Origin of the sequence: Roseinatronobacter ekhonensis (assembly GCF_900499075.1) — a bacterium.
Lineage (GTDB): Bacteria > Pseudomonadota > Alphaproteobacteria > Rhodobacterales > Rhodobacteraceae > Roseinatronobacter > Roseinatronobacter ekhonensis.
Genome location: NZ_UIHC01000010.1, coordinates 56596 through 105806 on the forward strand (window position 1 = coordinate 56596; position 49211 = coordinate 105806).

At 63.0% G+C, this 49211-nt stretch carries 47 protein-coding genes (1 of these 47 running past the window's edge); 22 read left to right on the forward strand and 25 right to left on the reverse strand.

Translation table 11 applies throughout. From position 1 onward, the window contains the following. From ROE7235_RS06970 to ROE7235_RS06980, 3 genes are all read left to right on the forward strand, one after another. A protein-coding gene (locus ROE7235_RS06970; protein WP_121094091.1) for an alpha-hydroxy acid oxidase crosses the window boundary here: on the forward strand, positions 1-1118 show its 3' portion. The gene continues 46 nt to the left of window position 1, outside the view; the window shows 1118 of its 1164 coding nt (coding positions 47-1164); its start codon lies beyond the left edge, outside the window; its stop codon occupies positions 1116-1118. Between the two features lie 86 nt (positions 1119-1204). After that, the gene (locus ROE7235_RS06975; protein ID WP_121094008.1) at positions 1205-4651 is read left to right on the forward strand and encodes a pyruvate carboxylase; all 3447 of its coding nucleotides are present in this window, start codon (positions 1205-1207) and stop codon (positions 4649-4651) included. A gap of 202 nt (positions 4652-4853) precedes the next feature. After that, complete coding sequence (locus ROE7235_RS06980) at positions 4854-6290, forward strand: hypothetical protein (protein WP_121094010.1); 1437 nt, start codon at positions 4854-4856, stop codon at positions 6288-6290. 39 nt (positions 6291-6329) lie between these two features. On the opposite strand, the gene ROE7235_RS06985 is transcribed toward ROE7235_RS06980, so the two are convergent. The 5 genes from ROE7235_RS06985 to ROE7235_RS07005 form a co-directional block, all read right to left on the reverse strand. Beyond that, positions 6330-7082, reverse strand: a complete 753-nt coding sequence (locus ROE7235_RS06985; RefSeq protein ID WP_121094012.1) for a tellurite resistance TerB family protein — start codon at positions 7080-7082, stop codon at positions 6330-6332. 70 nt (positions 7083-7152) lie between these two features. After that, entirely contained in the window at positions 7153-7704 is a 552-nt protein-coding gene (locus ROE7235_RS06990) for a winged helix DNA-binding protein (protein ID WP_245963894.1), read from the reverse strand. Further along, entirely contained in the window at positions 7674-8978 is a 1305-nt protein-coding gene (locus ROE7235_RS06995) for a TRAP transporter large permease (protein WP_121094014.1), read from the reverse strand. The genes ROE7235_RS06990 and ROE7235_RS06995 overlap by 31 nt, the downstream gene beginning before the upstream one ends. Position 8979: 1 nt before the next feature. Continuing rightward, the gene (locus ROE7235_RS07000) at positions 8980-9537 is read right to left on the reverse strand and encodes a TRAP transporter small permease (protein ID WP_183073373.1); all 558 of its coding nucleotides are present in this window, start codon (positions 9535-9537) and stop codon (positions 8980-8982) included. Between the two features lie 52 nt (positions 9538-9589). After that, entirely contained in the window at positions 9590-10561 is a 972-nt protein-coding gene (locus ROE7235_RS07005) for a TRAP transporter substrate-binding protein (RefSeq protein WP_245963895.1), read from the reverse strand. Between the two features lie 166 nt (positions 10562-10727). Here ROE7235_RS07005 and ROE7235_RS07010 point away from each other — a divergent pair, with 166 nt between their 5' ends. Genes ROE7235_RS07010 through ROE7235_RS07020 form a run of 3 tightly spaced genes read left to right on the forward strand, consistent with a single transcriptional unit; the run spans position 10728 to position 13287 of the window. Then, positions 10728-11495 carry a 5-oxoprolinase subunit B family protein gene (locus tag ROE7235_RS07010; protein ID WP_245963896.1) on the forward strand — a complete coding sequence of 256 codons (768 nt, stop codon included), beginning with the start codon at positions 10728-10730 and terminating at the stop codon, positions 11493-11495. Beyond that, positions 11492-12520 (forward strand): 5-oxoprolinase subunit C family protein, encoded by a 1029-nt coding sequence (locus tag ROE7235_RS07015; RefSeq protein WP_121094016.1) that lies wholly within the window; start codon positions 11492-11494, stop codon positions 12518-12520. The genes ROE7235_RS07010 and ROE7235_RS07015 overlap by 4 nt, the downstream gene beginning before the upstream one ends. After that, positions 12520-13287 carry a LamB/YcsF family protein gene (locus ROE7235_RS07020; RefSeq protein ID WP_121094018.1) on the forward strand — a complete coding sequence of 256 codons (768 nt, stop codon included), beginning with the start codon at positions 12520-12522 and terminating at the stop codon, positions 13285-13287. The genes ROE7235_RS07015 and ROE7235_RS07020 overlap by 1 nt, the downstream gene beginning before the upstream one ends. Here the strand turns inward: ROE7235_RS07020 and ROE7235_RS07025 are convergent, their stop codons facing one another. The 10 genes from ROE7235_RS07025 to ROE7235_RS07070 form a co-directional block, all read right to left on the reverse strand. After that, positions 13288-14349, reverse strand: a complete 1062-nt coding sequence (locus tag ROE7235_RS07025; RefSeq protein WP_121094020.1) for a DNA recombination protein RmuC — start codon at positions 14347-14349, stop codon at positions 13288-13290. Then, entirely contained in the window at positions 14346-16169 is a 1824-nt protein-coding gene (gene mutL, locus ROE7235_RS07030; protein WP_121094022.1) for a DNA mismatch repair endonuclease MutL, read from the reverse strand. The genes ROE7235_RS07025 and mutL overlap by 4 nt, the downstream gene beginning before the upstream one ends. A gap of 39 nt (positions 16170-16208) precedes the next feature. Further along, positions 16209-17507, reverse strand: a complete 1299-nt coding sequence (locus tag ROE7235_RS07035) for a M16 family metallopeptidase (protein ID WP_370743525.1) — start codon at positions 17505-17507, stop codon at positions 16209-16211. Next, positions 17504-18841 carry a M16 family metallopeptidase gene (locus ROE7235_RS07040; protein WP_121094026.1) on the reverse strand — a complete coding sequence of 446 codons (1338 nt, stop codon included), beginning with the start codon at positions 18839-18841 and terminating at the stop codon, positions 17504-17506. Before ROE7235_RS07040 ends, ROE7235_RS07035 begins: the two co-directional genes overlap by 4 nt. Positions 18842-18949: 108 nt before the next feature. Further along, a complete protein-coding gene (locus ROE7235_RS07045; RefSeq protein WP_121094028.1) occupies positions 18950-19402 on the reverse strand; it encodes a DUF4399 domain-containing protein in 453 nt (150 codons plus the stop codon). Positions 19403-19485: 83 nt separating this feature from the next. Then, positions 19486-20025: a DUF3035 domain-containing protein gene (locus tag ROE7235_RS07050; RefSeq protein ID WP_370743527.1), complete on the reverse strand. Its 540-nt coding sequence runs from the start codon at positions 20023-20025 to the stop codon at positions 19486-19488. A gap of 67 nt (positions 20026-20092) precedes the next feature. Then, positions 20093-20584 carry a signal peptidase II gene (lspA, locus tag ROE7235_RS07055; RefSeq protein ID WP_121094030.1) on the reverse strand — a complete coding sequence of 164 codons (492 nt, stop codon included), beginning with the start codon at positions 20582-20584 and terminating at the stop codon, positions 20093-20095. Positions 20585-20594: 10 nt separating this feature from the next. Continuing rightward, positions 20595-22184 carry a bifunctional phosphoribosylaminoimidazolecarboxamide formyltransferase/IMP cyclohydrolase gene (purH, locus tag ROE7235_RS07060; RefSeq protein WP_121094033.1) on the reverse strand — a complete coding sequence of 530 codons (1590 nt, stop codon included), beginning with the start codon at positions 22182-22184 and terminating at the stop codon, positions 20595-20597. Positions 22185-22205: 21 nt separating this feature from the next. Next, entirely contained in the window at positions 22206-23957 is a 1752-nt protein-coding gene (locus tag ROE7235_RS07065; RefSeq protein WP_245963897.1) for a heparinase II/III family protein, read from the reverse strand. Positions 23958-24048: 91 nt separating this feature from the next. Continuing rightward, positions 24049-25317 (reverse strand): RsmB/NOP family class I SAM-dependent RNA methyltransferase, encoded by a 1269-nt coding sequence (locus ROE7235_RS07070; protein WP_121094106.1) that lies wholly within the window; start codon positions 25315-25317, stop codon positions 24049-24051. 64 nt (positions 25318-25381) lie between these two features. On the opposite strand from ROE7235_RS07070, the gene ROE7235_RS07075 reads away from it, so the two are divergent. From ROE7235_RS07075 to ROE7235_RS07085, 3 genes are all read left to right on the forward strand, one after another. Next, the gene (locus tag ROE7235_RS07075) at positions 25382-25603 is read left to right on the forward strand and encodes a DUF1674 domain-containing protein (RefSeq protein ID WP_121094035.1); all 222 of its coding nucleotides are present in this window, start codon (positions 25382-25384) and stop codon (positions 25601-25603) included. A gap of 77 nt (positions 25604-25680) precedes the next feature. Further along, positions 25681-26646: a DUF3179 domain-containing protein gene (locus tag ROE7235_RS07080; RefSeq protein WP_121094037.1), complete on the forward strand. Its 966-nt coding sequence runs from the start codon at positions 25681-25683 to the stop codon at positions 26644-26646. A 13-nt stretch (positions 26647-26659) separates the two neighbouring features. Then, the gene (locus tag ROE7235_RS07085; RefSeq protein ID WP_121094039.1) at positions 26660-26995 is read left to right on the forward strand and encodes a Dabb family protein; all 336 of its coding nucleotides are present in this window, start codon (positions 26660-26662) and stop codon (positions 26993-26995) included. On the opposite strand, the gene ROE7235_RS07090 is transcribed toward ROE7235_RS07085, so the two are convergent. Further along, entirely contained in the window at positions 26992-27882 is an 891-nt protein-coding gene (locus ROE7235_RS07090; protein ID WP_121094041.1) for a LysR family transcriptional regulator, read from the reverse strand. The genes ROE7235_RS07085 and ROE7235_RS07090 overlap by 4 nt on opposite strands. A 94-nt stretch (positions 27883-27976) precedes the next feature. Between ROE7235_RS07090 and ROE7235_RS07095 the strand changes: the two genes are divergently transcribed. After that, a complete protein-coding gene (locus ROE7235_RS07095; protein WP_121094043.1) occupies positions 27977-28840 on the forward strand; it encodes an NAD-dependent epimerase/dehydratase family protein in 864 nt (287 codons plus the stop codon). A gap of 239 nt (positions 28841-29079) precedes the next feature. Here the strand turns inward: ROE7235_RS07095 and rpoH are convergent, their stop codons facing one another. Next, the gene (gene rpoH / locus ROE7235_RS07100; RefSeq protein WP_121094046.1) at positions 29080-29976 is read right to left on the reverse strand and encodes an RNA polymerase sigma factor RpoH; all 897 of its coding nucleotides are present in this window, start codon (positions 29974-29976) and stop codon (positions 29080-29082) included. 88 nt (positions 29977-30064) lie between these two features. Further along, positions 30065-31102, reverse strand: a complete 1038-nt coding sequence (locus ROE7235_RS07105) for an RluA family pseudouridine synthase (protein WP_121094048.1) — start codon at positions 31100-31102, stop codon at positions 30065-30067. Between ROE7235_RS07105 and ROE7235_RS07110 the strand changes: the two genes are divergently transcribed. The 6 genes from ROE7235_RS07110 (at position 31101) to ROE7235_RS07135 (ending at position 36880) form a co-directional block, all read left to right on the forward strand. Next, entirely contained in the window at positions 31101-31418 is a 318-nt protein-coding gene (locus ROE7235_RS07110) for a DUF6476 family protein (protein ID WP_245963898.1), read from the forward strand. The two genes, ROE7235_RS07105 and ROE7235_RS07110, sit on opposite strands and share 2 nt — an antisense overlap. Positions 31419-31532: 114 nt before the next feature. Continuing rightward, a complete protein-coding gene (locus tag ROE7235_RS07115) occupies positions 31533-32369 on the forward strand; it encodes an MBL fold metallo-hydrolase (protein WP_121094050.1) in 837 nt (278 codons plus the stop codon). 155 nt (positions 32370-32524) lie between these two features. After that, entirely contained in the window at positions 32525-33427 is a 903-nt protein-coding gene (locus ROE7235_RS07120) for a DUF2971 domain-containing protein (RefSeq protein ID WP_121094052.1), read from the forward strand. A gap of 332 nt (positions 33428-33759) precedes the next feature. Further along, positions 33760-35904, forward strand: coding sequence for a selenide, water dikinase SelD (gene selD, locus ROE7235_RS07125; RefSeq protein WP_121094054.1), 2145 nt, complete (start codon positions 33760-33762; stop codon positions 35902-35904). Positions 35905-35915: 11 nt separating this feature from the next. After that, positions 35916-36278 (forward strand): hypothetical protein, encoded by a 363-nt coding sequence (locus ROE7235_RS07130; RefSeq protein ID WP_121094056.1) that lies wholly within the window; start codon positions 35916-35918, stop codon positions 36276-36278. Further along, the gene (locus tag ROE7235_RS07135; RefSeq protein ID WP_121094058.1) at positions 36275-36880 is read left to right on the forward strand and encodes a DedA family protein; all 606 of its coding nucleotides are present in this window, start codon (positions 36275-36277) and stop codon (positions 36878-36880) included. Before ROE7235_RS07130 ends, ROE7235_RS07135 begins: the two co-directional genes overlap by 4 nt. Here the strand turns inward: ROE7235_RS07135 and ROE7235_RS07140 are convergent. The 4 genes from ROE7235_RS07140 to ROE7235_RS07155 form a co-directional block, all read right to left on the reverse strand. Further along, positions 36877-37380, reverse strand: coding sequence for a GNAT family N-acetyltransferase (locus ROE7235_RS07140; RefSeq protein WP_183073375.1), 504 nt, complete (start codon positions 37378-37380; stop codon positions 36877-36879). The two genes, ROE7235_RS07135 and ROE7235_RS07140, sit on opposite strands and share 4 nt — an antisense overlap. 9 nt (positions 37381-37389) lie before the next feature. Further along, positions 37390-38082, reverse strand: coding sequence for a phosphate regulon transcriptional regulator PhoB (gene phoB / locus ROE7235_RS07145; RefSeq protein ID WP_121094062.1), 693 nt, complete (start codon positions 38080-38082; stop codon positions 37390-37392). 5 nt (positions 38083-38087) lie between these two features. Continuing rightward, on the reverse strand, positions 38088-38795 hold the full coding sequence (phoU, locus tag ROE7235_RS07150; RefSeq protein ID WP_121094065.1) for a phosphate signaling complex protein PhoU: 708 nt from the start codon (positions 38793-38795) through the stop codon (positions 38088-38090). Positions 38796-38857: 62 nt separating this feature from the next. After that, positions 38858-39889 (reverse strand): ATP-binding protein, encoded by a 1032-nt coding sequence (locus ROE7235_RS07155; protein WP_121094067.1) that lies wholly within the window; start codon positions 39887-39889, stop codon positions 38858-38860. A gap of 388 nt (positions 39890-40277) precedes the next feature. On the opposite strand from ROE7235_RS07155, the gene ROE7235_RS07160 reads away from it, so the two are divergent. The 5 genes from ROE7235_RS07160 (at position 40278) to ROE7235_RS07180 (ending at position 44689) form a co-directional block, all read left to right on the forward strand. After that, positions 40278-41702 carry a circularly permuted type 2 ATP-grasp protein gene (locus tag ROE7235_RS07160; protein WP_121094069.1) on the forward strand — a complete coding sequence of 475 codons (1425 nt, stop codon included), beginning with the start codon at positions 40278-40280 and terminating at the stop codon, positions 41700-41702. A gap of 4 nt (positions 41703-41706) precedes the next feature. Beyond that, the gene (locus tag ROE7235_RS07165; RefSeq protein ID WP_121094071.1) at positions 41707-42648 is read left to right on the forward strand and encodes an alpha-E domain-containing protein; all 942 of its coding nucleotides are present in this window, start codon (positions 41707-41709) and stop codon (positions 42646-42648) included. A gap of 5 nt (positions 42649-42653) precedes the next feature. Beyond that, the gene (locus ROE7235_RS07170) at positions 42654-43451 is read left to right on the forward strand and encodes a transglutaminase family protein (RefSeq protein WP_121094073.1); all 798 of its coding nucleotides are present in this window, start codon (positions 42654-42656) and stop codon (positions 43449-43451) included. A gap of 15 nt (positions 43452-43466) precedes the next feature. Further along, positions 43467-44204 (forward strand): proteasome-type protease, encoded by a 738-nt coding sequence (locus ROE7235_RS07175; RefSeq protein ID WP_183073377.1) that lies wholly within the window; start codon positions 43467-43469, stop codon positions 44202-44204. Positions 44205-44275: 71 nt separating this feature from the next. Continuing rightward, entirely contained in the window at positions 44276-44689 is a 414-nt protein-coding gene (locus ROE7235_RS07180; protein ID WP_121094075.1) for a VOC family protein, read from the forward strand. Between the two features lie 10 nt (positions 44690-44699). On the opposite strand, the gene ROE7235_RS07185 is transcribed toward ROE7235_RS07180, so the two are convergent. From ROE7235_RS07185 to ROE7235_RS07195, 3 genes are all read right to left on the reverse strand, one after another. After that, complete coding sequence (locus ROE7235_RS07185) at positions 44700-45161, reverse strand: MarR family winged helix-turn-helix transcriptional regulator (protein WP_121094077.1); 462 nt, start codon at positions 45159-45161, stop codon at positions 44700-44702. After that, entirely contained in the window at positions 45154-46302 is a 1149-nt protein-coding gene (locus ROE7235_RS07190) for an Acg family FMN-binding oxidoreductase (protein WP_245963899.1), read from the reverse strand. Before ROE7235_RS07190 ends, ROE7235_RS07185 begins: the two co-directional genes overlap by 8 nt. A gap of 147 nt (positions 46303-46449) precedes the next feature. Then, on the reverse strand, positions 46450-48126 hold the full coding sequence (locus tag ROE7235_RS07195; protein WP_121094079.1) for an acyl-CoA dehydrogenase family protein: 1677 nt from the start codon (positions 48124-48126) through the stop codon (positions 46450-46452). 163 nt (positions 48127-48289) lie between these two features. Here ROE7235_RS07195 and ROE7235_RS07200 point away from each other — a divergent pair, with 163 nt between their 5' ends. Next, on the forward strand, positions 48290-49087 hold the full coding sequence (locus ROE7235_RS07200) for a sulfite exporter TauE/SafE family protein (protein WP_245963900.1): 798 nt from the start codon (positions 48290-48292) through the stop codon (positions 49085-49087). The last annotated feature ends 124 nt before the right edge of the window (positions 49088-49211 follow it).

Here is a 49211-nt window from a genome sequence, read left to right on the forward strand (position 1 = left end):
CGTGCAAAGCCCGCGTGCCATGGTTCGTATGGGAATATCTTGACAGCGCGACTGGCAGCGAATCCGTCAAGCCGCGCAACCGCGCTGCGTTGGAGCAGGTGTTGTTCCGCCCTGCGATCCTGCGCGGGCCGATCACGCCGGACCTTACCACGCGCTTTCTGGGGCAGGACTACGCCTTGCCCGTCGGTGTGGCACCGGTGGGCATGTCGGGGCTGATTTGGCCGGGGGCCGAAGCCGCCTTGGCGGGTATGGCGCAAGCCCGTCGCATTCCCTACACGCTCAGTACGGTGGCCACGCAAACGCCCGAAACCATCGGGCCGATTGCGGGCGATATGGGCTGGTTCCAGCTTTACCCGCCCAAAGACCCCGACATCCGCAAGGACATTTTGACACGCGCCAGAAACGCCGGGTTCCGAGTGCTGGTTCTGACGGTTGATCTGCCGGGGCCGTCAAGGCGCGAGCGCCAATTGCGCGCGCAACTCGCGATCCCGCCCAGGCTGACGCCGTCTATGCTGTGGCAGGTGGCGCAGCGCCCAAGATGGGCGCTTGGCACGCTGATGGTGGGCACGCCAAGGCTGCGGCTGATGGAGGAATATCTGAAGCTTGACGGCAACGCGCCATCGACCGCGCATCCGGGCTATTTGCTGCGCGCGGCCCCCGATTGGGACTATCTGCATGCGGTGCGCGACCTGTGGGATGGGCCGCTTGTCATCAAAGGTGTGCTCGACCCCGCCGATGGCCCGCGCCTGCGCGATGCAGGGGCCGATGCGCTCTGGGTGTCGAACCATGGTGGGCGGCAGTTCGATGGTGGTCCCGCCGCGCTCGACGCCCTACGCGACATGCGCGCGGCTGTCGGGCCGGATATGCCGCTGGTTTATGACGGCGGGGTAGAATCGGGGCTGGACGTGCTGCGTGCGCTGGCCTGTGGGGCGGATTTTACTATGCTCGGGCGTGGTTGGCATTATGCGCTGGGCGCCTTGGGTGCGACGGGCGCAGGCCACTTGGCGGATATCCTGCGCGACGACCTTATTGCCAATATGGTGCAGTTGGGCGCAACACGCGCCGAACACGTCGCAGAACAGCTTGCGCCACGTCAAGACAGGCGCGACGAAATGTAACGCACCCTCACAGGCGCTTTACCTGCGCGCAATAATCTGTCTAAAACGTGCAATAAAATTAGCCATCCCTTCCGGAAAGGACCGAAATGGCCGACTTCAAGAAAATCCTCGTCGCGAACCGTGGCGAAATCGCCATCCGCATCATGCGTGCCGCCAATGAACTGGGCAAGCGCACGGTCGCGGTCTACGCGGAAGAAGACAAGCTGGGCTTGCACCGCTTCAAGGCGGATGAGGCTTACCGGATCGGTGAGGGGATGGGGCCGGTTGCCGCCTATCTGTCGATTGACGAGATCATTCGCGTGGCCAAGGCCAGCGGCGCGGATGCCGTGCATCCGGGCTATGGCCTTTTGTCGGAAAACCCCGACCTTGTGGATGCTTGCGTTGCCAACGGCATCACCTTTATCGGGCCGAAAGCCGAAACCATGCGCGCCTTGGGTGACAAGGCCAGCGCGCGCCATGTCGCCATAAAGGCCGGCGTGCCGGTCATTCCCGCCACCGAAGTGCTGGATGATGACATGGATAAGGTGCGCCGCATGGCGCAAGAGGTCGGCTTTCCGTTGATGCTGAAAGCCAGCCATGGCGGCGGCGGGCGCGGGATGCGCCCAATCCTGTCGGATGACGAGGTTGAGGCCAAGGTCCGCGAAGGCCGCCGCGAAGCCGAGGCCGCCTTTGGCAATGGCGAGGGCTATCTGGAAAAGATGATCCAGCGCGCCCGCCATGTGGAAGTGCAGCTTTTGGGCGACACGCATGGCAACCTGTATCACCTGTTTGAACGCGATTGCACCGTGCAGCGCCGCAACCAGAAGGTGGTCGAGCGCGCGCCCGCGCCGTATCTGACCGAGGCGCAGCGCGCCGAAGTCTGCGAGCTGGGCCTGAAAATCGGCCGTGCCGTGGGTTACCAGAACGCGGGCACTGTCGAATTTCTGATGGATATGGACGATGAGAAATTCTATTTCATCGAGGTCAATCCCCGCGTTCAGGTCGAACACACTGTCACCGAGGAAGTGACCGGCATCGACATCGTCAAAGCGCAGATCCGTATTGCCGAAGGGGCGCAACTGTCGGATGCGACCGGCACGCCCAGCCAGGGCGATGTGACGCTGTCGGGCCACGCGCTGCAATGCCGCATCACGACCGAAGACCCGCTAAACAACTTTATCCCCGATTATGGCCGCTTGACGGCCTATCGCTCTGCCACCGGCATGGGCATTCGTCTGGATGGCGGCACGGCCTATGCGGGCGGTGTGATCACACGGTATTACGACTCGCTTCTGGTGAAGATCACGGCTTGGGCGCCAACGCCCAAGGAATCCATCGCCCGGATGGACCGGGCCTTGCGCGAATTTCGTATTCGCGGGGTCAGCACCAACATCGCCTTTGTCGAAAACCTGCTGAAACACCCGACCTTTCTGGATGACACCTATACGACCAAGTTCATCGACACGACGGATGAGCTGTTCAGCTTCCGCAAACGCCGCGACCGCGCAACCAAGATCCTGACCTATGTTGCCGATATAACCGTCAACGGGCACCCGGAAACCGCGGGGCGCGCACTGCCACCTGCCGGGCTGAAAGACCCTATCGCGCCCAAGGTCACGTCCGAAGTGCCGCCGCGCGGCACCCGCCAAATACTGGAGGAAGAGGGCCCCCAAGCCGTGGCCGACTGGATGGCGGCGCAGACAAAGCTGCTGCTGACCGACACCACCATGCGCGACGGGCACCAGTCGCTTCTGGCAACGCGCATGCGCTCTATCGACATGATCCGCGTGGCCCCGGCCTATGCGCACATGATGCCCGGCCTGTTCAGCATGGAATGCTGGGGTGGCGCGACCTTTGACGTCGCCTATCGGTTCTTGCAGGAATGCCCGTGGCAACGCCTGCGCGACCTGCGCGCGGCCATGCCGAACGTGATGACGCAGATGCTGCTGCGCGCGTCGAACGGCGTGGGTTACACGAATTACCCCGACAACGTGGTGCAGGCTTTCGTTAAGCAAGCAGCGACCAGCGGGGTCGATGTGTTCCGCGTGTTCGACAGCCTGAACTGGGTTGAAAACATGCGCGTTGCCATGGATGCCGTGATCGAGGCGGACAAGGTCTGCGAGGGAACCGTGTGCTACACCGGCGACATTCTGAACCCCGACCGCGCCAAATACGACCTGAAATACTACGTCACAATGGGCAAGGAATTGCGCGACGCGGGCGCGCATGTGCTGGGTCTGAAGGACATGGCGGGGCTGTTGAAGCCCGCGTCGGCCCGCATCCTGATCAAGGCGCTGAAGGAAGAGGTGGGCTTGCCCATCCATTTCCACACGCATGACACCGGCGGCATTGCCGGTGCGACCATCCTTGCCGCCGCCGAAGCGGGTGTCGATGCCGCCGATGCCGCGATGGATGCGTTTTCCGGCAATACCAGCCAGCCGACACTCGGGTCCATCGTCGAAGCCCTGCGCTTTACCGAGCGTGACACGGGTCTGGATATGGGCGCGATCCGCCAGATTTCGGACTATTGGGAACAGGTCCGCTTGCATTATGCCGCGTTTGAGAGCGCGCAACAGGCACCATCCTCCGAAGTTTACCTGCACGAAATGCCGGGCGGCCAGTTCACCAACCTCAAAGCGCAGGCGCGCAGCCTTGGGCTGGAAGAGCGCTGGCCAGAGGTTGCCCAGACCTATGCCGACGTGAACAAGATGTTCGGCGATATCGTAAAGGTCACACCATCCTCGAAAGTGGTGGGTGACATGGCGCTGATGATGGTCAGTCAAGGGCTGAAACGCGACGATGTCGAAAGCCCGTCCAAGGATGTCAGCTTCCCGGATTCCGTTGTGGACATGATGAAGGGCAATCTGGGCCAACCCCCCGGCGGTTGGCCAGAGGCGCTGCAACGCAAGGTGCTGAAGGACGACACGCCCATCAACGACCGCCCCGGCAAGCATCTGGACCCGGTCGATCTGGAAGCGGTGCGCGCCAAGCTGATCGATGATCTCGATGGGTTCAAGATCGATGATGAAGACCTGAACGGCTACCTGATGTATCCCAAGGTGTTCTTGGATTACATGGGGCGCCACCGCGTCTATGGCCCCGTGCGCACGCTACCCACGCGGACCTTTTTCTACGGGATGGAACCGGGCGAGGAGATTTCGGCGGAAATCGACCCCGGCAAAACGCTGGAAATCCGGCTTATCACCGTCGGCGAAACCGGCGATGATGGCGAGGTAAAAGTGTTCTTCGAACTGAACGGCCAGCCCCGCGCCGTGCGCGTTGCTAACCGCGAGGTTGCGGCGAAAACGGCGCAACGTCTCAAGGCCGATCCGTCGAACCCGGCGCATGTCGGCGCACCAATGCCGGGAGCCGTGGCCAGCGTGGCCGCCAAGGCGGGCGCGAAGGTCAAGGCCGGTGATTTGCTGCTGACCATTGAGGCCATGAAAATGGAAAGCGGCTTGCATGCCGACCGCGATGCGGTGGTCAAGGCTGTCCATGTCCAACCCGGCGCGCAGATTGAGGCCAAAGACCTGTTGGTCGAATTCGAAGAGTAATCTTCGGATCACCAGACCCCCAAAATCCCCGCGCAGCCAACACGCTGCGCGGGGATTTTTGATGCGCTTGCGCCCCTGTCGCCATGCGGATTTGTGGCTTTGGTGCCAGACGGCGCAATGCGGGGTTGCCTTGCAAGGGGAATCGGGCAACCCTCGTAATTGTCCGTTTTCGATCCTTCACGCCAAACCGATAGGTCCGCATTTGCGCAACGTCTCTTTCCTACGCCGCCGTGCCGCCCAAGTTCTGGCGCTTGCCGCCGCGCTTCATGTCACGGTCGAGGCCACGCCCGTCGAGGCCCAGAACCTGACCGTTGAAACCGGGTTCGAGCGCTTGTCATCCCCGCAAACCCTGATCGAAGGGTTGAACCGGATCTATGTCGGCTATCAGTTCACGGACAACCTGAGCGTCGGGCAGAGCTTTTACTCCGCCGTGCAGGGAGATGCAGGCGGCGCGTTCTTCTGGGGCTTTGAAGGGGTGGCGCGCCTGCCCTTGTCGAAAGGGTTCTCGCTCTCTGCCTCCGGTTTTGTCGGCGGCGGCGGCGGCGCGGCACAGGTGGTTGGCGACGGCTTGATGCTGCGCGCGGGTCTGGCACTGGATTATCAGGTGTCGGACGCTTGGGCGGTGCAGTTGACCGGCGCATGGGTGGATATCGACGGCGCGCCAATAAGCGGCCCAACCTTCGGCATCGGTTTGCGCCGCCAGATCGGGACAGCGACACCCGGCAGTTGGCGGGCGCAACTGGATGCGGCAGGCGGGGTCGTGACGGCCTATACCAGCCCGTCTTCCGTGCGTAATCGCGCGGGCGGGGCGCAGGGCCGCATTGCTTTGGTGGGGGCGCGTGCGCTGTTCGGTCTTGGGGCGAACACACAGCTTAGTCTTGGTGCCGCAGGTGCCGCGAGCGGCGCGCAGGGTTACATGCAGGTGACGACCGGGCTGCGCCGCAACTTTACCCTTGGCCCGGCGTCGCTTTTTGTCGAAGGCGGTGTCGGCTTCGGCGGTGGTGGCGAGGTGGACACCGGTGCCGGTCCGCTTGTGGAAGCGATGGCTGGCCTGCGGCTGCCCGTCACGCGCAAGCTGGATGCCGAGTTGTCGTTTGGCGCGATCGTTGCGCCCACCGGCAGCTTTCGTGCTGCGGGTGTCTCGCTTGGGATTTTGCGTAATTTCGACCGCACGCGCGGGCAGGGTGCACCCCAACGTTGGGCCTATAGCGGCGGTATCTCGGTCCATCAAACCGGCGGGAATTACTTTCTCAACGCCAATCCCGCCAGTTTCATCGTCATGCAGGAAAGCTCTTTCGACTATTTCCTGGGTCAGAACCTGTATGTCTCTGGCAATGGTCAGACCGCATTGTATGGCGGTGTGGCCGGGTATGCAATTGGGATGCTGGGCCTTGGCTACCAGATTGACCTCGGCGAGCGTTGGGCCGTTTCGCTTGAAGGGCATATCGGTGCCGCCGGCGGCGGCGGTGTGAACGTGGCCGGCGGTATCTTGGGTGGGCTGCGCGCCGAACTCGATTACCGTGTGGGTGATAACTGGGCCGTGTCACTGGGCTTGGGCCGCCTGTCGGCGCTGCGCGGCAATGGCATGTCCAGCAATGTGGCCACACTGGGCCTGAAAATCCCGTTCACGACCCGCTAAATGCCAATACGGGCGTGGCCGGACCACGCCCGCATCTGTTCAGCGCGTTTCCGCGACGGCGTTTTCCAGTTCCTGCGCCAGTCCGGCGTCTATCCCCAATGCGCGGGCCAGAGTGTCCAGATAGGTCCGTTCCTCTGGCGTATCCGGGTCCATCGCGAGTAGCGAGGCGGCGTAAAGTTCTGCCGCCACCTCGGGGCTTGTGGCGTATTTGGCCACGCGCGCCATATCAACCGGCGCGGCCAATTCGTCGATCACAAAGGCCTTGGCGTCGGAATCCAACCCCAATTGGTCAAGATGCCCAAAGATACGTTGATGTTCATGCCCATCAATATGCCCATCCGCCTTGGCACCTTGGATCATGGCGGTCAAAACGCCTTCGGCCAGATTGCTTTCGCCACCCTGCGCTTGTGCGGGCGCAAAGGCGCTATCCGCAGGGGGCAGTTGCACCTGTTGCGGCGCGGACGAGATCTGGCCCGCCTGATGCCGCTTGTAAGCGGTATAGGCCAGCCCCGCGACCGCCGCCAGACCGCCCACTTTCAGTGCGGTGCCAGCCCCTTTGCCCAGCATCTTGCGGGTTTTCTTGTTGCCGATCAGCAGGCCCAGAACGCCGCCAGCCAAGGCGCCTGTAGCCAGTTGCCCGGCATACATACCGCCCTGCGCCGGTGTGCCAGACTGCCCTTGTTGCGCGGCGTTTTGCCCGCCGCCCAAGCCCAACTGGTTGCCAAGCTGGCCTAGATCGCCGCTTTGGGCCGCGCCCATCACTTGGTCAAGAAGTCGTTTCGCGTCGAACATCGGCAGGCCCTTTTTCTGAATGACCCCTCTTAAATGGGAAGGCCGCGCAGCGGTTCAAGCCAAATACGCACTATAAAGCAGCCGCCGCGCGCGCCGCTTGGTCATATGCCCCCGACAGGGTGCGCAGCAGCGCCGCGACACGGCTTATATCGGCGGGATCGTGGCCCAGTTGGCGCGCGGCGCGCACAACAAGCGCCTCGCGGATTTCGCCGTAGCGTTTGCAGAGTGCAGCACCTTCCTCGGTGATGCCGATGGTCTTTTCCTTGCCCTTGCGCCCGACCTTCACCAACCCGTGCCCGTGCAGTTTCTTGATGGCGTAATTGGCCAGATGCGTATCTTCCACGTTCAGCACAAGGCAGATATCGGCCAAGGTTTTCGCGCGGTCGCGGTGGTTGACCAGATGCACGATCAGAATTTCCAAAGGCGACAGCCCCGGCAGCCCTGCGGCGGTCATGCAACGCATCATCCAGCGGTGATAGGCATTGTTCGCCATGGTCAGCGCGAATTCCACTTCCGACAGTGCGGGCAGCGACGAATTGGCCAGATGCGCGGAACTGACGACTGGCCCGATATCGGGGATGACGGGGCGGTTCAGCGGTTCAGCATCGTGTTCGGAAGCCACAGGGCAATCTCCGGGAATATTGACAAAATGGCAGTTGCAAGCACCAGGATCAGGAAAAACGGCAGCGCCATGCGGGCTATTTGAAAGATGCCGCGCCCGGTGATGGATTGCAACACGAACAGGTTGAAGCCCACGGGCGGGGTGATCTGGCTCATCTCGACCACCAGCACAAGGAACACGCCAAACCAGATCGGGTCAATTCCGGCGGCCATGACCATGGGCAAGATGACCGATGTGGTCAGCACAACGATCGAGATTCCGTCCAGAAAGAACCCCAGCACGATAAAGAACACCAACAGCGCCGCCAGCAGCGCGAATTGCGAATAGCCTTGATCGCCGATCCATGCCGCCAACTGGCGCGGAATGCTGGTGTAGCCCATGGCAACCGTCAGGAACGACGCGCCCGCAAGGATGAAGGCGATCATGCAGGTGGTGATGGCCGCGCCCGTTATGCTGTCCTTGGCGCTGGCCATGTCCAGACCGCCCGACAGACCGGAAATCAGCAGTGCGCCGACCACGCCGATGACGGCGGCCTCGGTGGGGCTGGCCAGCCCGGCATAGATCGACCCGATGACAGCCACGATCAGCGCAACGGTCGGGCCAAGTGCGCGAATGGCGTCCCACCTTTCGGCCCAGCTTGGCGCGGGGGCGGGCGCAGGCATGCGGTCACGGTTCATCAGCGCCCAGATCATGACATAGCCCGCGAAAAGTGCGGCCAGCATCAGCCCCGGCAGCACGCCTGCAAGGAATAGCCGCGCGATGCTTTGTTCTGTCGCGGCACCGTAAACGATTAGGATGATCGAGGGCGGGATCAGAAACCCGAACGTGCCCGCGCCCGCCAGCGTGCCGATGGCGAGCTGCGGGTCATAGCCGCGCGCCTTCAGCTCTGGCAGCGACATGCGGCCCACCGTGGCGGTTGTCGCAGCGGATGACCCCGACACGGCGGCAAACAGCGCGCAGCCAAGGATATTGGCGTGCAGCAAGCCGCCGGGCAGGCGGCGGGTAAATGGCGCCAGCCCCCGAAACAGGTCTGATGACAGGCGCGAGCGGAACAGGATTTCGCCCATCCAGATGAACATCGGCAGCGCAGTCAGATCCCAGATGTTCAGCGATCCCCAGACCTTGGTGGCGAAGACCGCGCCCGCCAGTCCGGGGCGTGTCAGCTCCATCGCCACAAGGGCCACGGCCATCAGCGAAAAGCCCACCCACAAGCCCGACAGCAGCAATCCGAATAGGACAATGACAAGGATGATCGACAGCGTCAGAATATCCATGTCAGTGGCCCCCTTCGCTGCGCTTGGCCTCTGCCAGCCGGAACGCGGGTGTGGCCCCGCGCAAGGCGGTCAGCAATTCGTCAAGCACCGCCAGTGCAAGCAGGGCAAAGCCCATGGTCATAACCGCCTGCGGTATCCACAGGGGCACCTTTACCATGCCGAAAGACACGGTGTTGAACGACAGCGAATCCCACATCTGCGCCCCCGAATGCCACGCGGCGAACCCGGCCAGCGCCAGAGCGATCGCCAGCACCGCGACCGTCAGCACCCCGCCCACGCGCGGGCCGAACAGCGCCAGCGCCAGTGTGACCCGCACATGCCCCGCCGCGCGCAACGTGGCGGGCAGGGCAAGCGTGGCAGCGGCGACGAACAGGAACCCGCCGAAATCGCTCAGCGACGGGATGGCCAGCCCCAGCGGGTCCACGCCCGACAGGATCAGAACGCGGTCGATGATCCGCCCAATGATTTGCAGGAATACCAGCCCTGCGATGGCGATCATGGCCAGACAGGCAGCCCCAAGGGCCGTGGCATATAGTCGGTCAAGCACGCGGCGCAGCATGGCAGCCCCCTTAACGGAAAAGGGCAGGGCGCGTGGCCCTGCCAGGTTTGGCTTATTCGCCCTGGTAGCGCGCGATCATTGCCGCGCCCGCGTCACCCGCCTGCGCCAGCCACTCGTCGAGCATGACCTCGCCCACCTCTGCCAGCTTGGCCGACAACGCGTCGGACGGTTGCATCACGGTCATGCCGCCTTCTTCCAGCCCGGCGATCTTCTCGGCGGTTTCTGCGGCGGACATGTCCCACCCGCGCGCCTCTGCGGCCTCTGCGGCGGCCATGATGGCGGCTTGCTCGTCTTCACTCAGGGCCGCAAGGGCCGCGCTGTTCACGAACACCATGTTCTTGGGCAGCCATGCCTGCGTGTCGATGTAGTGGCTGGTGTAATCCCACGCCTGCGACGACACGCCGGTCGAGGGCGAGGTGATCATCCCCGAAATTCGCCCCGTGCTGAATGCGGTCGGAATATCGCCCGCCTCGACCTGCGTTGGCACCATGTCCAGCAGTTGCGCCATGCGCTCGGTGGCGGAGTTATAGGCGCGGAAGCTCATGCCTTGCAGTTGCGCGGGGTCTGTCACCGCTTCACGCAGGTAAAGCGATTGGCCGGGCCACGGCACGGAAAACAGAAGCGTCAGGCCCTGTTCGGCCAGCGCGCCCGCCACATCCTCGCGCGAGGCGTCCCACAGGGCGGATGCGTCGTCATAGCTGGCGGCCAGAAACGGAATGCTGTCTGCCCCGAAAATCGGGTTTTCATTCACAAGCTGCGACATCAGGATCTCGCCCATCGGGGCCAACCCGCGGCGCACCGAATCCTTGATCTGGCCATGCGCGAACAGCGAGCCTGCGGAATGCACCGTGATATCGACACTGCCGTCTGTCGCGTCGCGCACATCATCGGCAAAAGTCATGATATTTTGGGTATGAAACACGCTGTCGCCATAGGGCGTGGGCATGTCCCACGCGGTTTGGGCAAAGGCGGGCGACGTGGCCAGCGCAAGAAACGCGGCGGCGGTTGAAAAGCGAATGGTCATGATGGACCCCCTGTTGTGGATGCGGGCAGCTCTGAATGACTGCGTGGATTGACGTTGACAATACATCTACATTTTGTCAACGTTTTTAATATGAACTTGCCGCATCCTGCGTATTCGGCGTAAAGCTGCAATAAAAACAGGCGGCTGCAACAAGGAGGAATGGCGCGTGGCCAGCGACCAGACAACACTGACAGACCTGCCCAACGCGGTGCAGACCGGCTTTCCCACCATCCGAACGGTCGGTGTGGACGGGTTTCTGGTCAGTTTTGCGGGTGCGCTGGATGAGCGCGCGAATCGTGCCGCATTGGCCTTTCGTGCGGCGCTGGAACGTGAAAGCTGGCCGGGAGTTGCGGAATGCGCGACCTCGCTTGTCTCTGCCTTTTTGCGCTTCGATCTGGCGGCCTGCGATCATGACGCCTTGCGCGCGCGGCTGGAAACGCTTTTGGCTAGCCGCAACTGGTATGACGCACCCTTGCCAGAGGGGCGGCGGCTGTGGCGCGTGCCCGTGGTGTTCGGCGGCGATCACGGTCCGCAACTGGCAGAGGCCGCGGAGCTGGCCGGGCAATCGGAGGGTGACGCCATCGCGACACTTTGCGCCCAGCCTGTCCGAGTGCAAACCATCGGCTTTGCCCCCGGCCAGCCTTATCTGGGGCAGTTGCCCGAAAATTGGGACATCCCGCGCCAGACCGGCCTGACCCCGCATGTGCCCGAAGGTGCGCTTGTGGTGGCGATCCGGCAGCTCATCGTGTTTTCCGTGGGCACGCCGACGGGCTGGCGGCATATCGGACAAACAGGCCTGCGCTTGTTCCGGCCCGAAGCCGAAGATCCGTTCCTGCTGCGCCCCGGCGACGAGGTTCTGTTCCACCCCGCTGATGACCTTGACCGCCTGCGCGCGGCCCGCGATGGCGGCGCGGTGGCAGAGGCATTGACATGACCCGTGCGCTGACGATCCATAGCGCGACACCCGGTGTCAGCATTCAGGACATGGGGCGCGCGGGCTATCTGGCACAAGGGCTGTCGCGCGGTGGCGCGGCGGATTTGCTGGCGATGGCAGAGGGCGCGGCGCTTCTGGGACAGCCCGACACTTGCGCAGCGCTGGAACTGGCGGGCGGTGCCGTGGCGCTGTCTGCATCCGATGATATGCGCATCGCGCTTACCGGCGCCGACATGCGGGCCACGTTGGATGGGGCGCCGCTGGTCTGGGGCGCAAGCCATGCCTTGCCTGCTGGCGCGCGGCTGGACATCAGCCCCCTGCGCGGCGGGTTCGGGACGCTGCATCTCGCGGGCGGGTTGGTGCCGACTGTCACTATGGGCGCGCGCAGTGCTCATCTGGCCGCCGGTTTGGGCCGTGCGGTGCAGGCGAGCGACGTGATCCCGGTCGGTGCCGACACGGGCCACCGCACAGGGCTGCGCCTGCCGGAAAACCCGCTGGACACCACGTTGCGCCTTGTGCCCAGTTTGCAGACCCGTCTTTTCGGGACGGATACGCTCGACCGGCTGGAGCACACTGCGTTTACCAAGGACGCGCGCGGCAACCGCATGGGGCAGCGGCTGGTGCCCGATGGCGACGGCTTCGCCACCGCCGAGGGGCTGAGCATACTGTCCGAAACCATCGTGCCCGGCGATGTGCAGATCACCGGCGACGGCATGCCCTATGTGCTGTTGTCGGAATGTCAGACAACCGGCGGCTACCCGCGGATTGGCACCGTGCTGCCCTGCGACCTGCCCAAGCTGCTGCGCGCGGGGCCGGGCACCGCGTTCACCATGCGGTTCGTCCCGTTGGAAGACGGGGTCGCGCTGGAACGTGCAGAGGCCACGCGCCGCGCCAGTCTGTCGCGGCTGTTGCAACCGCTTCTGCGCGACCCGCGCGAGATACCCGACCTGCTGCGCTATCAGCTTGTCAGCGGTGTGACCGCGGGCGATGATCTCGACCAAAGACCACAACGGGGGGCGGCGTGATGCGTGTCGATCTGAATGCCGATATGGGCGAAAGTTTCGGGCCATGGCCAATGGGCGCGGATCGCGCGCTGCTCGACATCATCACCTCGGCCAATATCGCCTGCGGGTTTCATGCGGGCGACCCCGATGTGATGGCGGGCGCAATGGCCCTTGCGGTCAAAAACGGCGTGGGCATTGGCGCGCATCCCGGCTTTCGCGACTTGCAGGGGTTCGGACGGCGCAAGATGGACATCTCCCATGCCGAGGCGCGCAACCTTGTCGCCTATCAACTTGGCGCGGCGCAGGCGATGGCGCGCGCGGCGGGCGGGCAGGTGCGACACCTGAAATTGCATGGCGCGCTGGCCAATATGGCCTCTGCCGACGAGGGGCTTGCCGCTGCCTGCTATCAAGGTGCGCTGGCGGTGGACCCCGACATCATCCTGATGGTCATTTCCGGCACCGCACAGGACCGCGCCGCGCGCGCGCTGAATGCGCGCATCGCGTGCGAAATCTTCGCCGACCGCGCCTATACCGAAGACGGGCTGTTGATGGACCGCCGCCAGCCCGGCGCGGTATTGCATGACCCCGACACGATTGCCGCGCGTATCCTTGCCATGGTGCAGGCGGGCGCGATCATCACCGCGCAAGGGACGCATCTGCCCGCGCGGATTGACACGATCTGCCTGCATGGTGACGGGCCGGAAGCGGTGGGCATAGCGCGCGCGCTGCGTGCAACACTGGAGGGCGCTGGCGTGCAGCTTGCCCAATTCGAGGGCACCCGCGCGTAGCTATCCGTCTTGGGCGAAATCGAAACTGTCCAGCCGCGCGCCACGCCGCGTGATCTTGTCGGCGGAAATGCGGATATCGCCCAGATCGCCCTGCACCTGCTGGAAATGCTGCTCCAGCTTGCCAACGCGCGTGCCCAGCCGGTCTGCATCTGCCGCCATCAGCGCGATCTCGCGGCGCACCGCCTGCGCTTCGGCCCGCAACCGCGTGTCTTTCAGCGCCGCCCGCAGGGTCATCAGCGTGGCCATCAGCGTGGTGGGCGACACGATCCAGACACGCGTGGCAAACCCCTCACGCACAAGCTCGGGCAGGCTCGCATGCAACTCCGCATAGACCGCTTCCGAGGGGATGAACATCAGCGCGCCCTCGGTGGTTTCACCGGGCAGGATATAGCGGTCTGCGATCGCGCGGATATGCGCCCGCAACGCTTGCGCCAGTGCGCGCCGCGCGGTGGTGCGGGCGGCGTCATCTTCGGCCGCGATCAGCGCGCGATAGGCTTCAAGCGGAAATTTCGCGTCCACCCCGATGGGTTCGGCCATGCGGATCAGTGCGTCCACGCGCCGTCCGTTCGACAGCGTCGCTTGCAGGCTGTAGGCGTCGGGCGGCAGCGCGTCAGCGAGCAACGCCTCTAGCTGCACTTCGCCAAACGCGCCGCGCGCCTGCTTGTTCGACAGGATATCTTGCAACCCCAGCACGTTCGACGACAGCGCCTCTATCTTGGCTTGGGCCGCGTCGATTACCTGCAACCGCTCGCGCAGCGCCCCGACGCTGGCTGCCGTGCTCTCGGCGGAGCCGGCCAGAGACTGCCCCATATAGCGCCCCAGATCGGCCAGCCGCGATTCGACCAGCCCGACCGTTTGCGCCTGCCCTTGGGCCACCTGCGCCAGACCGCCCGAAAGCTGGTTTTGCGTATCGCCCAGATGGGTCAGCCGCGTGTCGAGTGCCGACAATCGCGCCGACAGATCGCCCATAACCCGCGCAAGCCGCCACAGCACCAGAACCCCGGCCAGCGCCAACCCAAGCACCCAAGGGTCAACCGGCCATGTTTGCGGGTCAAGCGTCATCGCCGCCCGAACAGCTTTTCGATGTCATCCAGCGACAGTTCGACATAGGTGGGTCGCCCGTGGTTGCACTGGCCCGAATGGGGCGTGGCCTCCATCTCGCGCAGCAGCGCATTCATCTCGTCGGGGCGCATCTGACGGCCCGACCGGACAGACCCGTGGCAGGCCATGCGCGACAGAACCGCGTCAATCCGCGCCTCTAGCCCGGTAGATGCTCCCTGATCGGCCAGCTCGTCCAGAATATCGCGGACCAGCGCGCGCGCATCGGCTGTGCCCAGAATGGCCGGGGTCTCGCGCACCACGACGGCACCGCCGCCAAACGGTTCCACCACCAGCCCAAGCGCGGCGAGCTGGTCTGCAATTTCCAGTAGGGCAGCTGCGTCGCTGTCGTACAGCTCCACGATCTCTGGGATCAGCAGGGCTTGCGCAGGCACGCCGTTTTCCGCCCGCTGGCGCTTCAGCTTTTCATACACCAGGCGCTCATGCGCGGCGTGCTGGTCGACAATGACCATGCCGCGCGCGGTTTGTGCGACGATGTAATTCTCATGCAGTTGCGCCCGCGCCGCGCCCAAAGGCGCGCCCTCGAGGGCAGGGGCGGGCGTATCGGCGCGCGCGGCCACCGTGCCTTGCCAGAGCGCGGCACTTTCGCCCATGCCCTGCGGCGCCTGCAACTGGTAGGCCGTAGTGCGGGCCCCGCTTGACGGGCGGTCCATCTGGTAGGCGCGCGCCGGTGGGGCAGGCTGGAACGCCCCCAGCATCGCGCCTGTGTTGGTGCTTGTGGCCCGGTGCCCTGCACCCGCCAACGCGTGGCGCAAGCCGCTGACCACCAGTCCGCGCGCCAGCCCCGGATCGCGAAAGCGCACCTCCGATTTCGCAGGATGCACGTTCACGTCCACTAATTCGGGCGGGCAGGCGATGAACAGCGCCGCGACCGGATGGCGGTCGCGCGACAACACATCCATATAGGCCGCGCGCAATGCGCCCAGCAGCATCTTGTCGCGAACGGGGCGGTTGTTGACGAACATATATTGCGCCACCGCCGCGCCCCGCGAATAGGTGGGCAGGGCGGCAAACCCGCTCAGGCGCAAGCCCTCGCGCTCGGCATCTATGGGCAAGGCGTTTTCGGTAAACTCGCGGCCAAGGATTGCGGCCAGCCGGTCTTCCAACGCGTCAAACAACGCGCCTTGGGCGGCGTCCAGCCGCAAAACCGCGCGCGTGTCACCTTGCGAAATATCGCTCAATGTGAAGCTGACATAGGGTTCGGCCATGGCCAGACGTTTGACAGTATCGGCAATAGCCTGCGATTCGGCGCGGTCGCTGCGCATGAATTTCAGCCGCGCGGGTGTTGCGTGGAACAGATCGCGCAATTCCACCACGGTGCCGTATTGCGCCGCTTCGGGCCGGACGGGGGCCATGCGCCCGCCATCAACCGTTATCGCCGCACCCTCGCTACCTGCGATCCGGCTGACAATGCGCAACCGGCCCACCGCACCCAGCGAGGGCAGGGCCTCGCCGCGAAAGCCGAAAGAATGAATGTTCAACAGGTCAGACCCGTCGATTTTACTGGTCGCATGTCGGGAAAGTGCAAGTGGCAGGTCATCGCCCGCCATGCCGCACCCGTCGTCGCGCACCCGTATCAGGGTCTTGCCGCCGTCTGCATAGGCCACGTCAATGCGCGTCGCGCCCGCGTCGAGCGCGTTCTCCACCAGCTCTTTTACCGCAGAGGCGGGGCGTTCCACCACCTCTCCAGCCGCGATGCGATTCACCGCAGCTTCGTCAAGTTGCCGGATTTCGGGCCGTATATTGCGGTCGGGCTTGCTCATGCTACCGGATATAGCATGCCGCGCGAAGTGCTGCCAAGCCTAGTTTAGACCCTCGGGCTGGCCAACAATCACAAATCGCAATGCGTCCGGCTGATACAGCCGCTGGGCCACCGCATTCGCCTGGTCCAATGTCACCGCATCTATCAACCCATTGCGCGTGTTGACATAATCTATCCCGAACTCCTGAAACTGCATAGAGGCCATGATGCCCGCAATCGCGCCATTTCCGTCAAACCGCAGCGGGTAGGCGCCCGTCAGATAGGTCTTGATCCGGTCCAATTCTTCCGCCGTCACGCCGTCCGACGCCAGTTTGTCCCATTCCGCGCGGATCAAATCGACCACTTGACCAACATCTGCATTGCTGGCCGACAAGCGCCCCTGATAGCTTTCACCCAGAAAACCAGATGCCAGAAAGCTGCCAACACCGTAGGTCAGGCCACGCTTTTCACGCAGCTCGCGCATCAAGCGCGTGCCAAAGCGCCCGCCCCCCACGATTTCGTTGACCACGAAAGCGGTCAGAAAATCCGGATCATCGCGCGCAATGCCCGCATGCCCGAAGGCGACGACTGATTGCGGACCTTCAAAAGGCACACGGGTTACGCCCGGTTCCGCCGCAAACTCGGCACGGGGGGGCAGGGGCGCGCCGGTATCGGGCACTCCTTCGAACAGGGTATCAAGCAGCGGCCCGAGCGTCTCGGCATCAACATCGCCCGCCACACCGATATGCACGCGGTCGCGGGCGATCGCGCCCTCATGCGCCCGCAACAGCGCGTCGCGGGTCAGCGCCGCAACGCTTTCCGGCGTGCCTTCGGACGGGCGTGCATATGGGTGGCCGGGATAAGCGGCCTCTGCAAAGGCGCGGCTGGCGATGGTGTTCGGGTCCAGCGCGTCACGGCGCAGGCTTGCCACCATCTGCGCGCGGACGCGCTCGACCGCATCTACGTCAAAGCGCGGCTGCGTCAGTGCTGTGTTCAGAAGCGCAATCGCCTCCGGCGCGGTCTCTGTCAGGAATTGCGCCGATACGGTTACGGTGTCGCGACCGGCGTCAAAACTGAACCGTGCCGCGAGTTCTTCGGCACGAATGGCGAAACCTTGAGCATCCATGTCCGCCGCACCTTCATTCAGCAATGCGGCCATGAGGGCTGTCGCGCCAAGGCTGTCATCGGGATCGAGCGTCGCGCCGCCCTCAAAGATCAGATCGATGGCAACGAACGGAATCGAGCGTTCCTCGACCAGCCATGCTTCCAGCCCGCCGGCGCTTTCGACAGGGGTTATATCGACTTCGGCGCGCAGTGGCGAGGCGATCAGCAAAAACAGTGTGAGGATCAGGCGCATCAATTCATCGCTTCTTCGGTAGGGCGGGTCAGGTATCCGGTTACGGAGCTGTTGCGGTCCAGCAGCAGGCTGGCGGCGTCAATGACCTGTTCGGGCGTGACGGCGTCGAGTGCGTCGATCCAGGTTTCGATCTCGTCCACGTCGAGACCAATGGACAAGCCAACACCATACTGTCGCGCGCGCCCCTGCACATTGTCGAGCGCGTATATTTCAGAAGCGCGGATCTGTTGGCGGACGCGTTCGAATTGCTCTGTATCGACACCGTCTTGCACAAATTCAACAATCGCAGCGTCAAGCGCGGCCTCACCCTCTTCTAGCGAGATGCCCTCTACAGGCGCAATTCCCAAGCTGAACATGCCGTAATCGCGCGCCATGCCCCGGTAATTGGCCCAAGCCGACAGCGCCACGCCCTGTTCAAAATTCAACTTCCGCTCCAGCACGGATGTGGTCGGGCTGCCGCCAAGCAGTGCAGCCAACATTTGCAAAGCAGCAGCGTCTTCGGTGTCGTGCCGTGTGGGCGCCAGATACATCCGGCTGACATACGGGGTGCCGACACGGGCATCTTCCATCGTTACGCGGCGCTCTGCCAGATGCGGCGGCTCCATCGCGCGCGCGCGCTCCACCATGTCAGGATTTGCCGGGATTGCACCGTAATGGGTGCGCGCAAGTTCCAGTGCGTCATCCGCGCTGACATCGCCCGCCACAACCAGAATAGCGTTGTTGGGCGCATAGTGCTGGCGGTAGAAGGCTTTGGCGTCATCGCCATTCAGCGTTTCCATCTCGTGCCGCCAGCCAATGATTGGCGTGCCGTAGGGGTGAGATTTGTACAGCGCTGCCAGCATCGCCTCGTTAAACTGACGTCCGACCTGGCTCTCGACGACCTGTCCGCGTTCATTCAGGATCACGTCCCGTTCGGGGCGCCACTGGTCTTCGGTCAGCGCCAGATCGGTCATGCGATCGGCTTCCATCTGCATCATCAAGCCCAGCCGATCAGCCGCGACACGCTGGAAGTATCCGGTGTAATCCCATGATGTAAAAGCGTTGTCGCGCCCGCCATTGGCCTCGACCACGGCCGAGAACTCACCGGGTGCCAGATCGTCCGTGCCCTTGAACATCAGATGTTCCAGAAAATGAGCGATGCCGGATTTGCGCGCGGGTTCATCTGCCGCACCCACACGATACCAGACCATATGCACCACGACGGGCGCGCGGTTGTCCTCTATGACGACAACCTCCATCCCGTTGTCGAGTGTGCTATGCGACACAGTGTTTGCCAGCGCAGGAAGCGCGGCAACTATTGCGCCAAGGCTGGCGAGCAGAAGGGGGCGCAAGAACATATGGCATACTCCGAAAATCGTTCTGCTCAATAGCTACCGTCTTTGCGCATGGTTTCAACCCTGCCCACGCAAGCGTGACGGGCCGCACACAGGCGGCCCGAATTTGTGCTATTCAACGGTGACGGTAATTGGCTGCGACATTATGGGCGGATCATGCGGAATGTGGAAATGATCGCCCATCACCAGCATGAAGGTATGGGTGCCCGCCGGCAGCTCCAGCGTCGCCTCGGTTTGGCCGCCGCCGAAATGGCGATGGCGGTCATCGGACGGCAAGGATTGGCTGAAATCAACCTCTTCCGGGTCCACATTGATCAGCAAGTGGTGATGGCCCGTGTCGGACGCATCTATGCCCGCAGGGGCAATGCCGATGCCGCGCGCCCCGAAGCGAAAGGTCATAGGGTTGCTGACTGTCGCGCCATCTGCAGGCGAAATCAGATACACCTCTGCTCCCTCGGGCGCGGGTGTGCGCATGGCCATTTGGTCGCCGTGATCATGGTTGTCTGCAAAAGCAGGCAGCGCAAATGCGCTCAAGCTTGCAGTCAGGATTGTCGCTTTCAACATGGTATCTCCTCCCTAACCGGCGAGATGCCGGACACGGAAAGATAGCGCGCCGCTGCGACAAATCGACCCAAAATCGGGCAGGTTTATTCGGCTTGCTGACCTTCCGGCGGCGCGCTGGGCGTTTGCGCACCGGCGCGGCGCCAGCGTTCCAGCTCTGCGTATTTGTCCAGCCACATGCTGTCATACGCGTTCAGATATACGTTGACGGAAAAAAGACGCTCCAGCAAGCGGCCGTCATTGTCGCGGCGGAATTGTAGATCTTCGGCGGCAAGCTGCTGGCGGATGTCATCATTGCGCCCGAAGCGGCTGGCGTGGTTGACGATCCCACCATCCGCGCCGCCACCGGCGACCGCGCGTGCAGGGTTGCCGCCCAGCGCACGGGCAACATCGGCGCGCGGCTGCGGGTCCACCCGGTTGGTGCCGCCGGGTTTGGGGGCGGGCAGTTCCGTCAGACTGTCGGGCATTTCCAGTGGCTTGGTGGGCACAATGCCGAATTCGTCGGGTTCGCGTTCCTGAGACGCGGCGTGCATCAGGATGGGTTGGTCCGAATCCGAGCAGGCCCCGAGCGCCAGAACCGCGCAGCCCGCAATCGCGAAGATCCCTTGCCGGAGTGCCATTTTCATCCCCTAAACGCCTTTCGTTTCGTATCTCTAGCGCAAAGCGGCGCCCGCGTCACGCCCCTGCGTGGCGCTATTTCCCGCCGGCCGGACCAGTCTTTTGCCCGTCACGCCCCGACAGCAGAATCAACAGCGCCGCGCCGGCAAAGATAGAAATGTCGGCCACATTAAAAGCATACGGATTTCGGAACCCGCAACAAGTGATGTTCAGAAAATCCGCCACGGCGCCGAAGCGGATGCGGTCGATGACGTTGCCGATGGCCCCACCGACCAAAAGGCCGGTTGCAAATTGCATGCCGCGCGGTGCGCCTTCGCGTATCAGCCAATGTATGACAAAGGCGCAGATCCCGACGGCGACGGCGATCAACACCCAGCGCATCCAAGCGGTATCTGACCCGAACAGCCCGAAATTGATGCCGGTATTCCAGGCCATCACGAAATTCACATACGGGTCCAACACCGGCACGAACAGGCGCTGGTCCAGCGCCAAGGGGCCAAGCACCCACCATTTACTGGCTTGATCTGCGACCAGAATGACTGCGCCTGTCCCGATGGCTATGCGCATCGTGTCCTCCTTAGTGCCGGAAATGGCGTTGGCCGGTAAAGACCATCGCCAACCCTGCCGCATCGGCGGCTGCGATCACCTCGTCGTCGCGCATGGAGCCGCCGGGCTGGATGAGTGCGGTTGCGCCCGCTTCTGCCGCAGTCAGTAGACCATCAGCGAAGGGGAAGAACGCGTCCGACGCGACGACAGAGCCTTGTGTCAGCGGCGCATCCAACCCCAGAACTTCGGCCATGTCCTGCGATTTGCGCGCGGCGATGCGGGTCGAATCGACACGGCTCATCTGGCCCGCGCCGACGCCGACAGTGGCCAGATCCTTGACGTAGACAATCGCGTTCGATTTGACGTGTTTGGCGACTTTCCATGCAAACAGCATATCGGCCAGCTCCGCATCGGTCGGCGCGCGTTTGGTGACAACGCGCAGATCATCGCGGCCAATCATGCCGTTGTCGCGGTCCTGCACCAGAAACCCGCCCGACACTTGCTTGTAGGCCAGACCGCCTGCCGCCGGATTGGCCAGCCCCTTGGTGGTCAACAGGCGCAGGTTCTTTTTGGCAGCGAAATGCGCGATGGCGTCGTCATCGGCACCGGGCGCGATCACGACCTCGGTGAAGATGCCGGTGATGGCTTTCGCCGTTTCCAGGTCCAGCCGCGTGTTCAGCGCAATGATCCCGCCGAAGGCAGAGGTGCGGTCGCAGTCATAGGCGCGGCTATACGCTTCGGCCAAGGTGGCCCCGCGCGCCACGCCGCAGGGGTTGGCGTGCTTGATGATCGCGCAGGCAGGCCCGTCGGCGGGCAGGAATTCCGACACCATCTCGAACGCCGCATCGGTGTCGTTGATGTTGTTGTAGCTCAACTCCTTGCCCTGAAGCTGCTTGGCGCTTGCCACACCGGGGCGGTCGTTGCCATCGCGGTAGAATGCGGCTGACTGGTGCGGGTTCTCTCCATAGCGCAGGGTTTGGGCCAAGGTTCCGGCGAATGCGCGGCGGCGGGGCGCGGGGTCGTCAATCGCGCCTGCCATCCATGTAGACACAGAGGCGTCATAGGCCGCCGTGCGCGCATAGGCGCGCTGCGCGAGTGTCTGGCGAAAGCCAAGGCGCGTGCGACCCTCTTGGGCGTCAAGCTCTGACAAGAGGGGGATGTAATCTTCGGGGTCGGTGACTACGCTGACGAAGCCGTGGTTCTTGGCGGCGGCGCGAATCATCGCGGGGCCGCCGATGTCGATATTCTCGACCGCCTCGGCATACTCCGCGCCGCGTGCGACCGTGTCCTCGAACGGGTAGAGGTTGACGACCAGCAGGTCGATCGACTTGATCCCGTGCGCTACCATCGCGCCGGTGTGTTCTTCGTTGTCGCGCAGCGCCAAAAGCCCGCCATGCACCATCGGGTGCAGGGTTTTCACGCGCCCGTCCATCATTTCTGGAAAGCCGGTCAGGTCCGACACGTCCTGCACGGCCAGCCCCGCTTCGCGCAGCGCCCGCGCCGTGCCTCCGGTCGAGACCAGTTCAACCTTGCGCGCGGCCAGCGCCTTGGCAAGGTCGATCAGCCCGGTCTTGTCAGAGACGGAAATCAAGGCGCGTTTAAGCGGGACAAGGTCGGTCATCGGGGCAGTCCTTATGCAACATCACAGGTCCGGCACGGCCAAAATGTCGTCCTGCGCGTGGTCGCGCAAAGCGGTCGGCGTGTCATGCGCCTTGGCCAATGTCCAGTTGGTCTGGCTGGTATAGCTTGTCGCGCCCAAGGACAACACAATCTGTTGTGTCGCGCGCGGCTTGATGCGGCCTTTTTCAAGATAGACCGACGGCGCCAGCGCCAGCGTTGCCCCGTCCGCGCGCATGACCCATATCTCGCCAGAGCGCAGGGTCAGCGACACGGCGGTGCCGTTCATGTCGAGCGATGCCTCGACCTCTGGGTGCAGATGGAAGCGCAGCGCATAGGGGATCGCGCCGCCCAGACGCGTGCGGACCTCGTCGAAGCGTTTTTGCGCCGCGCGTCCGGTTGCAATGAGCATATCTTCGCCCGACAACACGCGCCCATCTGCGGACAGGTCCAGATAGCGCAAATGTTCCAGCCCATGGCTTTCGCCGTATCCGTCATGGCTCAGGGCTGCGGCCCGCGCATAGGGCGTGTGACGAAACTCCAGCCCGACATGGCGCGGACCGTCCGTCAACTCCAGCCGTCGCCCGCCCGGCGTGCTGAAGCGCGACGATGAATACCCTTCCAGCGCAAGCGTGGAGTGGCTGGCAGTGGCGCGGCTGGCGCGGTGCCATTCGGGGCCGAAACTGCGCCCGTCACCGCAAGATACGACAACGGGTCGGCGGTTCGATGTCAGCTCGAACGCCAAGGTTGCGGCATGGGCGCGACCGGACGCAGCTTGCAACGGCGGGGTTGCGGCATCTATCAGCACGCTGGTGCGCCCCGAGGCCAGCCGGATATAGCCCATCGCCTGTTCGGGTGGCGCGGCGGGCGGCATATTCGACAGCGCGTCATGCGCCGAAAGGGCTGCTGCCAGCGCACCGTCGCGCCCCCGTCCGCCACCATGGCAGCGTATCAGGCCCCCATCGGTATGGCGCAGGCAGCGCAGGGCGCTCGACATGCGACCCATGACATCGCCAAGGGTGTCGGGCACGGGCTGTCCGTTTTCGGACAGCAATTGCCCCGCCCAGCCAAGGCATTCGAACACGGCCAGTAGTTCTTCGGGGTTGCGGGTGGCAATGCCGCCATCGGTTCCGATCTGGTTGTCGCAATCACGGATCAGCGCGGTGGTGATGGCGGGCGCACGCTCCGGCCACCCTTCAAGCGAGAGCGCGGCGTAAAGCAGCCCTGTGCGAGCCTCTATCCGGGGCAGGCCGGGCGCGGCATGGGCGGCGCGTTTGTGCAAGAACGCGGCATGATGCGCCAACATGCGCAGAAAGGCTGTCTGCTCTGACCTGTCGCACCCCTGCATCAGCATCACCGCATGGCTGAGAAGCCGGATAAGCCTGCGCCCCGCCAAGCCCGGTGCCCAGCCCGGACCCCGGCCGCGCCCATAGCGTCGCGCCCAGTCACGCAGACCCGCTTGCGCCAAGTCGCGCGCGGGCCTGTCCCCCACGGCGGCCAGATGGTCCAGCCAGCCAAAGCCTTGCACGTCGTCCACCGCTTCGGATGTGGTCGCGTCAAACGGCACGGTGCCCTGTGCATGCAGCAATTCGCCCGCCATCAGGAAATTGCCTGCCAGCATTTGCTGGCCGCGCGCGAACTGCCCAAGGCTGCGCGGTTCGGGTTGCGAGGTGATCGCCACCGGCGCACGCACCCGTCCCAGCCAGCGCGCGGCCAGCCTGTCCATCGCGCTGATGCGCTCTGTTCCCGATGACGCTGGCCTGCTCACCTTTGCCATGCCCTTTATTGCAGCCGGACGTTGTCTTTCGTCCTTTGAGTCAGCATACAGCCTGCCATCGCCGGTGTCACCGGCAATGGTGGAAGTTTGGTCATTCCGGCGTGCCAAGCAGCGCCATGTAAAACCCGTCCAGCCCGCCATGCTCGGCCCAATAATCCGGGCGCGTGCGGATCGGACCATCAGCGGCCTGCCATTCGGGCGGCACCCCTGCTGTGGGCCGGTGCAGCAGGCGCGTGCCGGAATGACGCTGCAACGCGGCAGCGATCTGCTCTTCGCCCTCTGCCGGTAGAAGCGAGCAGGTGCAATACACAACCTCTCCGCCAGGTTTGACCAGACCTGACGACCGCTCCAGCACACGGTCCAGAAGCTGTGCTTGCAAGGCGCGCAGGTCGCGCAGCCCTTGCTTGGTTTTCAACAACGGCAGTTCTGGGTGACGGCGTAGAGTACCGGTGGCCGAACAGGGCGCGTCCAGCAGGACTGCATCGAAGGGCTGGTCCGGGGTCCATGTCAGCGCATCGGCGCGGACCACCTGTGCCGAAAGCCCTGTGCGCGACAGGTTGGCGCGCAACCTGTCCAGCCGTGCGCCGGAAATATCCAGTGCCGTGACCTCGGCCCCCATCGCCGCAAGCTGCATGGTCTTGCCGCCCGGTGCCGCGCACAGGTCCAGCACGCGGGTGTGCCCTGCCAGCCAGCGTGCGGGCAGCGCGCTCGCGGCATCTTGCACCCAGAATGCGCCCGCCTCGTAGCCCGGCAATGCGCTGACCTGCTGACCGGCGGGCAGGCGCAGGGTGCGGGTGGGCAGCGCCGCGCCGGTCAAACCGTCGGGGCTGGGCCCGTGCAAGGTCAGATCAAGGGGGGGCGCGGATTCGATTGCGGTTTCGATCGCGACCGTCGCGGCGTTGCCATAGGCGTTTTGCAACCCACCGCGCAGCCAGCCGGGCAGCCGGGGGGTGGGCGCGCTATCCCAAGCGTCTGGCAACATGTCGGCTACGCGGCGCAACACGGCATTGCCCAAGCCCGCGAATTTCGGGGCGACCTTGTGTAGCAGTCCCACCGTGTCGTTGATCACGCCATGCGCGGGGGCCCCAAGCGCGCCCATTTCCACTACCGCCAGCCGCAGGGCCCAGAGCACAATCTCTGGCGGGGTTTTGCGCAATGGCGTGCGCAACAGGTGGTCCGCACGGCCATGATGGCGAAACGCTGCCAATGCCAGCCGCGCGGCGCGGGCCTGCCCCTCTGGCGGTAGCACGGTGAAGGGGCGCGGCTGCACCTCTGTCAGGCTGCGTTCTTCTTGCACAACGGCCATGACAAGCGCGTGAGCGGCAGCGCGGGGCGCATGAGAGGGCAGGGCGTCGGGCATGGTTTCTTGTCCTTTGATGCGGCTGCGGTATATCAGGGGGGACGCCATGACAAGCAGGCCCAAGATGACCGACACGCCAGACACACCTCCCGAAGATACAGTCGAGGACGAGGCCGCCCGCCGCGCCAAACTGCCAGAGGTTGCGCGCCGCGCCCTCGAAGAGGCCGACGCGCGCCGCGCCGCCGCGCAGGACGCCGCGATGCCGCGCGAGTTGGGCGGGCGCAAAGGCCCCGAACCCGTCCGCTATGGCGATTGGGAAAAAAAGGGCATCGCGATAGATTTCTGATCTATGTGTAACGGGTCCGGGCAAATGGGCGTATAGCAACTGGACAGACCGCAACCGGAGCCTTTGACATGCCGACTATGCGCCGCCTGATCCCGACCCTTGCCGTCTGCCTTGCCTTGGGCGGGGCCGCGAGTGCTGACCCGGACCGCTGGCAATATGCTTGGCCGGATACCGATTTTGCCCAAAGCACGGTCGATTTCGATGAGATCCTGTCGGGCGGGCCGCCCAAGGACGGTATTCCCGCCATCGACGCGCCGCAGTTCCTGCCCGCGCAGCAAGAAGAACGCCTGTCGCCGCGCGAGCCCGTCCTGACCTATGTGCCTGACGGCGCGCCCGCCCGTGCCTATCCGGTTCGCTACCTTATGTGGCACGAGATCGTGAATGACGTGGTCGCGGGCAAACCCATAGCTGTCACCTTCTGCCCCTTGTGCAACACTGGCATGGTGTTTGATGCCCGCGTGGACGGCGAGGCGCTGACCTTCGGCGTATCGGGCAAACTGCGTCATTCCGATATGATCATGTATGACCGCCAGACCGAAAGCTGGTGGCAGCAGGCGACTGCAGAGGCCATTGTCGGCGAGATGACTGGCACCGACCTTGTGCAGCTTCCGGCATGGATGGAAAGCTGGGACAGTTTCCGCGCGGAACATCCGGACGGGCTGGTGATGGATCAACCGTCATCCCCGCGCAGCTACGGCGCGAACCCATATGCCAGTTATGACACGTCAGAGCGCCCGTTCCTCTATCGCGGTGAAAACCCGCCCCATGGCATTCACCCGCTCGCGCGGGTTGTGCGCGTTGGCGATCGTGCTTGGCCGCTGGAGCGGTTGCGCGACGCAGGCGAGTTGCGTGAGGGCGGCGTTGTGCTGACATGGCGCGCGGGGCAGGCCTCTGCGCTGGACACCCGAGAGATCGGGGCAGGGCGCGAGGTGGGCAATGTGCGGGTGCATGATACCCAAGGTCGCGCGCTGGTGCATGACATTCCATTTGCGTTCGCGTTCCATGCCTTCCAGCCGGACGGGGAATGGATGCTGGGGCCATGACAGGGGCACTGGGATGTTCCGCCATATTGTGCTGACGCGGTTCAAGCCCGACGTGTCGGAAGCTCAGATCGCGCAGCTCTATGACCGGCTGTCGGCACTGATTGACCGCCATCCCGGTGCGCGGGGCTTTCTCGGCGGCCGCTCAACCAGCCGGGAACAGATGGAGCGTGGCTTCCTTCACGGCTTCACCATAGATTTCGACGATTGGACGGCGCTACAAGCCTATGCCGATGACCCGGACCACCGCGCGCTGAGCGCAGAGCTTGTCGAGTCTGCGATCGGGGGCCGTGACGGGCTGATCGTTCTGGATATCGAGGTGCCGGGGCAGGATGACCCGGCCAAGCCCTAGCCGCCCACCCGGCTCATGCCGTGCGCCAGTGCATCGCGCACCCTTGCAATGCGCGCGACATGCCGAAGCGCCCGCGGAACCACCAGCCAGACCGGCAGGCGGGGCAGGGTGATGAAATCCGCGATACGTTGCACACGGCGGTCGTCATCGGCGATCACGGTCTGAAACCCGCCAATCCCGGCCCCGGCGCAGACCAGCGCCCAATTCACGATCTGATCGTCGCAACGCGTGGCGAAAAAATCGCGCGTCACCGGCATACCTTGTTCGCTCAGTAGCCGCACGATCAGGTCGGATCGGTCATAGCCGACGAAATCCAGGTCCATCAGGTCTGCCGGGCTGGTCGGGATGCCGACCCGTTCCAGATAACTGCGCGCAGCATATAGCCCCAGCGGCAACTCTGTAATTTTCTGCGCCACAAGGTCGCCACGGTCGGGGCGGAACATGCGCAGCGCGATATCGGCCTCGCCATGCAGCAGGTTTTCAGAGGTGTCAGAGGCGACCAGCTCCAGTGCGATCCCCGGCTCTTCTGCGCGCAGCTGCGCAAGGATGGGCGGCAGATGCCACTGTGCCACCACGCGCGCGGCGGTAATGCGCACAGTCCCCGTCAGCGCAGCGCTCGACCCGGCGGCCGTAAGGCTTAGCCGCGCGGCGGCGGCTTGCATGTCTTGCGCGTCGTCCAGCAGGCGCAGGCCGAACGGTGTCAGATGCTGTCCGTCCGGATGGCGTGTGAACAGCGGCTGGCCAAGCGCCGCTTCCAGCAGCCGGATATGTCGCCCCAATGTCGGTTGGCTGTGCCCGCCATCGCGCGCCGCCGCCGAGAGCGACCCGGCTTGCGCCACGCGCAGGAAGCTTTGCACCAGTGACCAATCAAGACGCGATAAATCCATTCATAAATGAATAGCGGGACGTCACTTATTCGCAATCCCCATGCGCGAACTTTCGTGCGAATTGTCATGGATCAGGATTGGGAAAGGACATCGTATGTCACAAAAGGTATTGATATTGGGCGCATCCGGAACGATCGGACAGGCCATGGCGCAGGCTTTTGCCGCAGCGGACTGGCAGGTGCGCGACTACAAGCGCGGCACCGATATTGCGCGGGCCGCCGACGGGGCGGCGCTGATCGTGAACGCGATGAATCCGCAAAACTACCATGACTGGGCGCAGCAAATACCCGCGATTACCGCGCTTGCCATGCAAGCCGCTCGGGCCAGCGGCGCACGGGTGCTGGTTCCCGGGAATGTCTATGTGTACGGAACGCAGCCGGACCCGTGGTCGGCGCAGACTCCGCACAAGCCCTGCACCCGCAAGGGCCGCATTCGCGCCGAGATGGAAGCCGCCTGGCGCGACTCCGGCGTGCCTGTCACCATCCTGCGCGCGGGCGATTTCATTGCTCCGCACCGGGGCGGTCAGGTCATGGGATCGGTGGTTCTGAAGAACTTGGACAAGGGACAGTTGACCACCTTGGGGCCGCCGGATGTGCCACGCGCCTATGGCTTTACGCCGGATGTCGCGCGCGCAGCGGTTGCCTTGGCGGCGCGGGACGACCTGCCGCGATACGCAGATATCACGTTTCCCGGACATACCTTCAGCATGACAGAACTGGCCACAGAGATCGCGCGCCAGACCGGGCGCAGGCTTCGCGTGCAGCACTTCCCATGGTGGGCGATGCGCCTTGCCGCCCCAGTATGGGAACTCGGGCGCGAGATGACCGAAATGCGCTACCTGTTCGAGCACCCGCACAGCTTGAGTGAGAAAGACCTTCTCAGCTACTTGCCGGGATTCCGTCCGACGCCGTTTCAGGACATGGTCAAGCAATTGATCGCGCGCCCGCCGCGCATGTGACGGGTGCTGCACTGGTGGAGAACCAGTTCGCACCGCCTTGGCAAGACTTGATGACGGCGACATTGCTGGTCGTCGCGCCAAAGCACCGACTTTGCCAGTGGCTGGACATACCGCGTCAGTGCGTGGCGATGCCCGATTTCGCAGATGGCCTGAAAGACGGTTCCCGGCTTGGTTTCTATGCTAGCGTGACGCCCAAGCAGCCAAAGGTCAGGGGCCGGTTCGGGCGACCATGCACAGGGTTACGATACCGGAACGGAAATGCCTTTCTCCCGCGCAAGCGTGCGCATGCGTGCCTGAAGCTTCTCAAACGCGCGCACCTCGATCTGGCGGATACGCTCGCGCGACACGTCATAGCGTTGCGACAAGTCTTCGAGCGTGACAGGGTCCTCGCTCAATCGTCGCTGCGTCAGCACATCGCGTTCGCGGTCATTCAGTGCGTCCATCGCTTCGGTCAGCAACTCGCGCCGCAGGTCCAATTCGTCACGCTCAGCATAATCCTCTGCCTGATTGGCGCTTTCGTCCTCCAGCCAATCCTGCCAGCTTGCCGTTCCCTCTTCGCTGCCCACCGTGGCGTTCAGCGACGAATCCCCGCCCGACAGGCGGCGGTTCATAGAGATCACCTCGGCCTCTGTCACGTTCAGGTCATTGGCAATGCGCGCGACGTTTTCGGGCCGCATATCGCCATCTTCAAGCGCCCCTATCTTGGACTTCGCCTTGCGCAGGTTAAAGAACAGCTTTTTCTGAGCACTCGTGGTGCCCAGCTTGACCAGCGACCATGACCGCAGGATGTATTCCTGAATGCTGGCGCGGATCCACCACATTGCATAGGTCGCCAGCCGGAAGCCCTTTTCGGGATCAAAACGCTTGACCGCCTGCATCAGCCCGACATTCGCTTCTGATATCACTTCGGCTTGCGGCAGTCCGTAGCCGCGATAGCCCATCGCGATTTTTGCGGCCAGCCGCAGATGGCTGGTCACAAGCTGGTGCGCTGCGTCTGTATCCTGATGGTCGACCCAGCGCTTGGCCAGCATGTATTCCTGTTCCGGTTCCAGCATCGGAAAGCGGCGGATTTCCTGCAAATAGCGGTTCAACCCTTGTTCGGGGCTTGGTGCCGGTAGATTTGCGTAGCTGCTCATGCGCACTCTCCTGTCTGAACTTATGAAATATGAACAATGCAGCGCAGCTTCAACCATGCCACAAATTAATGACGCGATCGTTAACGGGTCAGCCGGTTGCCAAGGTATCTATCAGCCCGCGCATGTCCGCGGGCAGCGGCGCATGAAATTCCATCATATCGCCCGTATCTGGATGCTCGAAGCCCAAGGTTTCGGCATGGAGCGCCTGACGGGGAAAGCCCGCCACTGCCGCCACGGCCTGCGGCCCGACCGCCGCGTCGCTCAGCTTGCGCCGCCCGCCATAAACCGGATCGCCCACCAGCCCGTGGCCCGCATGGGCCAGATGCACCCGAATCTGATGCGTGCGCCCGGTTTCCAGCCAGCACTCCAGCAGTGCCAGCGCAGGCGGGGTGCCGTAGCTTTGCAGCACACGCGCGCGGGTTATGGCATGTCGCCCGTTCGCCCACACGACGGCCTGTTTTTGCCGGTCCGTGCGATGGCGCGCCAGTTGCGAGGTGATTTTCAGGATATTCCCAGCCTCGAAGCTGGTCCCGCGCACGCCGCGCAGGCGCGGATCGCCCGCATCCGGCAGGCCATGCGCTAGCGCCATGTAGCGCCGCATCACGCTGTGGCGTTCGAATTGCGCGGCAAGGTGATGATGGGCATGGTCGGATTTTGCCACCACCAGCAGTCCCGAGGTATCCTTGTCGATGCGGTGGACAATACCGGGCCGCTTCTCTCCGCCAATGCCCGACAGGCTGTCGGCGCAATGATGCAGCAGCGCGTTCACAAGTGTCCCGTCGGGCGATCCGGGGGCGGGGTGCACCACCATCCCAGCCGGTTTGTTGACCACAACCAGCGCGTCATCCTCGTAAACAATATCGAGCGCGATGTCCTGCGCCACGGTTTCCACATCGGATGCCGCCTCGACCCGCAGCACCAATACATCCCCCTCGGCGACCTTGGCGCGCGGATCATCCGTGACCGTCCCGTCGCGCCAGACACAGCCCTCGGCAATCATCCGCATCAGCCGCGAACGTGATAGCGCCGCTTCTTCTGGCACATCGCGCGCCAAAGCCTTATCAAGCCGGGCAGGCGGGTCCGCCGCGATCACGACCCGCAATTCGGTGAAAGGTGCCTTGGCCATGTCATTGCCTCCAGACGATCAACAAGACGATCAAGACGCTGCCATGCCCCCCGATGTCCGCTTCGTCAAGCGCTTGGTCGTGGTCTTGACCACCGTCATGATCGCGGGTCTGGTGCTGATCGCGGGGCTTTTGGTGGTCCGCATCACCCAGGTGCCCGCGCCCCTTGCCATGCCCGACAGCCTTGATCTACCTGCAGGCACGACACCCGAAGCCGTGACCCTCGCGCGCGATTGGGTTCTGGTGCTGTCAGGCACCGAAATTCTGCTCTTCGACCGGGCATCTGGCGCGCTCGCCCATCGCATCGCACTGCCCTGATCCTTTCATCTTGCCCCAAATACTCACTGTTGGCCCGTAAACCACGCGCGCAACAGCGGCATTGAAGCGCTGGGCGTGGCCCACTAGCATGGTGAAAACACACCCGGAGGATTCATGAGCCGCACCATCACCCAAACCATCGGCGAGGCACAGGTCAGCATCATCACCGATGGCGCCACGACCTTCACGCCCGACCTGTTCCCCGAAACCGACGCAGCCCAGATCGGCGCGCTTCTGGCAGAGGCGGGGACCGACCAGATCGCCACGAATTTCAACGCGGTGCTGATCCGCATGGGTGGGCGCACCATTCTGGCAGATGCTGGCCCGCGCGACCTGTTCGGGCCGAGTTGCGGGTTCCTGGCCGAGGGGCTGGCCGAACTGGGTGTCGCGCCCGAAGACGTGGACACACTGCTCGCCACCCATTTGCACCCCGACCATGTCGCGGGGATGATCACGCCCGGCGGGGCGGCGGTTTTCCCCAACGCGACCTTGCACGTGACAGAGGCCGACCGCGCCTTCTGGTCCGATGACGCGCATTTCCAGCGTGCTTTGTCGGGGATTGCCGATTGGGCGAAGCTGGCGCAGGCGGTGCTGGCGGCGTACGACGACCGGCTGGTGATGGCGCGGGACGGGTCAGAGGCTGCTCCGGGCCTCAGCTTCATGGACCTGCCGGGCCACACGCCGGGCCATGCCGGATGGCGGCTTGAGTCTGCGGGCGAAATGCTCATCCACGCTGGCGACATCGTCCACGCCCCGGCGCTGCAACTCGCGGACCCGACTGTGGCGATTTCCTTCGACATCGACATGAACACCGCCCGCGACACGCGGCGGCAGCTTCTGGAAGAGATCTACGCCGACAAGGCTCTGTTCACCGGCGGCCACTTCCTGTCGCCCGCGTTCAACCGGCTGAAGCGCGAAGGGATCGGCTTCAAGCTGGTGCCCGGGGTGTGAGGTTTCATGCAGAGCGCCAGTGCCGCCGCGCCGGGTGGCGGGTTTGAGCCCGCAGCGGTCATTGATTTTGTCATCAACCTAACGGACACTTTGGTTTTGCGGGTATGCATCAATGACGTTGGTGCCGTTGGTCTCTCGAAAAGGGAACGCGATTGATGACAGGCGATAGGGCGTTGTTTCATTACTGCAGCACACAGACCGGATTCGCCATACTCCAGAAACGAGAATTTAGGCTTTCGGCTCTGTCTTCTGCGAACGATACACTTGAAGGTCGAGTGCTCGGTCGAGTATTTGCTCAGCTTCTGCGCGAGACTGACCTGCCGCCAGAACTGGTAGATGTTGCATCAATAATTGTAGAGGGATACCCCGATTCTACTGAAGGCTTTGCTTTCTGCCTTTCAGAAAAGGGCGACCTATTGAGCCAATGGCGCTCCTATGGTCGCGACGGGTCTGGGATAGCTATTGGGTTTTCGCCCGATGTTCTCGTGAAGGACTTTGGTGACGTTAACTTTGGGGCGAATCTCTATGAGATGGTCAAGGTAGAGTATGGGGCAAAAGGTATAAAAAGTTCTCTCAAATCAATTGCAGACTCGGTGGGAGCAGAGTTCACAAAGTTCGGAGTTTTTGCTCGTCTCAAAGATGGAATCACAAAAGAGCGTGCTTTGCTGATGCTTGCTGATCGCGAGCGAGAAGCAAAGGTATTCGAAAGCGCGAATGATAACGCATCCGAGCTTCTAGCTAGATTATTGAAATCTCTGGCACCGCTTCATTTCCAGATATACGGAACAAAGCCAGAGCATTTCCATGAGGAATGTGAGTGGCGTTTGCTTCGCTATCGCCACAAAGTTGCGTTGCCAGACATCGAGTATTTTGCGGATGAACACTCGATTCGACCTTATATCACAGCCCTCATTGCAGACCCTGCCAGTAAAGTGATTGAGGAAGTCATACTTGGCCCCAAGCACCGAACGAATCTAGAATGGATGCGGGCATTTTTGACATCAGTAGGGTTGTCACATGTTCGGGTGAGCCGTTCTGCAATCGAAAGCTACAGGTGAATTCTCCGTAGACGAAACGGTGCCTACCCAAAAAAGAACTTACAGCAGCTTGTCCGCATAGCTGCCATCCAACTCCGAACAATTTCCCGGCCCGGTTAACAGCCGCGCTCTGCGCGGCCCGGGCAGCGCCCGACCGCCCCGGGGGCGGGCGCTTTTGCGCCGTCTGCGCGGGGATCAAGGGCGGGAGAGGCTGCGCCATAAAGTGGCGACCACCGATGCAGCACGCGCCCACCCGCGGTCGGGCGCTGCCCGCCATCCCCATCTTGTGACATTCCGCCCCTCGCATATGTCCCCCCATCCGCGTAAGCAGGGGCAAAGCCAAGGGGCCACAGATGCAGCCAGACTACCCGAAAACCCGTGACATCCTGCTCATCGGCGGTGGTCATGCCCATGCGCTTGTCTTGCGCAAATGGGGGATGAAGCCCATGGCGGGGGTGCGCCTGCGGGTCATCACCCCCAGCCCCATTGCGCCTTATACCGGCATGCTGCCGGGGGCCATCGCGGGGCATTACACCATTGACGAGATCATGATCGACCTTGTCCGCCTGTGCCGATTCGCGGGGGCAGAGGTGATCCTCGACAAGGCGGTGGGCCTCGACCCCGTGGCCAAGACCGTCACGCTAGCCAGCGAGCGGCAGGTCGCGTTCGACATTGCGTCCATCGACATTGGCATCACCTCCGACCTGCCGCAGACCGCAGGGTTCACCGACCACGGCGTCAGCGCGAAACCCTTGGGGGGCTATGCAGCGAAGTGGGAGGCGTTCTTGCAAACCGCGCCACAGGCCCCGAACCTTGTCATTATCGGCGGTGGCGTCGGCGGCGTGGAACTGGCGCTGGCCCAAGCCTACCGGATGCAGCAGACCGGCCGCCGCCCCACCATCACGGTCGTCGACCGCAACGCCCAGCCCTTGGGCAATATGGGCCTCAAAGCGCGCGCGGGCATGGTGGACGCCATGCGCCGCTACGGTGTGGGCCTGCATCTGAACGCATCCCCCGCGCGGATCGGCGCGGATGCGGTGGAGCTGAGCGACGGCACGCGGCTGCCGTCGGATTTCACGCTATCCGTGGCCGGCTCACGCCCGCAGGACTGGCTGCAAGACACCGGGCTGGACCTGGAGGACGGGTTCATCAAGGTCGGCCCGACGCTCGAATCCTCTGCCCGCGATATTTTCGCGGTCGGCGATTGCGCGCATCTGAGCCATGCACCGCGCCCCAAAGCGGGCGTTTTCGCGGTGCGCGAGGCGCCCTACCTGTATGACAACCTGCGCGCGCGGGCTTCGGGCGCGCCCCTGCGCCGCTACCAGCCACAGCGGGACTATCTGAAACTGGCGTCCTTGGGTGACAAGCGCGCCTTGGCCGAGAAATTCGGGCTGCGCAGTGGCGGCGAATGGCTGTGGTGGCTGAAGGACAACATTGACGAACGCTTCATGGCCAAGTTTCGTGACTACCCGGCCATGCCCACACCCAAGCTGCCGGAGCCGCACGCCAAAGGTTTGGCCGCCGCGATGGGCGCGAAACCGCTATGCGGTGGCTGCGGGTCGAAGCTGGGCGCGGGCGCGCTGGGGCGTGCGCTGGCGCGGTTGCCCCAGACAGACGCGGAGCGCACGCCCGGCGATGATGCTGCAGTGCTGCGCGGGCCGGATGGCGCGCAGGTTTTGTCGACCGACCATCTGCGCGGCTTTGTCAGCGACCCGTGGCGCATGGGGCAACTGGCGGCGATCCATGCGTTGGGTGATGTCTGGGCCATGGGGGCCACGGCGCAACTGGCGCTGGCGCAGATCATCCTGCCGCGCCTGTCGGAGGCCTTGGCAGAGCGGATGCTGGGGGAGATCCTTGACGGTGCGCAGTCCGTCTTTGGTCCGGCGGGGGCCCCGCTTGCGGGTGGCCACACGACCACGGGGGCCGAAATGGTGGTGGGCTTTGCCGTCACCGGCACCTGCACAGCGCCGGTGCCCAAGCGCGGGGCGCAGGTGGGCGACCGGCTTATTCTGACCAAGCCGTTGGGAAGCGGTATTATTCTGGCCGCAGAAATGCAGAATATTCGGCTGCGGACTGGCCTGTTGGGGCCGGTCTGGGCGGGCTGCATCGACAGCATGGCCCGCCCCATGGCAGCAGATGCCACCCTGCTTGCACCCGTGGCGCGCGCGATGAGCGATGTCACCGGCTTCGGGCTGGCGGGGCATCTGTCAGAGATGCTGGGCGACGGCCTGACCGCCACGCTGGAGATGGACGCGCTGCCGGTCTTGAACGGTGCAGAGAAGCTGGCCGCACAGGGCGTGCGCTCTACGCTTGCACCTTCGAACCGCGCGGCCCTGCGCCCCGAATGGGATGGCCCCTTGGCCGATCTGCTGGTGGACCCGCAGACCTGTGGCGGACTGTTGGCCGCCGTGCCGCCAACGCAGGCCGAGGCGACGCTGGCACAGTTGCAGGCCGCACACGTGCCCGCGCGGATAATCGGCGCGGTGGTGGCCATATGAAGGGCCGACGGATGCAAACAGCCTTTGGCGCGCTCAAACGCCTGTGGCGCCGTGCGCCGGTCCTGACCATGGCCATGGCGCTGGCGCTGGTGCTGGCGACGGTTTTCGCGTTGCGCCTTGGCATCGCGGTGCTGCATTGGAACGCCGCCCCGACCGACCCGGAACTGGCTGGCTGGATGACCCCGCGCTTCGTGGCGCATTCGTGGAAGGTACCGCCAGAGGTGATCTTGCAAAGCCTGACGCTGGAGCCGGACGGCTCTGGTCGCCGGATCACCTTGGCGGAACTTGCGCAGGCACGCAGCACGCCGCTGCCGGTGCTGCTAGAGCACTTGCAAGCTGATATCGCCGAGCACCGCGCAGGCCATGGATCATGAGCGATACGCTTCTCGCATTGGTCTCGACCTACGGGCTTTGGATCGTGGTCGCGTCGGTTTTCCTGTCCTGCCTTGCGGTTCCGATTCCAAGTTCGCTTGTTATGCTTGCAGCGGGTGCCTTTGCCGCATCCGAGGATTTCGTGCTGTGGCAGGTGCTGGCCTGTAGCTGGTCTGCTGCGATTCTGGGCGATCAGGCCGGCTACCAGTTGGGCCGCATTGGCGGGCCGCCTTTGCTGGAACGGCTGGCAAGAGGGCGCAGCCGCGCACGGCTGATCGCAACAGCCCGCCAGATGGTGCACCGTCACGGTCCGGTCGGGGTGTTTCTGTCGCGCTGGCTGTTTTCGCCTTTGGGGCCGTGGGTGAACCTGATCGCGGGGGCAGCGGGTCTGCCGCGCGGGCGGTTCACCTTGTGGGACGTGATGGGCGAGGCGGTCTGGGTCGCGCTCTATGTCGGGCTGGGCTATGCTTTCGCCGCGCGGCTGGATGCGCTGACAGAGATCGTGACGGAATGGTCGGGGCTTGTGGCCTCGGTCGGGTTGGGCCTTTTGGTTGCCGGTTTGCTTATGCGGCGCGTGCGGCGGCGGTGGCGCTTGCCCCGTTAACTCAGGTCGCGTCGCAGCACCGCATTGGGGTAGGTTTGCCCGTCCAGAACAAACTGCGTCCGCCCTGCGACGCTGAATCCATGGGCTGTATAAAAACCCTGTGCGCGTTGGTTCTCGCAATTCACCGTCAGCCAGAGCACGGGGCTTGATCGGCCCGCTGCGAGAGACACGGCATGCGACAGCAAGGCACGCCCGATCCCTTGGCCTTGGAGCGGTGGTCGAATGTAGAGCGTGGCCAGCTCGGTTCCAACGCACCCCGCGATCGGAGAGCTTTGACCGTGTTTCAGGCGGATATAGCCCGTCACGCCGGTATCGTCCTCGGACAGAACCAACTGATCGGTTGCAATGGCGCAGGCAAAACTGTCGGGGCTGAATTTATCCAAGACGTATTCGGCAAACGGTTTGGAAAGACCTCTGGAAATATAGGTGGTCAACCAGACCTCGACCGACAAAGCGGCCAGACAGGATGCGTCGCAGGCGCGGGCAGGGCGCAGGCGCACCAAGCCCGTTCACCCCATCGCATAACCCGCGCCGCGCACGGTGCGGATCGGGTCTTCGCCACCCTGCGACAGAAGCGTCTTGCGCAGGCGACCGACATGCACATCCACCGTGCGCGTGTCGATATAGATGTCGCGGCCCCAGACACGGTCCAGCAGCGCCTCGCGGGTCCAGACCTTGCCGGGGCGTTCCATCAGCGCGCCCAGCAGGCGGAATTCGGTTGGCCCCAGATGCAGCACTTGCTCGCCCCGCGTCACCCTGTGGCTGTCGGGGTCCAGACGGATATCGCCGACTTCCAACGCTTGGCCGGTTGCGGTCGGGCGCAGGCGGCGCAGGTTGGCGCGGACGCGCGCGATCAACTCGGCCACCGAATAGGGTTTGACAATGTAGTCATCCGCGCCGGTTTCCAGCCCCCGCACGCGGTCGGATTCTTCGGATCGGGCAGACACCATGATGATCGCCGCATCGCGCCCCGACGGTGTCGCCTTGAGTTGGCGGCACACTTCCAGCCCCGACAGGCGCGGCAGCATCCAGTCCAGCAAGATCACGTCCGGCCCTTGTTCGGCTACCGCCAGAAGCGCCTCGTCACCGTCCTTGGCGGTGACAACGCGGAACCCGGCAGCTTTCAGGTTGTAGCTGAGTAGGGCAAGCTGGGCGACCTCGTCATCGACGATCAGCACCAGCGGCGTGTCTGCATCTGCCATCTGTGTCAGTCCCTGGGCGCGGCGATCGTTGCGGTGGAATGGCCCTTGTCGCGTTCAATCCCGGTTTCGCCTTGGGTTACGAAGATGATGTTTTCGGCCCCATGCGTCACCAGATCGCCCATGCGCTCTATGTTCTTGGCAATGAACACATAATGCAGGCAGGGCGTGATATTGCGGGGGTCTTCCATCATATGGGTGATGAATTCGCGAAACAGCGCGTTGGTCATGTCATCGACCTCGACATCGCGGGCAATTACATCGCGGGCCAGCTCGGTATCGTTGCGCGCGAACGCATCGAGCATGTCGGTCAGCATCTGACCCACAAGCCGGGCCTGACGGCGCAATGCGCCCGCCGCCCCGTCGATCAGCGGGCTCGTAGCCAGAACCGGAACGCGTTTGGCCATGTTCTTGGCGTAGTCGCCCAAGCGTTCCAGATCGCCTGCGGTCTTCATGACCGCCACAGCGGTGCGCAAATCGCTGGCTTGCGGCTGGCGCAAGGCCAGCAGGCGCACCACCTGGTTGTTGATGTCTTCCTCGGCGGAATCGATGGCCTTGTCCCCGTCAACCACGATCTCTGCCAATTCCTCATCGCGAGATTCCAGCGCGCGGGCGGCGTCTAGGATTGCGGCCTCGACCTGCCCTCCCATCTGCAAGACGCTGAGGTTGATTGCTTCCAGATCCTTGTCGAAAGCAGAGGCGATATGCGGTTCCATGGATGAGTCCCTTTTCTCTGCGGGTGGGGTAACGTCAACATGTGACGGTTACGTGACAACTGTCAGCTTAACGGCAGAATGGTCTCGAAAGTAGACCCCTCGCCGGGGTGGCTGCGGATAATTAGCCGACCGCGGTGCCGTCCCAAGATATGCTTCACAATCGCCAGCCCCAAACCCGTGCCGCCGCTTTCGCGAGAACGGGCGCGGTCTGCACGGTAGAATCGCTCTGTCAGGCGCGGAATATGGATCGGGTCGATCCCCTCGCCATAGTCGCGGATGCCAAGCCGCAAAGCAGGCCCGTCCAGTCCGGGCAGGCGCGGGACCACGACGCCAGTTATCTCGATCACGCCGCCATCCGCGCCGTACTTCAACGCGTTTTCCACCAGGTTGTGATAGACCTGAACCAATTGGTCGTAATCCCCCGGCACAGACGACAGGTTTTCGGGCAAGTCGCATGTCACGTGCAATCCTGCCTGTTCGATTTGCGGGCGCAGCGCGGCAAGGGTGGCGTGAAGCACCATGTCGATTGCGACAGGATCGCGCGGGCGGATGCGAGCGCTCGCCTCGACCCGCGACAGCGACAGCAGGTCGGCCACAAGCCCGGTCATGCGTTCGGTCTCGTTTTGCATGATCGCCAGAAACTCGTTGCGCGCGTCGGGGTCTTCGGCGGCCGCGCCTTGCAGCGTTTCCAGAAATCCGGCCAGCACCGTCAAGGGCGAGCGTAGTTCGTGGCTGACATTGGCGACAAAATCGCGGCGCTGGGCTTCGGCGGCTTCCAATTCGGACGTATCGCGCAGGCTGACCACGAAGGCGTGCGTGTCCATGCGCCGCGCGGTCACTTTCCAGCTTCGTTCGCTGCTGGCGTCCGATGTGGAATACGCGGCGCTGCCGGTATCTGCCCCGGCTATCATGCGCTCCAACATCGCCGTCACTTCTGGCTGGCGCAAAAGCGCGCGCAACTGCGCCCCCATAATGCGCTTTCCGAACAGTTCCAGTGCTGCGGTGTTCGCGGTTTCGACCGTCCCGTCCTCACGGACCACAAGGACCGGTTCGCTGAAAGCTTCGAGCAGGGCTGTAAAGGCATTGGGCGACATGGCGGCGATCTTGCGTTGGCACGGGCGCGACGATGGCGCTGGGCTGGGGCGGGGAATGGATGCGACGTTGGTTTAATGACATTGCACGATGTGCAACTGTTTCGTGAATGTTTGTAACAAATTGATGACGGTTTGCGCGAATGGCGTGTTCAAGGCGTCTTGGCATCACGGATGTTGGGAACGGGGCACAGCGTTTGCTCTGGCAGGCGGCCCACAAGCTGCTCAGAAAATAGGCGGCCCCTGCCGGTCAGACGCGCAGGGCAAAAACGGGTAGCTATGGCATTTACATGTTTCAGACACTGGTAAACACTCCGTTTAATGGTAGCGTCATGTTGACAAAAGGCGCAGGCGAGACGGGCCAGACCGGCAAGGCATGAAGGGGCGTTTGATGAGCGACGGCAAGATTTTCGATGAAATGTGGGGGCATGACGAGCAGTTGCGCGGCGCCTATCACGGGTTTCACGACTGGTTCGCCGACGAAGACCCCGCCCGCCTGCGCGCAAAACAGCGCGAAGCGGAAGAACTGTTTCGCCTGACGGGTATCACCTTTAACGTTTATGGCCGGGCAGAGGCCGAGGAACGGCTGATCCCGTTTGATATTATCCCGCGTATCATTTCGGGCGCGGAATGGAGCAAGCTGTCACGCGGGATCGAGCAGCGGGTGCGTGCGATCAACGCATTCTTGCATGACATTTATCACAACCGCGAAATCGTAAAGGCGGGGCGTCTGCCCGAAGCCATGATCTCTGGCAACGAAGCGTATCTGCCGCAGATGGTGGGCGTGCAGCCGCCTGGCGGCGTCTATACCCACATTGTCGGCATTGATCTGGTGCGCACCGGACCGGGCGAGTTTTTCGTGCTGGAGGATAACGCGCGCACGCCTTCTGGTGTCAGCTACATGCTCGAAAACCGCGAAACGATGTTGCAAATGTTCCCCGAGCTGTTTTCGCGCAACCGTGTGCGGCCTGTGCAGAACTACCCGCTGGATTTGCGCCGCTCGCTTGCCGCCTGCGCCCCGTCCGGCACATCCGGCAAACCCGTCGTCGCGGTCCTGACACCGGGCATCTACAATTCCGCGTATTATGAGCACGCGTTTCTGGCCGACCAGATGGGGGTCGAACTGGTCGAAGGGCACGATCTGCGCGTTGTTGATGGCCGTGTCGCCATGCGCACCACACGCGGCTACACGCCGGTCGATGTGCTCTATCGCCGGGTGGATGATGATTTTCTCGACCCGCTCAACTTCAACCCCGACAGCGCGCTTGGCGTGCCCGGCATTATGGATGTTTATCGCGCGGGCGGGATCACGATCGCCAACGCGCCGGGCACCGGCATTTCGGATGACAAGGCGATCTACAGCTACATGCCCGATATCGTCGAATTCTACACGGGCGAGCGACCGCTATTGCAAAACGTGCCGACTTGGCGCTGCTCGGACTCCGATGATCTGGCCTATGTGTTGGACAATCTGGCCGATCTGGTTGTTAAAGAGGTCCACGGCTCCGGCGGCTACGGCATGCTGATCGGGCCGACCGCCAGCAAGAAGGACATCGCCGCCTTTCGCCGCAAGTTGAAAGCGCGGCCCTCCAATTACATCGCGCAGCCCACGCTCAGCCTGTCGACCGTGCCGATCTTTGCGCGCTCGGGTCTTGCGCCGCGCCATGTGGACCTGCGCCCATTCGTTCTGGTCAGCCCCGAAGGCGTGAAAATCACCCCCGGCGGGCTGACACGGGTGGCGTTGAAAAAGGGCTCTCTGGTGGTCAATTCCAGCCAGGGCGGGGGCACCAAGGACACTTGGGTGCTGGAGGAGTAAACACATGCTGGGAAAAACCGCAGGCGGCCTGTTCTGGATGTATCGCTACCTGGAACGCGCCGAAAACACCGCCCGCCTGATCGAAGCAGGCCAGCGCATTGCTCTGACCCGTCTGGAAGCCGGCGATGCGGAATGGACATCCATCCTGCAATCGGCGGGCGTGAAAGGTGCGTTCGATCTGGAATATGACGCTGTCACGCGGGACGCGGCGGTAGACTGGATGCTGCGCGCCAAGGCGAACCCGTCCTCTGTGCTGTCTTGCATAGAATCGGCGCGGGAAAACGCGCGCATGGTGCGGACTGCGCTGACCGGAGAGGTCTGGAACGCGACCAACGCCGCCTACATCAAGATCCGTGAAAAGCTGGCGCGCAAGGTGTCAGAGCGTGACCTGCCAGAGGTGCTGCGCGAAATCCGCCAGCACACCTCGCTGGTACGGGGCATGACCCATGGCACGATGCTGCGAAATGAAATCTATGATTTCGTGCGGCTTGGCACCTTTCTGGAGCGCGCCGACAACACCGCGCGTATTCTGGATGTGAAATACTATGTGCTGCTGCCTTCGGTCAGCGCGGTGGGGACCTCTCTGGACAATGTGCAATGGGAAACCATTTTGCGCGCGGTGTCGGCGCGGGGGGGCTTTCGCATGGAATACGGCCCCGGCGGTGGACCGGCAGAGATTACAGAGTTCCTGACGCTCAACAAACGGATGCCGCGATCCTTGGCGTTCTGTGTGGACAAGCTGCGATCCAACTTGCGCTATCTGCACAGAGGCGTCGAGGGGCAGTTGCCGTCGCTGGCGATGCTCGACCATCTGGAACGACAATATCTGAGCCATGACATTGCGGCCGTGTTCGAACGCGGTTTGCATCAATTTATCGAGGAAATCCTGGACCAGTTGGGCCGTATCGCCCGCCAGATCGAGATTGATTTCCGCTTTTTCCAGTGAGTGCCATGCGCCTGAAAATCGAACACCAGACGGTTTATACTTTCGAAACCCCAGTCAGCTATGGTCTGCAACAGCTCCGCAAAACTCCCAAATCGGCGCGATTTCAAAAGGTGCTGCATTGGGAAACCAATGTTGCGGGCGGGATCAAGGAGGTGACGTTCGAGGACCACCATCACAATGCGACAGAACTGGTCAGTTTCAGCCCCGACACACGGGAACTGTCCGTGACAAGCCGGGGAGAGGTCGAATTGTCCGACGATTCCGGCATTGTCGGGCCGCATCGGGGGCCGGTGCCGCTGTGGCTATACCTGCGCGAAACCCCGCGCACACAGGCCCGCACAGGCGTGCGCGCGCTGCTGCGCGACATCGGTGCGGGGAATGATCTGTCAGGTCTGCACGACCTGTCGGCGGGTATCCGCGACCGTATCACATTCGAGATTGGCGCCTCTGAAAGCAGTTGGAGCGCGGAAGACGCGGTCGAAGCCGGACGCGGCGTCTGTCAGGACCACACCCATGTGTTCATTGCCTGCGCGCGCCGCCTGGGCGTGCCGGCGCGCTATGTCTCTGGCTACCTGATGCTGGACGAGAGAACCGCGCAGGACGCCATGCATGCTTGGGCCGAAGCCTATGTCGATGGCTTGGGTTGGGTCGGGTTCGATGTGGCAAACGGGTATTCGCCCGACACGCGCTATGTTCGCGTCGCGACAGGGCTGGACTACAGAGAGGCCGCGCCTGTATCTGGGCGCTATGCGGGTGGCATGGGCGAATCGTTGTCGGTTCGCATAGATGTCGCCCAACAATAGTGAAGGATTGCGGCCATGACCTATTGCGTGGGAATGGTGCTGGAGCGTGGTCTGGTCTTTATGTCCGACACGCGCACCAATGCGGGGCTCGACAACATCTCGACCTTTCGCAAAATGACCATCTGGGAAACCCCCGGCGAATGCGTCATCACCATCATGTCGGCGGGCAATCTGGCGACCACGCAAGCGGTTGTCAGCCTGCTGGAAGAGCGCGCGAAATCGCCAGAAGAACGCACCCCTGCTTTGCTGGGTGTGCCGTCCATGTTCCAGGCCGTGCGGATGGTTGCGGAAACCCTGCGCGAGGTGATCGGCCAGCACGGCAATGGCGGCCTGCAATCCGAGGCGTCGTTCAAGGCCACGCTGCTGGTAGGCGGTCAGGTCAAGGGCAGCGCACCCCGTCTGTTCATGGTCTACCCAGAGGGCAATTTCATAGAGGCCAGCACCGACACCCCGTTTTTCCAGATCGGAGAGACGAAATATGGCCGCCCCATCCTTGTGCGCGCCTTCGATTCGGGCATGAGCTTTGAAGAGGCGATGAAGCTGCTACTGGTCAGCTTCGATTCCACCGTGAAGGCAAACCTGAGCGTGGGTGCCCCGTTCGACTACCATTTCTACGCCGCCGACAGCCTGACCACAGGACGCGCCGGGCGCATCGCGCTGGATGATCCGTATTTCCAATCCGTCTCGCAGGATTGGGGTGACAAGCTGAAAGCCGCACTTGACAGCCTGCCGGGATACGAGTTCGAAGGCTGATTTAGAACAACAAGACTGACGCCACCCGTGCTATCTTTCGCGCCTGACCCCTTGTGCGAGAAGGTTTCACAATGCAGCCCACCCCTTACCTGTTTTTCGCAGGCGATTGTTTTCAGGCCATGTCACTCTATGCCGATGCACTGAACGGCAAGATCGGGATGGTGCTGCGCAATTCCGATTTTCCCCCAGACGACCGGATGCCCGGACAAGACGACCTGGTCATGAACATGTCAATCGTGACGGATGGCGGGACGATCTACGGGTCCGACAATTCCGAAGAAATGTATGAGGCCCCACAAGGGTTTCGCCTGCATCTGGATGCAGCGTCGCAGTCGGAATTCGACCGTTTGTTCGGCATGCTTGCCGCAGATGCGCGCACCGTGGAAATGGAACCGGCCGAGGTGTTCTGGGCCGAGCGGTTCGCCATGTTCACCGACCGCTTCGGCACGCCCTGGATGCTGGATTTCACCGGAAACAAAGGCTAGCGCCGTGCGCTCAGTCCGGCTCTGGTCGGTCGCGATCGGCGTCCAGGACCTCACGCAGCGCTGTCAGGCCCGGCAGCAAAGCTGCCACATGGTCCAGTGAAATGCTTTGGGAAATGCGTGCGATATCCGGCGCGAGCGCCGCAATGGCATCCTCGCGAAATTGCCGCCCTTTGTCAGTGATATGCACCAGCTTCGAGCGGCCGTCCTTCGGGTTGGGGCGGAACTCTATCAGGTCTGCACGTTCCAGCACGGCCAATGAGTGCGTCATCGACGTTTTCGGCACTTGAAACGCGCGGGCAAGTGCCAAGGGGGTGCGGCCGTCGCTGGTCCGAACAAGATGGTTGAGCACCGAGAACTGCGCCACGACAAAGCCCGGCGGTAACCGGGCTTCGAACATGGTGCGGGACAATTGCTCGATAATTCCGATCTCGTTGAACAATCGGAAATATGCGGAAGGTCCGGTTTCAGACATGCATTATCCTGTTTTCCAACGGCCAGCGCGGGCTTTTGCCAACCTGAACGCCATAGCCGATACGCGCCAGCATTTGCACGGTGCTGCCCTGCGGCGCAAGCCGCGCGTGGATGGCACGATAATATTCCTCCACTTCCGGGTATTCCTGCAAGGCTTGGCTGAGCGGTTGAAACCCTAGCCCGAGGCCCGCTGCCGCCAGGTTCACGCGCAACCAATCGGCCCCGACGGCGATCTGGCTTTCGCGCGAATTATCTGCCGTGACAAGCCAGACATGCCCCATCGCTGTGTCCGTATTGGCCAGCACCGCATCAACGCCCGAGCGATACGCGAAATGCGACGTATCCGCCGCCACCTCGCGGTTGAATTGCCCTGTAAGGCGCAACGCTTCGAACATCGGGCCGGTGAAGTCGATGCCGTCGGGGTTGGCATCAACCTCGGCATGGCCGATGCGGAACAAATCGACACTTTCCTGATGGGTGCGCGGCGTTTCGATCTCGCGCCGCAGTGCTTCGTGCGTCAGTTTGCGCAGTTCGGCAATATCGTCCATGTCTATCGTGCCACCGAAACCGGTTTGCAGGCGGGTCGCGCGGCCAAGCTGGCGGATCGCGTTGGCATCGACTGTGCGGGTCGTGTCGAAAGGTTCCTTGTTGGACCGCCGGTCATGGACATAAGCGAATAGCGGATCGCGCTGGGCTGTCGTGTCGGCGGTGAAGGTAATTTGAGCAACGGGTCGCGCATCGATCTGTTCGGGGTCGCTGTCCTGTGGGAATAGTGTCTGGGTCGTACGATAGCCTGCTTCGGCCGCCGCCATGCGCAACAGTTCCAGAAAACACCCCAACCCGATGGTTATCTGGCGGTCATATGGGTCCGTATGCGGCAGACGGCGGTTTGGGTCGGCAAAAAGCGTCACTGTATCATTTTGTGACAGGTCGACCAGCCACGGCTGGCGGTTATGCGGGTTGGGCGCGAGCAGGGCCCAAGACAGCGCCGCCATGCGGGGGTCGGAATAGTCGCCCGGATTTTCCCATGGGGCGTGGGCGGTTTGTGGGCGGCGTGTGATTGCATAACCGGCGGCACCGCCTGCGGCCAGAATGGCGCCGCCGCCAATCATCATGATCATCTTGCGTCTGGACAGGGTCATAGTAAGCTCCAGTTAATACGATAACGTACCATATAGTGCGTTATCGTATTAAATGCAAGAGACTTCAACTTGCAGGCTGCAAACATTAAGACGCCCCTGCAAATGAATGCAGGGGCGAGTTTGCAAACCGTCAATGATCGCAGAAGGTTAGCCCAGCAAGCGCCGCGCGATGACATGTGCCTGAATTTCGGCGGCCCCCTCAAAGATGTTAAGGATGCGCGCGTCGCACAGGATGCGGCTGATCTGGTATTCCAGCGCAAAGCCATTGCCGCCGTGCACCTGCAACCCGTTATCAGCACAGGACCACGCCACGCGGGCGCCCAGAAGTTTGGCCATGCCCGCTTCCAGATCGCAACGACGCTCTGCGTCTTTTTCTGCCGCGCTGAAATAGGTGAGCTGGCGCGCAACCATGATCTCTACCGCCATCATTGCCAGTTTCGCGCCCACACGGGGGAATTCGATCAACGATTTGCCGAATTGCTTGCGGTCTTCGGCATATTGCATCGAGACTTCGAGCGCGTTTTGCGCCACGCCAATGGCGCGGGCGGCGGTCTGGATGCGCGCGGATTCAAACGTCTGCATCAATTGCTTGAAGCCTTGACCCTCGACGCCGCCAAGCAGGTTGTCGCCCTTCACCTTGAAGCCGTCAAAGCCTAGCTCGTATTCCTTCATGCCGCGGTAGCCCAGCACCTCGATCTCTCCGCCAGTCATGCCGGGTGTGGGGAAGGGGTGCTCGTCGGTGCCCGGCGTTTTTTCGGCCAGGAACATCGACAACCCGCGGTAATCCTGCGTGTCGGGCACAGTGCGGGCCAGCACGGTCATCACATGCGTGCGCGACGCGTGGGTGATCCACGTCTTGTTGCCGGTAATTTCCCAGTCGTCGCCCGTCTTGACCGCGCGGGTGCGCAGCGCGCCCAGATCGGACCCTGTATTGGGTTCGGTGAACACAGCCGTGGGCAGAATTTCGCCCGAGGAGAGCTTTGGCAACCAATGCTCTTTTTGCTCCTGCGTGCCGCCGCAGATGACCAGTTCGGCGGCAATCTCGGTGCGGGTGCCGAGCGACCCAACGCCGATATAGCCGCGCGAGAGTTCTTCCGAGACGACCACCATGGAAGATTTCGGCATGCCCAACCCGCCGAATTCCTCTGGAATAGTCAGGCCGAACACGCCCATTTCGGCCAGTTGTTCGATGACCTCCATCGGGATCAATTCATCCTTCAGGTGCCATTCATGCGCGTGCGGCGCGATCTGTTCATCCGAATAGCGGCGGAACTGGTCGCGGATCATTTCCAGCTCTTCTTCCAGCCCCGTTGCGCCAAAGGTCGCGCGGCCGTGGTTTTCGCGCATCAGTGCGACCAGACGCATGCGCGCAGCGTCGGTATTGCCGCTTTCGCGCAGGCTGCGCACTGCATCGGTCTGGAATTCGGACAGATCGGACCAATCCAGACCCATGTCCGTCATGCGCACCATCTCGCCCTGGTTCATCGGGATGCCGCCAGCGATTTGTTGCAGGTATTCCCCAAATGCAATCTGGTGGATCAGCGCCTCCATCTCGCCAAAGCGCCCCTCGGATTGCAGCGCCTCTGCCCAAGCCTGCATTTGGCGCAGGCTTTCAATATAGGTCGCAAGCCATGCCAACCCGTGTGCGGCGTGCTGGTCCACCTCCAGCAGCGCGGCATCGACCTTGCCTGCCGGGGCGACGCGGGCGCGCACGGCATCGGTGGCCTTGGTCAGCACCGACTCTGCCGGCGCAATGGCGGCGCGGGTCAGCGCCAGCAGGTCGGGCAGCAGGGTGGTGGGCATTGTCTGGCCATCATGGGGCATGGTCACTCTCCGCGTTTGGTTCGGGAATATCTTTGCAGTTGCAGCATCACATAGAGCCTTCGTCACCTCAGAGCAAGAAAAATTCAATAGCGGCCCTAAAGCTTGCCGAAAATGTCGCACCGCAGTTCTGGGGTGCAGGCCGGTTTGTTCACATGTATAGCACATGAAACAACAGGACGCAGGACGCATGTTCGCCATTCTACCCGACACCCTGACCCTTGCGCTGATTTTGGGCGCGATGTTTATCGCGTTCTGCGCGGGGCTGGTCAAAGGCGCACTTGGCTTTGCGCTGCCGATGATCATGATCTCTGGCTTGGGCAGCCTTATGCCGGTGGAACTGGCCCTGGCGGGGCTGATCCTGCCTACGCTTGTCACCAACCTGTCCCAAGCCCTGCGTCAAGGCTGGCGCGCTGCTTGGGGGTCGGTCACGGTGTATTGGCGGATGCTGACGGCGCTGGTGGTCTGTTTGCTGGCCAGCGCGCAGCTTGTGCCGTTCGTGTCCGAACCGGTGTTGCTGGCATTATTGGGCGGGCCGATCTGCGCATTCGCGCTGTCGCAGCTTGCAGGCAAGGTGTTGGTCCTGCCCGTCGCGCGGCGGCGGCGCGGCCAATGGCTGAGCGGCGCGGTCGGCGGGCTCTATGGTGGGCTGTCCGGGGTGTGGGGTCCGCCGGTTATCGCCTACCTGATCGCGGTCGATACCGGCAAGCGGGACATGGTCCGCATCTTGGGCGTCGTCTTTCTGATAGGTGCGGTGGCGATGGTGGGCGGACACGCGGCGTCAGGTGTTCTGACGGCGCAAAGCGTGACATTTTCGGCGGTGCTGGTTGTTCCCGCGCTGCTTGGCTTGGGTTTGGGCTACCGCGTGCAGGACCGGCTGGATGCCGCGCGCTTCCGGCGCTGGACCCTGATCATGATGGTGTTTCTGGGCTTGAACCTGTTGCGTCGGGCCTTCGGGTTCTAGAGCGCGTCCGGTTTGACCAGATTCAGGATTCCCTTACTTCATGATCCATGATTCCATGTCTTTGAGCAGATATGGAGATAACAGATGGGCAAACCACATCCACTTGCGTTGCGAGAGCGCGTTG

Bases quoted from the DNA above. Each gene is read 5' to 3' on its own strand.
- ROE7235_RS06975 (WP_121094008.1), top strand. From the start codon at position 1,205: ATGGCCGACTTCAAGAAAATCCTCGTCGCGAACCGTGGCGAAATCGCC.
- ROE7235_RS06985 (WP_121094012.1), bottom strand. From the start codon at position 7,082: ATGTTCGACGCGAAACGACTTCTTGACCAAGTGATGGGCGCGGCCCAA.
- ROE7235_RS06995 (WP_121094014.1), bottom strand. From the start codon at position 8,978: ATGGATATTCTGACGCTGTCGATCATCCTTGTCATTGTCCTATTCGGA.
- ROE7235_RS07000 (WP_183073373.1), bottom strand. From the start codon at position 9,537: ATGCTGCGCCGCGTGCTTGACCGACTATATGCCACGGCCCTTGGGGCT.
- ROE7235_RS07005 (WP_245963895.1), bottom strand. From the start codon at position 10,561: ATGACCATTCGCTTTTCAACCGCCGCCGCGTTTCTTGCGCTGGCCACG.
- ROE7235_RS07015 (WP_121094016.1), top strand. From the start codon at position 11,492: ATGACCCGTGCGCTGACGATCCATAGCGCGACACCCGGTGTCAGCATT.
- ROE7235_RS07020 (WP_121094018.1), top strand. From the start codon at position 12,520: ATGCGTGTCGATCTGAATGCCGATATGGGCGAAAGTTTCGGGCCATGG.
- ROE7235_RS07025 (WP_121094020.1), bottom strand. From the start codon at position 14,349: ATGACGCTTGACCCGCAAACATGGCCGGTTGACCCTTGGGTGCTTGGG.
- mutL (WP_121094022.1), bottom strand. From the start codon at position 16,169: ATGAGCAAGCCCGACCGCAATATACGGCCCGAAATCCGGCAACTTGAC.
- ROE7235_RS07040 (WP_121094026.1), bottom strand. From the start codon at position 18,841: ATGTTCTTGCGCCCCCTTCTGCTCGCCAGCCTTGGCGCAATAGTTGCC.
- ROE7235_RS07045 (WP_121094028.1), bottom strand. From the start codon at position 19,402: ATGTTGAAAGCGACAATCCTGACTGCAAGCTTGAGCGCATTTGCGCTG.
- ROE7235_RS07050 (WP_370743527.1), bottom strand. From the start codon at position 20,025: ATGAAAATGGCACTCCGGCAAGGGATCTTCGCGATTGCGGGCTGCGCG.
- lspA (WP_121094030.1), bottom strand. From the start codon at position 20,584: ATGCGCATAGCCATCGGGACAGGCGCAGTCATTCTGGTCGCAGATCAA.
- purH (WP_121094033.1), bottom strand. From the start codon at position 22,184: ATGACCGACCTTGTCCCGCTTAAACGCGCCTTGATTTCCGTCTCTGAC.
- ROE7235_RS07065 (WP_245963897.1), bottom strand. From the start codon at position 23,957: ATGGCAAAGGTGAGCAGGCCAGCGTCATCGGGAACAGAGCGCATCAGC.
- ROE7235_RS07070 (WP_121094106.1), bottom strand. From the start codon at position 25,317: ATGCCCGACGCCCTGCCCTCTCATGCGCCCCGCGCTGCCGCTCACGCG.
- ROE7235_RS07075 (WP_121094035.1), top strand. From the start codon at position 25,382: ATGACCGACACGCCAGACACACCTCCCGAAGATACAGTCGAGGACGAG.
- ROE7235_RS07080 (WP_121094037.1), top strand. From the start codon at position 25,681: ATGCGCCGCCTGATCCCGACCCTTGCCGTCTGCCTTGCCTTGGGCGGG.
- ROE7235_RS07085 (WP_121094039.1), top strand. From the start codon at position 26,660: ATGTTCCGCCATATTGTGCTGACGCGGTTCAAGCCCGACGTGTCGGAA.
- ROE7235_RS07090 (WP_121094041.1), bottom strand. From the start codon at position 27,882: ATGGATTTATCGCGTCTTGATTGGTCACTGGTGCAAAGCTTCCTGCGC.
- ROE7235_RS07095 (WP_121094043.1), top strand. From the start codon at position 27,977: ATGTCACAAAAGGTATTGATATTGGGCGCATCCGGAACGATCGGACAG.
- rpoH (WP_121094046.1), bottom strand. From the start codon at position 29,976: ATGAGCAGCTACGCAAATCTACCGGCACCAAGCCCCGAACAAGGGTTG.
- ROE7235_RS07110 (WP_245963898.1), top strand. From the start codon at position 31,101: ATGTCATTGCCTCCAGACGATCAACAAGACGATCAAGACGCTGCCATG.
- ROE7235_RS07105 (WP_121094048.1), bottom strand. From the start codon at position 31,102: ATGGCCAAGGCACCTTTCACCGAATTGCGGGTCGTGATCGCGGCGGAC.
- ROE7235_RS07115 (WP_121094050.1), top strand. From the start codon at position 31,533: ATGAGCCGCACCATCACCCAAACCATCGGCGAGGCACAGGTCAGCATC.
- ROE7235_RS07120 (WP_121094052.1), top strand. From the start codon at position 32,525: ATGACAGGCGATAGGGCGTTGTTTCATTACTGCAGCACACAGACCGGA.
- selD (WP_121094054.1), top strand. From the start codon at position 33,760: ATGCAGCCAGACTACCCGAAAACCCGTGACATCCTGCTCATCGGCGGT.
- ROE7235_RS07130 (WP_121094056.1), top strand. From the start codon at position 35,916: ATGCAAACAGCCTTTGGCGCGCTCAAACGCCTGTGGCGCCGTGCGCCG.
- ROE7235_RS07135 (WP_121094058.1), top strand. From the start codon at position 36,275: ATGAGCGATACGCTTCTCGCATTGGTCTCGACCTACGGGCTTTGGATC.
- phoB (WP_121094062.1), bottom strand. From the start codon at position 38,082: ATGGCAGATGCAGACACGCCGCTGGTGCTGATCGTCGATGACGAGGTC.
- phoU (WP_121094065.1), bottom strand. From the start codon at position 38,795: ATGGAACCGCATATCGCCTCTGCTTTCGACAAGGATCTGGAAGCAATC.
- ROE7235_RS07155 (WP_121094067.1), bottom strand. From the start codon at position 39,889: ATGTCGCCCAATGCCTTTACAGCCCTGCTCGAAGCTTTCAGCGAACCG.
- ROE7235_RS07160 (WP_121094069.1), top strand. From the start codon at position 40,278: ATGAGCGACGGCAAGATTTTCGATGAAATGTGGGGGCATGACGAGCAG.
- ROE7235_RS07165 (WP_121094071.1), top strand. From the start codon at position 41,707: ATGCTGGGAAAAACCGCAGGCGGCCTGTTCTGGATGTATCGCTACCTG.
- ROE7235_RS07170 (WP_121094073.1), top strand. From the start codon at position 42,654: ATGCGCCTGAAAATCGAACACCAGACGGTTTATACTTTCGAAACCCCA.
- ROE7235_RS07175 (WP_183073377.1), top strand. From the start codon at position 43,467: ATGACCTATTGCGTGGGAATGGTGCTGGAGCGTGGTCTGGTCTTTATG.
- ROE7235_RS07180 (WP_121094075.1), top strand. From the start codon at position 44,276: ATGCAGCCCACCCCTTACCTGTTTTTCGCAGGCGATTGTTTTCAGGCC.
- ROE7235_RS07185 (WP_121094077.1), bottom strand. From the start codon at position 45,161: ATGTCTGAAACCGGACCTTCCGCATATTTCCGATTGTTCAACGAGATC.
- ROE7235_RS07190 (WP_245963899.1), bottom strand. From the start codon at position 46,302: ATGACCCTGTCCAGACGCAAGATGATCATGATGATTGGCGGCGGCGCC.
- ROE7235_RS07195 (WP_121094079.1), bottom strand. From the start codon at position 48,126: ATGCCCCATGATGGCCAGACAATGCCCACCACCCTGCTGCCCGACCTG.
- ROE7235_RS07200 (WP_245963900.1), top strand. From the start codon at position 48,290: ATGAAACAACAGGACGCAGGACGCATGTTCGCCATTCTACCCGACACC.